57 protein-coding genes and 2 tRNA genes (2 of these 59 only partly in view) are annotated in these 53,982 nt (G+C 65.5%); 38 read left to right on the plus strand and 21 right to left on the minus strand.

The annotated features are described in order from the left end of the window. From folP to IEI94_RS06500, 14 genes are all read left to right on the plus strand, one after another. Positions 1-340: the final stretch of a dihydropteroate synthase gene (gene folP / locus IEI94_RS06435; RefSeq protein WP_155833564.1), read on the plus strand. Its footprint begins 455 nt before the window's first position; the window shows 340 of its 795 coding nt (coding positions 456-795); its start codon lies beyond the left edge, outside the window; its stop codon occupies positions 338-340. Next, positions 333-1,682 carry a phosphoglucosamine mutase gene (gene glmM / locus IEI94_RS06440; protein ID WP_043514612.1) on the plus strand — a complete coding sequence of 450 codons (1,350 nt, stop codon included), beginning with the start codon at positions 333-335 and terminating at the stop codon, positions 1,680-1,682. Before folP ends, glmM begins: the two co-directional genes overlap by 8 nt. Positions 1,683-1,755: 73 nt before the next feature. After that, the gene (gene tpiA / locus IEI94_RS06445; RefSeq protein WP_043514614.1) at positions 1,756-2,505 is read left to right on the plus strand and encodes a triose-phosphate isomerase; all 750 of its coding nucleotides are present in this window, start codon (positions 1,756-1,758) and stop codon (positions 2,503-2,505) included. A 4-nt stretch (positions 2,506-2,509) separates the two neighbouring features. Next, positions 2,510-2,866: a preprotein translocase subunit SecG gene (gene secG / locus IEI94_RS06450; RefSeq protein ID WP_043514616.1), complete on the plus strand. Its 357-nt coding sequence runs from the start codon at positions 2,510-2,512 to the stop codon at positions 2,864-2,866. A gap of 25 nt (positions 2,867-2,891) precedes the next feature. Continuing rightward, positions 2,892-2,978: transfer RNA gene (locus tag IEI94_RS06455), tRNA-Leu, on the plus strand. 147 nt (positions 2,979-3,125) lie between these two features. Next, a tRNA-Met gene (locus tag IEI94_RS06460) sits at positions 3,126-3,202 on the plus strand. A 214-nt stretch (positions 3,203-3,416) separates the two neighbouring features. Then, complete coding sequence (gene rimP, locus IEI94_RS06465; RefSeq protein WP_043514618.1) at positions 3,417-3,878, plus strand: ribosome maturation factor RimP; 462 nt, start codon at positions 3,417-3,419, stop codon at positions 3,876-3,878. A gap of 40 nt (positions 3,879-3,918) precedes the next feature. Then, positions 3,919-5,412, plus strand: a complete 1,494-nt coding sequence (nusA, locus tag IEI94_RS06470) for a transcription termination factor NusA (protein WP_191166487.1) — start codon at positions 3,919-3,921, stop codon at positions 5,410-5,412. Between the two features lie 27 nt (positions 5,413-5,439). Next, positions 5,440-7,974: a translation initiation factor IF-2 gene (infB, locus tag IEI94_RS06475; RefSeq protein WP_191166488.1), complete on the plus strand. Its 2,535-nt coding sequence runs from the start codon at positions 5,440-5,442 to the stop codon at positions 7,972-7,974. 18 nt (positions 7,975-7,992) lie between these two features. Continuing rightward, complete coding sequence (gene rbfA / locus IEI94_RS06480; RefSeq protein ID WP_043518468.1) at positions 7,993-8,448, plus strand: 30S ribosome-binding factor RbfA; 456 nt, start codon at positions 7,993-7,995, stop codon at positions 8,446-8,448. Then, positions 8,448-9,383: a tRNA pseudouridine(55) synthase TruB gene (gene truB / locus IEI94_RS06485; protein ID WP_191166489.1), complete on the plus strand. Its 936-nt coding sequence runs from the start codon at positions 8,448-8,450 to the stop codon at positions 9,381-9,383. Before rbfA ends, truB begins: the two co-directional genes overlap by 1 nt. Positions 9,384-9,491: 108 nt before the next feature. Next, on the plus strand, positions 9,492-9,761 hold the full coding sequence (gene rpsO, locus IEI94_RS06490; RefSeq protein WP_191166490.1) for a 30S ribosomal protein S15: 270 nt from the start codon (positions 9,492-9,494) through the stop codon (positions 9,759-9,761). A gap of 166 nt (positions 9,762-9,927) precedes the next feature. Continuing rightward, positions 9,928-10,122 (plus strand): hypothetical protein, encoded by a 195-nt coding sequence (locus IEI94_RS06495; protein ID WP_191166491.1) that lies wholly within the window; start codon positions 9,928-9,930, stop codon positions 10,120-10,122. Positions 10,123-10,166: 44 nt separating this feature from the next. Beyond that, on the plus strand, positions 10,167-10,742 hold the full coding sequence (locus IEI94_RS06500) for an isochorismatase family protein (protein ID WP_191166492.1): 576 nt from the start codon (positions 10,167-10,169) through the stop codon (positions 10,740-10,742). Here the strand turns inward: IEI94_RS06500 and yaaA are convergent. Both yaaA and IEI94_RS06510 read right to left on the minus strand, forming a co-directional pair. Continuing rightward, on the minus strand, positions 10,735-11,514 hold the full coding sequence (yaaA, locus tag IEI94_RS06505) for a peroxide stress protein YaaA (RefSeq protein WP_191166493.1): 780 nt from the start codon (positions 11,512-11,514) through the stop codon (positions 10,735-10,737). The genes IEI94_RS06500 and yaaA overlap by 8 nt on opposite strands. 94 nt (positions 11,515-11,608) lie before the next feature. Then, positions 11,609-12,640 (minus strand): NADP(H)-dependent aldo-keto reductase, encoded by a 1,032-nt coding sequence (locus IEI94_RS06510; RefSeq protein WP_191166494.1) that lies wholly within the window; start codon positions 12,638-12,640, stop codon positions 11,609-11,611. Positions 12,641-12,870: 230 nt separating this feature from the next. On the opposite strand from IEI94_RS06510, the gene IEI94_RS06515 reads away from it, so the two are divergent. Together IEI94_RS06515 and IEI94_RS06520 are read left to right on the plus strand one after the other, a co-directional pair. Continuing rightward, positions 12,871-13,374, plus strand: a complete 504-nt coding sequence (locus tag IEI94_RS06515) for a tetratricopeptide repeat protein (RefSeq protein WP_191166495.1) — start codon at positions 12,871-12,873, stop codon at positions 13,372-13,374. A gap of 135 nt (positions 13,375-13,509) precedes the next feature. Further along, the gene (locus IEI94_RS06520; protein WP_191166496.1) at positions 13,510-14,034 is read left to right on the plus strand and encodes a hypothetical protein; all 525 of its coding nucleotides are present in this window, start codon (positions 13,510-13,512) and stop codon (positions 14,032-14,034) included. Between the two features lie 11 nt (positions 14,035-14,045). On the opposite strand, the gene IEI94_RS06525 is transcribed toward IEI94_RS06520, so the two are convergent. The 6 genes from IEI94_RS06525 to IEI94_RS06550 are packed head-to-tail and all read right to left on the minus strand — an operon-like array spanning position 14,046 to position 17,255. Further along, a complete protein-coding gene (locus IEI94_RS06525; RefSeq protein WP_191166497.1) occupies positions 14,046-14,594 on the minus strand; it encodes a TIGR00730 family Rossman fold protein in 549 nt (182 codons plus the stop codon). Positions 14,595-14,640: 46 nt separating this feature from the next. Then, positions 14,641-15,162, minus strand: coding sequence for a DUF501 domain-containing protein (locus IEI94_RS06530; RefSeq protein WP_191166599.1), 522 nt, complete (start codon positions 15,160-15,162; stop codon positions 14,641-14,643). Then, entirely contained in the window at positions 15,134-15,460 is a 327-nt protein-coding gene (locus tag IEI94_RS06535) for a hypothetical protein (RefSeq protein WP_191166498.1), read from the minus strand. The genes IEI94_RS06530 and IEI94_RS06535 overlap by 29 nt, the downstream gene beginning before the upstream one ends. Positions 15,461-15,518: 58 nt before the next feature. After that, positions 15,519-15,986: a Cys-tRNA(Pro) deacylase gene (gene ybaK / locus IEI94_RS06540; protein WP_191166499.1), complete on the minus strand. Its 468-nt coding sequence runs from the start codon at positions 15,984-15,986 to the stop codon at positions 15,519-15,521. After that, a complete protein-coding gene (locus IEI94_RS06545) occupies positions 15,983-16,804 on the minus strand; it encodes a hypothetical protein (protein ID WP_191166500.1) in 822 nt (273 codons plus the stop codon). The genes ybaK and IEI94_RS06545 overlap by 4 nt, the downstream gene beginning before the upstream one ends. Before the next feature lie 25 nt (positions 16,805-16,829). Next, positions 16,830-17,255, minus strand: coding sequence for a hypothetical protein (locus IEI94_RS06550; RefSeq protein WP_191166501.1), 426 nt, complete (start codon positions 17,253-17,255; stop codon positions 16,830-16,832). A gap of 44 nt (positions 17,256-17,299) precedes the next feature. On the opposite strand from IEI94_RS06550, the gene IEI94_RS06555 reads away from it, so the two are divergent. Further along, a complete protein-coding gene (locus tag IEI94_RS06555) occupies positions 17,300-18,481 on the plus strand; it encodes a MalY/PatB family protein (RefSeq protein WP_191166502.1) in 1,182 nt (393 codons plus the stop codon). A 12-nt stretch (positions 18,482-18,493) separates the two neighbouring features. Here the strand turns inward: IEI94_RS06555 and IEI94_RS06560 are convergent, their stop codons facing one another. Beyond that, on the minus strand, positions 18,494-19,417 hold the full coding sequence (locus IEI94_RS06560) for a tetratricopeptide repeat protein (protein WP_191166503.1): 924 nt from the start codon (positions 19,415-19,417) through the stop codon (positions 18,494-18,496). Positions 19,418-19,521: 104 nt separating this feature from the next. Between IEI94_RS06560 and IEI94_RS06565 the strand changes: the two genes are divergently transcribed. From IEI94_RS06565 to IEI94_RS06605, 9 genes are all read left to right on the plus strand, one after another. Then, entirely contained in the window at positions 19,522-20,271 is a 750-nt protein-coding gene (locus IEI94_RS06565) for a DUF3750 domain-containing protein (RefSeq protein ID WP_318153368.1), read from the plus strand. Positions 20,272-20,446: 175 nt separating this feature from the next. Further along, on the plus strand, positions 20,447-21,388 hold the full coding sequence (gene thpD / locus IEI94_RS06570; RefSeq protein WP_191166504.1) for an ectoine hydroxylase: 942 nt from the start codon (positions 20,447-20,449) through the stop codon (positions 21,386-21,388). A 761-nt stretch (positions 21,389-22,149) separates the two neighbouring features. Further along, on the plus strand, positions 22,150-22,581 hold the full coding sequence (locus tag IEI94_RS06575; RefSeq protein WP_191166505.1) for an OmpA family protein: 432 nt from the start codon (positions 22,150-22,152) through the stop codon (positions 22,579-22,581). Positions 22,582-22,637: 56 nt separating this feature from the next. Further along, entirely contained in the window at positions 22,638-24,311 is a 1,674-nt protein-coding gene (locus tag IEI94_RS06580; protein ID WP_191166506.1) for a nitrate ABC transporter substrate-binding protein, read from the plus strand. Between the two features lie 52 nt (positions 24,312-24,363). After that, positions 24,364-25,245: a glycine betaine ABC transporter substrate-binding protein gene (locus IEI94_RS06585; RefSeq protein ID WP_191166507.1), complete on the plus strand. Its 882-nt coding sequence runs from the start codon at positions 24,364-24,366 to the stop codon at positions 25,243-25,245. A gap of 60 nt (positions 25,246-25,305) precedes the next feature. After that, positions 25,306-26,496, plus strand: coding sequence for a toxic anion resistance protein (locus IEI94_RS06590; protein ID WP_191166508.1), 1,191 nt, complete (start codon positions 25,306-25,308; stop codon positions 26,494-26,496). A gap of 50 nt (positions 26,497-26,546) precedes the next feature. After that, complete coding sequence (locus IEI94_RS06595) at positions 26,547-28,178, plus strand: hypothetical protein (protein ID WP_191166509.1); 1,632 nt, start codon at positions 26,547-26,549, stop codon at positions 28,176-28,178. 13 nt (positions 28,179-28,191) lie between these two features. Continuing rightward, the gene (locus tag IEI94_RS06600) at positions 28,192-28,872 is read left to right on the plus strand and encodes a hypothetical protein (protein ID WP_191166510.1); all 681 of its coding nucleotides are present in this window, start codon (positions 28,192-28,194) and stop codon (positions 28,870-28,872) included. A 145-nt stretch (positions 28,873-29,017) separates the two neighbouring features. After that, positions 29,018-29,683 (plus strand): fumarylacetoacetate hydrolase family protein, encoded by a 666-nt coding sequence (locus IEI94_RS06605; RefSeq protein WP_191166511.1) that lies wholly within the window; start codon positions 29,018-29,020, stop codon positions 29,681-29,683. A 75-nt stretch (positions 29,684-29,758) separates the two neighbouring features. Here the strand turns inward: IEI94_RS06605 and speA are convergent, their stop codons facing one another. From speA to IEI94_RS06620, 3 genes are all read right to left on the minus strand, one after another. Next, positions 29,759-31,681, minus strand: a complete 1,923-nt coding sequence (gene speA / locus IEI94_RS06610) for a biosynthetic arginine decarboxylase (RefSeq protein ID WP_191166512.1) — start codon at positions 31,679-31,681, stop codon at positions 29,759-29,761. After that, on the minus strand, positions 31,678-32,640 hold the full coding sequence (locus tag IEI94_RS06615; protein ID WP_191166513.1) for a homoserine kinase: 963 nt from the start codon (positions 32,638-32,640) through the stop codon (positions 31,678-31,680). The genes speA and IEI94_RS06615 overlap by 4 nt, the downstream gene beginning before the upstream one ends. 85 nt (positions 32,641-32,725) lie before the next feature. Beyond that, the gene (locus tag IEI94_RS06620) at positions 32,726-33,022 is read right to left on the minus strand and encodes a DUF2782 domain-containing protein (protein WP_191166514.1); all 297 of its coding nucleotides are present in this window, start codon (positions 33,020-33,022) and stop codon (positions 32,726-32,728) included. Positions 33,023-33,240: 218 nt separating this feature from the next. Between IEI94_RS06620 and polA the strand changes: the two genes are divergently transcribed. Then, positions 33,241-36,021 (plus strand): DNA polymerase I, encoded by a 2,781-nt coding sequence (gene polA, locus IEI94_RS06625; protein WP_191166515.1) that lies wholly within the window; start codon positions 33,241-33,243, stop codon positions 36,019-36,021. A gap of 33 nt (positions 36,022-36,054) precedes the next feature. Here polA and IEI94_RS06630 read toward each other — a convergent pair whose 3' ends face one another. The 3 genes from IEI94_RS06630 to IEI94_RS06640 all read right to left on the minus strand — a co-directional run bounded on the left by IEI94_RS06630 (position 36,055) and on the right by IEI94_RS06640 (position 39,838). Beyond that, positions 36,055-37,125, minus strand: a complete 1,071-nt coding sequence (locus IEI94_RS06630; protein ID WP_191166516.1) for an ABC transporter ATP-binding protein — start codon at positions 37,123-37,125, stop codon at positions 36,055-36,057. Further along, positions 37,122-38,732 carry an ABC transporter permease gene (locus IEI94_RS06635; protein ID WP_224749966.1) on the minus strand — a complete coding sequence of 537 codons (1,611 nt, stop codon included), beginning with the start codon at positions 38,730-38,732 and terminating at the stop codon, positions 37,122-37,124. The genes IEI94_RS06630 and IEI94_RS06635 overlap by 4 nt, the downstream gene beginning before the upstream one ends. A 110-nt stretch (positions 38,733-38,842) precedes the next feature. Beyond that, complete coding sequence (locus tag IEI94_RS06640; protein WP_191166517.1) at positions 38,843-39,838, minus strand: iron ABC transporter substrate-binding protein; 996 nt, start codon at positions 39,836-39,838, stop codon at positions 38,843-38,845. Positions 39,839-40,020: 182 nt separating this feature from the next. Between IEI94_RS06640 and IEI94_RS06645 the strand changes: the two genes are divergently transcribed. Both IEI94_RS06645 and IEI94_RS06650 read left to right on the plus strand, forming a co-directional pair. After that, positions 40,021-42,174: a tRNA(Met) cytidine acetyltransferase TmcA gene (locus tag IEI94_RS06645; protein WP_191166518.1), complete on the plus strand. Its 2,154-nt coding sequence runs from the start codon at positions 40,021-40,023 to the stop codon at positions 42,172-42,174. A 95-nt stretch (positions 42,175-42,269) separates the two neighbouring features. Continuing rightward, entirely contained in the window at positions 42,270-43,739 is a 1,470-nt protein-coding gene (locus tag IEI94_RS06650; RefSeq protein WP_191166519.1) for an aminoacyl-histidine dipeptidase, read from the plus strand. Between the two features lie 57 nt (positions 43,740-43,796). Here the strand turns inward: IEI94_RS06650 and IEI94_RS06655 are convergent, their stop codons facing one another. Continuing rightward, positions 43,797-44,270, minus strand: a complete 474-nt coding sequence (locus IEI94_RS06655) for a Dps family protein (RefSeq protein ID WP_191166520.1) — start codon at positions 44,268-44,270, stop codon at positions 43,797-43,799. Positions 44,271-44,416: 146 nt separating this feature from the next. Then, positions 44,417-45,553, minus strand: coding sequence for a glycerate kinase (locus tag IEI94_RS06660; protein ID WP_191166521.1), 1,137 nt, complete (start codon positions 45,551-45,553; stop codon positions 44,417-44,419). Between the two features lie 135 nt (positions 45,554-45,688). Between IEI94_RS06660 and IEI94_RS06665 the strand changes: the two genes are divergently transcribed. Genes IEI94_RS06665 through IEI94_RS06680 form a run of 4 tightly spaced genes read left to right on the plus strand, consistent with a single transcriptional unit; the run spans position 45,689 to position 48,423 of the window. Then, complete coding sequence (locus IEI94_RS06665; RefSeq protein ID WP_191166522.1) at positions 45,689-46,279, plus strand: hypothetical protein; 591 nt, start codon at positions 45,689-45,691, stop codon at positions 46,277-46,279. Beyond that, complete coding sequence (locus IEI94_RS06670; protein ID WP_191166523.1) at positions 46,276-46,647, plus strand: hypothetical protein; 372 nt, start codon at positions 46,276-46,278, stop codon at positions 46,645-46,647. Before IEI94_RS06665 ends, IEI94_RS06670 begins: the two co-directional genes overlap by 4 nt. Positions 46,648-46,699: 52 nt before the next feature. Continuing rightward, positions 46,700-47,377 (plus strand): DUF1007 family protein, encoded by a 678-nt coding sequence (locus IEI94_RS06675; RefSeq protein WP_191166524.1) that lies wholly within the window; start codon positions 46,700-46,702, stop codon positions 47,375-47,377. Continuing rightward, positions 47,365-48,423, plus strand: coding sequence for a nickel/cobalt transporter (locus IEI94_RS06680; RefSeq protein WP_412030901.1), 1,059 nt, complete (start codon positions 47,365-47,367; stop codon positions 48,421-48,423). The genes IEI94_RS06675 and IEI94_RS06680 overlap by 13 nt, the downstream gene beginning before the upstream one ends. 46 nt (positions 48,424-48,469) lie before the next feature. On the opposite strand, the gene IEI94_RS06685 is transcribed toward IEI94_RS06680, so the two are convergent. Further along, positions 48,470-48,898, minus strand: coding sequence for an HIT domain-containing protein (locus IEI94_RS06685; RefSeq protein WP_191166525.1), 429 nt, complete (start codon positions 48,896-48,898; stop codon positions 48,470-48,472). A gap of 106 nt (positions 48,899-49,004) precedes the next feature. On the opposite strand from IEI94_RS06685, the gene IEI94_RS06690 reads away from it, so the two are divergent. The 4 genes from IEI94_RS06690 (at position 49,005) to IEI94_RS06705 (ending at position 50,663) form a co-directional block, all read left to right on the plus strand. Next, complete coding sequence (locus IEI94_RS06690; protein ID WP_191166526.1) at positions 49,005-49,751, plus strand: sulfite exporter TauE/SafE family protein; 747 nt, start codon at positions 49,005-49,007, stop codon at positions 49,749-49,751. An 87-nt stretch (positions 49,752-49,838) separates the two neighbouring features. Beyond that, positions 49,839-49,970, plus strand: a complete 132-nt coding sequence (locus tag IEI94_RS06695; protein WP_191166527.1) for an entericidin A/B family lipoprotein — start codon at positions 49,839-49,841, stop codon at positions 49,968-49,970. 127 nt (positions 49,971-50,097) lie between these two features. Further along, complete coding sequence (locus tag IEI94_RS06700) at positions 50,098-50,229, plus strand: entericidin A/B family lipoprotein (protein ID WP_191166528.1); 132 nt, start codon at positions 50,098-50,100, stop codon at positions 50,227-50,229. Between the two features lie 101 nt (positions 50,230-50,330). Beyond that, positions 50,331-50,663, plus strand: coding sequence for an I78 family peptidase inhibitor (locus tag IEI94_RS06705; protein ID WP_191166529.1), 333 nt, complete (start codon positions 50,331-50,333; stop codon positions 50,661-50,663). Between the two features lies 1 nt (position 50,664). Here IEI94_RS06705 and IEI94_RS06710 read toward each other — a convergent pair whose 3' ends face one another. Further along, on the minus strand, positions 50,665-51,270 hold the full coding sequence (locus IEI94_RS06710; protein ID WP_191166530.1) for a LysE family translocator: 606 nt from the start codon (positions 51,268-51,270) through the stop codon (positions 50,665-50,667). 95 nt (positions 51,271-51,365) lie between these two features. Between IEI94_RS06710 and IEI94_RS06715 the strand changes: the two genes are divergently transcribed. Beyond that, positions 51,366-52,754 (plus strand): PLP-dependent aminotransferase family protein, encoded by a 1,389-nt coding sequence (locus IEI94_RS06715; RefSeq protein WP_191166531.1) that lies wholly within the window; start codon positions 51,366-51,368, stop codon positions 52,752-52,754. 7 nt (positions 52,755-52,761) lie between these two features. Here IEI94_RS06715 and IEI94_RS06720 read toward each other — a convergent pair whose 3' ends face one another. Further along, positions 52,762-53,757 (minus strand): ion transporter, encoded by a 996-nt coding sequence (locus IEI94_RS06720; RefSeq protein WP_191166532.1) that lies wholly within the window; start codon positions 53,755-53,757, stop codon positions 52,762-52,764. A gap of 29 nt (positions 53,758-53,786) precedes the next feature. Continuing rightward, positions 53,787-53,982 carry the 3' portion of an acyl-CoA thioesterase gene (locus IEI94_RS06725; RefSeq protein ID WP_191166533.1) on the minus strand. 335 nt of this gene lie beyond the right edge of the window, so 196 of the gene's 531 nt are visible here — the last part of the coding sequence; its start codon lies off the right edge, out of view; the stop codon is at positions 53,787-53,789.

Below are 53,982 nucleotides of genomic sequence, written 5' to 3' on the forward strand. Positions count from 1 at the left end.
AATTGTCGCTTGCGAAGCCGCCGGGCTGCGCCGTGAGCGCCTGCTGATCGACCCGGGATTCGGCTTCGGCAAGAGCGTCGAGCACAACCTGCGGCTGCTCAATCGCATGGAGGGCCTGGCGGCGCTGGGGCTTCCGCTGCTTGTGGGGATGTCGCGCAAGAGCATGATCGGCAAGGTGCTTGGCCGGCCGGTCGAGGAGCGACTGCCTGGTGGCCTGGCGCTGGCGTCACTGGCCGTCGAGCGCGGCGCAAGCATTCTGCGTGTCCATGATGTAGGCCCGGTCCTGGATGCGGTTAACATGACATGGGCCGTGCTTAGGGAAGGCTGCGAGCATGACTAGACGCTATTTCGGTACCGACGGAATTCGGGGCACGGTGGGCGAGTATCCGATAACGGCCGACTTCATGCTGAAGCTGGGCTGGGCCATGGGACGGGTCTTGGCCCGGGACAAGGAGCGCGTTCGTGTACTGATCGGCAAGGACACCCGCATCTCTGGCTACATGTTCGAGTCGGCACTGGAGGCGGGTCTTTCGGCAGCCGGTGTCGACGTGGCCCTGCTGGGCCCGATGCCGACGCCGGGGATCGCCTATTTGACGCGGACCTTTCGCGCGGATGCCGGTATCGTGATCTCGGCGTCGCATAATCCCTTTGCCGACAACGGCATCAAGTTCTTCTCCACCGATGGCACCAAGCTGGCCGACGAGATCGAGGAGCGCATCGAGGCGATGCTCGACGAGCCGCTTACCACCGTGGTTGCCGATCGTCTGGGCAAGGCCGTGCGAATCGACGATGCCGCCGGCCGCTACATCGAGTTCTGCAAGTCGACCATACCCAACCGGGTCAGCCTGCATGGGCTGAAGATCGTGCTGGACTGTGCCCATGGGGCGACCTACCACATCGCTCCCAGCGTCTTCCGTGAGCTGGGTGCCGAGATCAGCCTGATCGGTGCAAGCCCCGACGGACTCAATATCAACCGCGACGTGGGTTCCACCTTCCCCGCCGCGTTGCGCGCCGCGGTGATCCAGCAGGGTGCCGACCTGGGTGTCGCCTTCGATGGCGATGGCGACAGGGTGCTGATGGTCGATGCCGATGGACGCGAGATCGATGGCGACGACATCCTCTACCTGATCGCCAGGGACCGGCATGAGCGGGGGCAGCTCGGCGGTGGCGTGGTGGGCACCCTGATGACAAACTTCGGTCTTGCCATGGCGCTGGAAGCGATGGGGGTCCCCTTCGAGCGCGCCAAGGTGGGCGACCGCTACGTGGTGGAGCGCCTGGTGGCCAACGGCTGGCAGCTGGGCGGCGAGTCGTCCGGCCATATCGTCTGTGCCGACGTGCAGAGTACCGGGGATGGTATCGTGTCGGCATTGCAGGTGCTGGCGATCATGGTTTCCGAGGACAGGTCCCTGAAGAGCCTGCTGTCGGGACTGGAGAAGGTGCCCCAGGTGCTGGTGAATGTGCGCCTGACGCCGGGCAGCGACGCCAAGGCCCTGATGGCGAGTTCGGCGGTCAAGGATGCGGTGGCCGCCATGGAGTCGGAGCTGGGCGAGGAAGGCCGCGTACTGCTGCGTCCTTCGGGCACAGAGCCGTTGATTCGCGTGATGGTCGAAGGACGTGCGCATCTCGATGTGGAGGGCATGGCCCGACGCCTGGCCGCCGAAGTGGAGCAGCAGTTGGGCTGACGACCGCGTCGGATGGTTGTCTTGACACGACGCCTCCTATACCATTTCGCACCACTTTGAAAGAGGACGCAGCATGCGAACGCCGCTGATCGCCGGGAACTGGAAGATGAACGGTTCGGCCTCTCTGGTCGAGGATTTCGGCCGTGCCTTTCCCCGTACCGTGCTTCCGGCGTCTCTGGATGTGGTCATACTGCCGCCCTTCCCCTATCTGGACATGGCGCAGCGGGCCTTTGCCGATACCTCGCTCGAACTGGGTGCCCAGACGCTCAACCCGTTGCATTCCGGTGCTCGCACGGGTGAGGTGAGCGGCCAGATGCTCCGGGAGTTCGGCGTGAAGTATGCGCTGGTGGGGCACTCCGAGCGTCGTCAGCTCTATCGCGAGAACGACGAAGCCGTGCACGATCGGCTGCTGGCGGCGCTCAGCGTCGACATTACGCCTATCCTGTGCGTGGGTGAGAGCCTGGAGGAGAGGGATGCGGGTCGCACCATGGACGTGGTGCTGGGCCAGGTGGGCTATGTGATGGCGCGCCTCGAGCCCGAGCAGCGCCCTCGGGTGGTCATCGCCTACGAGCCAGTCTGGGCGATCGGTACCGGACGCACGGCGACACCCGGACAGGCCCAGGAGGTCATGGCCGGGATTCGTCAGTATCAGGCCAGCTTCGATCGCGAGCTGGCGGCGGGGATGCGATTGCTTTACGGCGGCAGCATGAACGCGAACAACGCGGCTGAGCTGCTGGCCCAGCCGGACATCGACGGCGGCCTCGTGGGCGGTGCTTCGCTCAAGGTCGACGATTTTCTAGCCATTTGTCAGTCAGCAGGTTGAATCCATGCAAGTTGCCATTCTCTTGATCCATGTGGTGATCGCCATCACCCTGGTCGTCCTTATCCTGCTGCAGCAGGGCAAGGGCGCCGAAGCCGGTGCCGCCTTCGGTGGCGGTGCCTCCCAGACCGTATTCGGCTCGCGGGGTAGTGGCGGTTTCCTGTCCCGTGCCACGGCCGTGCTGGCGTTTACCTTTTTCGCCACGTCGCTGACTCTGGCCTGGTACGCCACCCAGGCCCAGGCGCCGGAAGTCGGTATTCCCGATGCTCGTCTGATCGAACAGCGGAACGGTGTCCCAACCCTTGACGACGGCGCCCGTGACGTGGATAATACCGCGCCAGTGCTGGAAGAAAGCAACGACTAAGGTTGGGGCTCCAGTCATCAAGAAAGCCGAAGTGGTGGAATTGGTAGACACGCTATCTTGAGGGGGTAGTGACCGTAAGGTCGTGCGGGTTCAAGTCCCGCCTTCGGCACCATCTGAAACGCCGTGATCCGAGTAAGCAGGGGATCATGAGACGACAGAAGCAGGATTGGCACCAGGAAGGTTGTAGCAAAATGGTTGTAAGCGCCAATGCGGCTTGACTCAAGTGCATCAGGCACCTACAATCGCCGACCTGGAATGTTGCGGGGTGGAGCAGTCTGGTAGCTCGTCGGGCTCATAACCCGAAGGTCATCGGTTCAAATCCGGTCCCCGCTACCATTTTCCGGTCAGCTGTCTTGCGAGGCAGTCATGAGCGCCGAAGTGGTACTACAGGTTTCTTGTGAAAGGCCCCTTCCTGCGAAGGGGCTTTTTGTTAGCAGCTTACTGTCGGCAAGGGCCGGCAGCGCTTATCCGGGCAACGCCAATCAGCCACCTAGCTTTCCTGTTTACTCCCGGCCAGGTGCCTGATGCAACGGCTGTAGGAGCTTTCTCTGTGGCACTCAAGGACGCTGCGCTTTATGCGCTGATCGAGCCGGTGGTCACCGCCATGGGTTTCGAGCTCTGGGGCATCGACTATCGTCCCCAGGGCAAGCATTCCCGTGTTGTGATCTACATTGATCATGCCGAGGGTGTGAGCGTGGACCATTGCGCTGATATCAGTCGCCAGGTCAGCGCCGTGCTCGACGTGGAAGACCCCATACCGGGTGAGTATCGCCTGGAGGTGTCGTCGCCGGGCATGGATCGTCCGCTCTTCACTCTCGACCACTTCGCCCGTTTTGCGGGGCACCAGGTGGCACTGAAGCTGCGGGTACCCTTCGATGGGCGACGCAAGTTCCAGGGTCTGCTGGCCGGCATCGAGGAGGACGAGGTGCTGTTGCAGCAGGACGGCGAAGAGTATTGCTTTCCCATCGAAAGCATCGACCAGGCACGAGTGGTGCCCCGGTTCGAAGACTGAGGTCGGTGCATATGGACAGGTTTTCTGGCGAGGCAAAGGCATGAGTAAAGAAATTCTGACGGTCGTCGATGCGATCTCCAATGAAAAAGGCGTGCCCCGCGACGTGATCTTCGAGGCCGTCGAGGCGGCCCTGGCCAGCGCATCACGCAAGCGCTTCGAGGGTCGGGAAGTCAGTGTGCGCGTTCACATCGACCGCTACACCGGCGAATACGAGACGTTCCGTCGCTGGGAGGTGGTGGAGGACGACGAATTCGAGAATCCCGACGCCGAGATCAAGGAGTCCTTCGCCGAGCGCCGCGATCCGCCGCTCAAGCGGGGCGATGTGGTCGAGGAGCAGATCGAGAATGCCGCCTTCGGCCGTATCGCTGCCCAGACCGCCAAGCAGGTCATCGTGCAGAAGGTGCGCGAGGCCGAGCGCGCCGAAGTGGTGCGCCAGTACGCCGAGCGTGAGGGTGAGCTGGTCGCCGGCATCGTCAAGAAGACCACCCGCGATGGCCTGATCATCGACCTTGGCGACAACGCGGAAGCCTTCTTGCCCCGCGGCGAGATGATTCCCGGCGAGCGCTACCGCATGAACGATCGGGTACGGGCACTGCTGACCAAGGTCGATGCCGATGCGCGTGGTGCCCAGTTGATTCTGTCGCGCACCTGTCCGGAGCTGATCATCGAACTATTCAAGATCGAGGTGCCGGAGATCGCCGAGCAGCTCATCGAGATCAAGGGTGCCGCGCGCGATCCCGGCTCCCGGGCCAAGATCGCGGTCAAGACCAACGACCGGCGCATCGACCCGGTGGGCGCCTGCGTCGGCATGCGCGGCTCGCGGGTGCAGGCGGTATCCAGTGAGCTGCAGAACGAGCGGGTCGATATCATCCTGTGGGATGACAATCCGGCCCAGCTGGTCATCAATGCCATGGCGCCGGCGGATGTCGGCTCGATCCTCGTCGACGAGGACGCGCATGCCATGGACGTAGCCGTCGCCGAGGACAACCTGGCCCAGGCCATCGGCCGTAGTGGCCAGAACGTGCGCCTGGCCTCGGAGCTCACCGGATGGCGGATCAACGTCATGACCGAGAACGAGGCCGAAGACAAGCGAGAGCAGGAGATCGATAGCCTGGTCGAGCATTTCATTCAGCATCTGGATATCGAGGATGACCTCGCCCGGCTGCTGGTGGAGGAAGGTTTCACCACGCTGGAAGAGATCGCCTACGTGCCCCTCGAGGAAATTCTCGAGATCGAGGAGCTCGATGAGGAACTGGTGGAAGATTTGCGCGCGCGTGCCAAGGATGAACTGCTGAACCTGGCCATCGCCTCCGAAGAGGCGCTGGACGGTGCTCAGCCGGCCGACGACCTGCTGGAAATGGAGGGCATGGAGCGTCATCTGGCCTTCATTCTGGCGAGCCGCGGCATTGTCACCATGGAGGACCTCGCCGAGCAGTCCGTCGACGATCTGATGGACATCGAGGGCATGGACGAGGAGCGCGCTGCATCACTGATCATGACTGCCCGTGCGCCCTGGTTCGAGAACGAACAGTAAACGGGTCACGGGCTGAGGAGGGTCAACATGTCAGAAATGACCGTTAAAGATTTTGCAGCGAAGGTAGGGCGCGACGTCCCCCGCCTGCTGGAACAGATGAAAGAAGCCGGGCTCGAGCACAAGGCCGAGACTGATGCGGTGTCCGAGGAGGACAAGCGTCAGCTGCTCGACTATCTCACCAAGAGCCATGGTGGCGACGGTGCTGCGGGAGCCAAGAATCGCATTACCTTGACCCGCAAGACCAGGAGCCGCATCAAGACCGGTGAGCGGGGCAAGACCATCGAGGTGCAGGTGCGCAAGAAGCGGACCTACGTCAAGCGTGCCGAGGATGAGGCACCGCCTCCGGAGCCGGCGGAGGATGCCGGTCCGCGCCAGCTGGTAGGCGACATGGCGGATTCACGGGCCAAGCGCGAAGCGCAGGATGCCGAGGACGCCAAGGAGCGTGCCGCCGAGCGTCAGGCCCGTGAAGAGGCCGCCAAGGCCGAGGCCGCAGCACCCGCACCCATCGAGCAGCCTGCCAAGGCCGCCGAGGTGCCGCAGATCCCGGTCCCCGAGCTCGAGCAGTCTGAACCTTCGGCAGAGCCCCCGGCTCCGCCCAAGGAGGGTCGCAGCGATCGCCGCACGGCGCCGCCGAAGAAGGCGGCTGCCAAGAAGGGGCGGGGTCGTGACGATGAGGATCGTGGCGATCGGGAGGAGCGCCGTCGCGGTGGCGCCGCCAAGAAGGCCAAGCGCTCCGAGCGCCGTGGCAGTCGTCGCGGTGGCTCCCAGGGCGGTGGCCAGCACGGTTTCCAGAAGCCGACGCAGCCGATCGTGCGCGAAGTCTCCATCCCGGAGTCGATCAGCGTCGCCGAGCTCGCCGACAAGATGTCGATCAAGGCCAACGAGGTCATCAAGGCGATGTTCACCATGGGTGCGGCGGTGACCATCAACCAGACCATCGATCAGGACACTGCGGCCATCGTGGTCGAGGAGATGGGCCACAAGCCCAAGCTGGTCAAGGACGATGCACTGGAAACCGAAGTGCTTTCCGGCATCTCCTATGAAGGCGAAGAAATTTCCCGTTCGCCGGTGGTCACGGTCATGGGGCACGTCGACCATGGCAAGACCTCGCTGCTCGACTATATCCGCAAGGCCAAGGTGGCGACCGGTGAGGCTGGCGGCATCACCCAGCATATCGGCGCCTATCACGTGGAAGACCAGCACGGCGGCGTGACCTTCCTCGACACCCCGGGCCACGCGGCGTTCACCGCCATGCGTGCACGCGGTGCCAAGGCCACCGACGTGGTCATCCTGGTGGTGGCGGCCGACGATGGCGTCATGCCCCAGACCATCGAGGCGATCGAGCACTCCAAGGCAGCCGAAGTGCCGATGGTGGTGGCGGTCAACAAGATCGACAAGGAAGGCGCGGACTTCGACCGTATCCGCAACGAGCTTTCCCAGCATGGGGTCATTTCCGAGGAGTGGGGTGGCGATACGCAGTTCGTCCACGTCTCGGCCAAGACGGGCGACGGCATCGAGGAGCTGCTGGAGGCGATCCAGCTGGTTTCCGAAGTCCTCGAGCTCAAGGCGGTTCCCGAAGCGCCCGGCAAGGGTGTGGTGGTCGAGTCGCGTCTCGACAGGGGGCGCGGCCCGGTGGCCACCGTGCTGGTCCAGAACGGTACCCTGCGCAAGGGCGACATCGTCCTGGCCGGCCTGCACTACGGCCGTGTGCGTGCGCTGACCAACGAGCTCGGCCAGCAGGTCGACGCCGTGGGTCCGGCGATGCCGGTGGAGATCCAGGGTCTCGACGGTACCCCGGATGCCGGTGACGACTTCATGGTCGTGGCCGACGAGAAGAAGGCCCGCGAGGTCGCCAACTTCCGTCAGGGCAAGTATCGCGAAGTGCGCCTGGCGCGTCAGCAGAAGGCCAAGCTGGAGAACATGTTCAGCCAGATGGGCCAGGACGAGGTGGCCAAGGTCAACATCGTGCTGAAGGCCGATGTGCAGGGCTCGCTGGAAGCCATCAAGGGCGCCCTGGAAGAGCTCTCCACCGGCGAAGTCGAAGTGGCTGTGGTCTCCTCCGGCGTGGGCGGCATCACAGGTACCGATGCCAACCTGGCGCTGGCCTCCGAGGCCATCGTGGTGGGCTTCAACGTCCGTGCCGATGCGGCCGCCCGTGAGATCATCGAGCGTGAAGGCCTGGATCTGCGCTACTACAGCGTGATCTATCAGCTGATCGACGAGGTCAAGCAGGCCATGAGCGGCATGCTGGCACCGGAGTGGAAGGAAGAGATCGTCGGCGTGGCCGAGGTTCGTGATGTCTTCCGCGCACCGAAGATCGGCGCCGTGGCGGGCTGCATGGTTGTCGAGGGCAGCGTGCATCGCAACAAGAAGATCCGCGTGCTGCGCGACAACGTGGTCATCTACGAAGGCGAGCTCGAGTCCCTGCGTCGCTTCAAGGACGACGTCAGCGAAGTGCGTAACGGCATGGAGTGTGGCATCGGCGTGAAGAACTACAATGACGTTCAGGTTGGCGACAAGATCGAAGTTTTCGATCAGGTCAAGGTCGAGCGGACGCTCTAACCGGCCAAGGAGTCGAGCATGCGCGAATTCAAGCGTACCGACCGTGTCGGCGATCAGCTGCAGAAGGAGCTGGCGGTGCTGATCCAGCGCGAGGTCAAGGACCCGCGCCTGGGGATGGTCACGGTGAGCGGCGTCGAGGTCAGCCGTGACCTCGGCTATGCCGACGTGCACGTGACCCTGCTGGGCGAGGAGGATCCCGAGCGCATCCGGGAGAATCTCAAGGTGCTCAAGCAGGCCGCGGGGTTCCTGCGTAGCCAGGTGGCCCGGCGGATCAAGCTGCGCCACGTGCCGGAGCTGCGCTTTCATTATGATGAGAGCGTGGTGCGTGGCCAACGGCTGTCGTCGCTGATCGACGAGGCGGTCTCCCGTGATCGTGCCCGTAACGAGGCCGAGGACGGCGAAGCTGCCGGCAATCACGACGGCGACGTCGGTGACGGCCAGGCGCGCGGTGGCAACGAGGACGAGAAGGACTGATGGCGCGTCGTCGCCGTGGTCTGCCGGTCAACGGGGTGCTACTGCTCGACAAGCCCCAGGGTGCGTCGAGCAACCATGCCCTGCAGCGTGCCCGACGCCTGTTCCAGGCACAGAAGGCGGGCCACACCGGCACTCTCGACCCCATGGCGACGGGGCTGTTGCCGGTCTGCTTCGGCGAGGCGACCAAGTTCTCCTCGTTCCTGCTGGAGGCCGACAAGGTCTATCGCACCCGCGTCCAGCTGGGTGTGGTGACCGACACTGGCGATGCCGAGGGAGAAGTGGTCGAACGCCAGGCGGTGCCGGCACTGAGCGAGGCGGACATTGAGGCGGTGCTGGCGCGGTTTCGCGGCGAGATCGAACAGGTTCCGCCCATGTACTCGGCGCTCAAGCATCAGGGGCGCAAGCTCTACGAGCTGGCCCGGGAGGGCAAGACGGTGGAGCGTGCAGCCCGCCGCGTGACGGTGTATGATGCGCGCCTCCTGGCTCACGATGCCGAGGGCTTCGAGCTCGAAGTCAGGGTCAGCAAGGGCACCTATATACGCACCCTGGCCGAAGATATCGGCCGGGCGCTGGGCTGCGGGGCGCATATCACTGCGCTGCGGCGGCTCAAGACCGGCCCGTTCAGTGGCGAGGCGATGCTCGACCTGGCGACCCTGGAAGCCCTCGAGGACCAGGCCGCCCGGGAGGCGCAGCTGATGCCGGTGGACGTGCTGGTAGCGCACCTGCCGGCGCTCGGCGTCGACGCCGAACAGGCCGGGCGTCTGCTGCACGGCCAGCCGATCCTCGCAGAGCGGATCGAGCTGTCCGTCGGTAGCCTGGCAAGACTCTACCGTGACGAGACCTTTCTGGGGCTCGGCACGGTCAAGACGACGGGGGAAATCGCCCCTCGTCGTCTGCTGAATACCGCGGCTGACGAACACGCCAGCCGCGCGTAAGCAACCCGCGGGGCGTTGCCACAGGCAGCGTCCGGCAGGCGTGGAGACTGCAAATATGCGTGGTCTCCGACATTCATCATTTAGGCATATTGCTTACTGGAGAGACAGATGGCACTGACCGCTGATAAAAAGGCCGAGATCGTCAAGGACTTCGGCCGTGGCGACAACGACACCGGTTCCCCCGAGGTTCAGGTGGCCCTGCTGAGCGCCAACATCGATGGCCTGCAGGATCACTTCAAGACCAACAAGCAGGATCACCACTCGCGTCGTGGCCTGATCCGCATGGTTAACCAGCGCCGCAAGCTGCTGGACTACCTGAAGCGCAAGGATTTCGAGCGCTATCAGGCGCTGATTCAGCGTCTGGGCCTGCGCCGCTAAGCGTCGGTCTCAAAGCGGTAACGAAACGGGCAGCCTCAGGGCTGCCCGTTTCGCGTTGTGCGGCCCGATAAAGGCGTAAGCGAAATACCCGGCACGATGCTGGAGGCACTGCGTGGGACCGGTTAGTCTGTGGTCGTCACTACTCAATACTCAGGAGGAGATCATTATGAGCGCTAGCATGATGCGCAAGCTCGGTGTGGCAATGCTGCTGGCCTTGATGTTAGGCGGCGTCGCTGCCTGCCAGGACGATGCTGGACCGGCGGAAGAAGCCGGCCAGGATATCGACGAGGCCATGGAAAGTGCTGGAGAAGGCATGGAGGAGATGGGCGAGGACATTCAGGACGCAGCGGACGGCAATTGATCTCAGCCCGTCATGATGCCGGCAGGTCGAGATGAGGACGCATAATGCGCATGGTGCTGGAAGAGAGTCTGGTGATGCTGGTCGATCTGCAGGCGCGGCTGCTGCCGGTGATCGATGACGGGGAGCAGGCGGTCGCCGAGGCGGTGTGGCTAGGTCGACTGGCCACGGCGCTTGAGGTGCCGGTATGGCTGACCGAGCAGTACCCGGCAGGCCTGGGGCATAGCGACCCGCGCTTGCTCGAGGCGCTGCCCCAGGCGCGCCGCTGGCAGAAGTCACACTTCGGCGCGCTGGACGAGGCGCCGCTGGCCGAGGCCCTGGCGGCCAGCGGGCGGCGCCAGATCGTGCTGTGTGGCGCCGAAGCGCATATCTGCGTGCTGCAGACGGCGCTGGGGCTGCGTGAGGCGGGCTATGCGGTCTTCTGGCTGGACGAGGCTACCGTCAGTCGGCGCCGCGGCGAGGCGCGGCTGGCCAGGCAGCGTGCCGTACAGGCCGGGGCCGTGGCGGTGAGTGCCGACATGGTCGCCTACGAGTGGCTGAAGCGCTGCGACGATGCGCGATTCAAGGACATTCACCGCCGCTTCCTGCGCGAGCGCGCGGCTCGCCCGCTGAACTTCAGCTAGCGTCCTCCTCGCGAGTAAACACCAGCGTCCTGCCTTCCGACATGGCGGGATGATAGCGGTAGCCGGCGACGTCGAAGTCCTTGAGCCCCTCGGCGTCGTTGAGGCGCTGGCGAATGATCCAGGCGCTCATCAGGCCGCGCGCTTTCTTGGCGTAGAAGCTGATGATCTTGTATTGCCCATTCTTGGCATCCTTGAACACCGGGGTGATGACCTCGGCATCTAGCGCCTTGGTATCGATGGCCTTGAAGTATTCGTTGGACGCCAGGTTGACCAGCACCGGGCTGCCGCTGCGAGCGATGACCTGGTTGAGGTCGGCGGTCAGGGTCTGTTTCCAGAAGGCGTAGAGATCCTTGCCGGCAGGATTCGGCAGGCGGGTTCCCATCTCCAGGCGGTAGGGCTGAATCAGGTCGAGCGGCTTGAGTAGCCCATAGAGCCCGGAGAGGATGCGCAGATGCTCCTGGGCGAAGGCGTTGTCCTCTTCGCTGAAGGTATCGGCTTCCAAACCGACGTAGACATCGCCCTGGAAGGCCTGGGCGGCCTGTTTGGCATTGTCGAGGTCGAACGGTGGCTGCCACTCGGCGAAGCGGGCGGCGTTGAGCCCGGCCAGCTTGTCGCTGATGCCCATCAGCTCGGAGAGCTGCTGCGGTGAGTAGTCGCGCAGGATATCGATCAGCTGCTGGCTGTGCTCGAGGTGATCCGGCAGGCTGTGGGCGACGGTCGAGGGGGAGGTCTCGAAGTCGAGTGTCTTGGCAGGGGATATCACGCTCAGCATGGGGCGCTCCTTGTAACCCGAAAATGTCTGCCGCGAGTATACCAAGCCCATCCAGTGGGCGCGGCTATCGAGATGATAGGCCGCGCCGCGGAGGTCAGGGGCAGGGGTTGGGCAGGCGGCGGTGAACCGCCTCGATGGCCTCGATCACCTCCTGATCGAGCCTGAGTGACTCGCTGGCCAGGTTGGACTCGAGCTGCTCCATGCTTGTGGCACCGATGATGTTGCTGGTCAGGAACGGCCGTGAATTGACGTAGGCCAGCGCCATTTGCGCCGGGTCGAGGCCATGCTCCTTGGCGATCTGCACATAGGCTCGGGTGGCCTCTTCGGCAGGCGCCGAGGTGTAGCGCTTGAAGCGCTCGTAGAGCGTCAGGCGGCCCTTGGGAGGGCGCGCGCCGTCGAGGTACTTGCCGGACAGTACCCCGAAGGCTAGCGGCGAATAGGCCAGCAGGCCGACGTCTTCGCGGTGAGCGATCTCGGCCAGGCCGACCTCGAAACTGCGGTTAAGCAGATTATAGGGGTTCTGCACGCTGGCCACGCGCGGTACGCCGATGGTCTCCGCCAGCCGCAGGCAGCGCATCACCCCCCAGGGGGTCTCGTTGGAGAGGCCGATGGCGCGCACCTTGCCGGCGTCTACCAGCTCCTTGAGCGCGCCCAGGGTCTCCTCCAGCGGAATGGCGTCCTCTTCCTCGTCGTGCTCGTAGCCGAGACGGCCGAAGTAGTTGGTGCTGCGATCCGGCCAGTGCAGCTGGTAAAGATCGACATAGTCGGTCTGTAGCCGGGCCAGGCTGGCGTCGATGGCCTTGTGGATATGCGCGCGGCTCATGCGCGGGCCGCCGCGGATATGCTCGAGGCCGGGGCCGGACGCCTTGGTGGCGATGATTACGTCGTCGCGGGCGCCGCGGCGCTTGAGCCAACTGCCGATATACGCCTCGGTGCGACCCTGGGTGTCGGCCTGGGGCGGTACCGGGTACATCTCGGCGGTATCGATGAAGTTGATGCCGAACGCCACGGCGCGGTCGAGCTGCTCGTGGGCTTCGGCCTCGCTGTTCTGCTCGCCGAAGGTCATGGTGCCAAGGCACAGCCGGCTGACGTCGATACCGGTATCGCCAAGGGGTCGAATCTGCATTCGTCACTCCAGATCGGGGAAAGAACGGAACAGGTGCCAAAGGGCATGGTAGCCGGGGCCCACCAAAGCGGCAAATGTCGGGGGTTGAGTCACCCTTGCAGGGGGCGTATGCTTGCGACCCCGTTGGCCCGGCGGAGCCCGGAGAGCCAGTCGTCAAGGGTGTGATGATCAGGCACAGGAAGAGTGCCGAAGAGAGCATCGCACCGGTTACCGGATCAAGGTTGTTTGCCATGCCGCAGGCATCTTCACTGTTTACCCGTCTCGAGTATCGTCTGGCGGAGCAGCTGTTTCACACCCGCTGGCTGCCCCGCTCGCCGCGCACTCAGCGCTTGACCATGCACCTCTACCAGCGCTGTGCCGAAGCCGGCCACACCGCGGCGCTATCAGTGTACGGGCATATGCTGTTTCATCGCGGTGCCAGCCCCCAGGACAAGGCCAAGGGCGCGCGCTATGTGCTGCAGGCCGCGCATAGCGGCGATGAGCGCGCCCAGTACCAGGCCGGGGCGATCTATGAGCACGGCTGCGCCCAGTACCCGCGGCGCGATGATCACGCGGTGACCTGGTATGCGCGGGCCGGAGAGGCAGGCCATGCCCTGGCGGCCTCGCGTCTGGCTGATGCCTACCGCCATGGTCAGCTGGGCCTGGCCGTGGACTGCCAGCGCGCCGAATATTGGCAGCGTCTGGCCGACCAGCATGCCGGCCTTGAGATGCAAGAAGCGGCTACCCGACACTAGGCGCTTGTCGTGCCTCTCGTGATGATCGGTCAAGCTCGACGGACTGCTGGTCGACCGCGGTGCACTTAGCCCTTACCCTATAGGCCTGATCGAGCGCTCGATCAGGCCTATGCGCTTTCAGAGGATGCCTACCACGTGGCCTTGCCTACCCTGCTGGATATTGAAGCGTCCGGGTTCGGACGCGGCAGCTACCCGATCGAGGTAGGCCTGGCGCGGCCGGACGGCTCGAGCTGCGCCTTTCTGATCCAGCCGCTGGATGAGTGGACCCACTGGGACCCCAAGGCCGAGCTGTTGCACGGTATCTCGCGCAATCGCCTGAACCGCGAAGGGCATCCTGTGATCGAGGTGGCGCGCTGGCTCAACGACGAGTTGGCCGAGGAGGGCGTGGCCTATAGCGACAGCTGGGGCTACGACAACACCTGGCTGTCGCTGCTGTTCCATCATGCCGGGATGCTGCCGCGCTTCCGCCTGGAGGCGCTGCGCCGGCTGCTGTGTGACGAGCAGCTGGCGCTGTGGCAGACCACCAAGGAAACCTTGATTCGCGAGCGCGGTATTCAGCGCCACCGGGCCGGGGAAGATGCCCGGCTGCTGCAGCTCACCTATGCTCGTACCCGGGCGCTGGTGGATGCCCGCGCGGCGCATCGCCGACGCGGACGCTAGGTCTGCCGCGCTCAGCCGGCCAGATGATGTTCGAGGTGATCCAGCAGCGCCGCGGGTGTCTCGGCGGAGAGCAGGTTGGCGCGAGTTTCGGGATCGAGGAAGCCGTGGGCCACGGTATTGTCGAGAAAGCCCAGTAGTGGCGAGTAAAACCCATGGGTGTCGAGCACGCCGATGGGCTTGTCGTGCAGACCGAGATACTGCCAGGTCCAGGCTTCGAACAGCTCTTCCAAAGTGCCGATGCCGCCGGGCAGGGCGATAAAGGCCTCGGCGCGCGCCGCCATGCTGGCCTTGCGCTCATGCATATTGGCCACGCGGATCAGTTCGCTGAGGCCGTGATGGGCCTGCTCACGCTCGACCAGATGGTGCGGCATTACGCCGATCACCTCGCCGCCCTCGGCCATGGCGGCATCCGCTAGCGCTCCCATCAGGCCGATGCGCGCCCCGCCGTAGACCAGGCGGTGGCCGCGCCGCGCCATCTCGGCGCCCAGCGCCTCGGTGGCAGTGCGAAACTGCGGCTCGCGACCCTCGCGCGAGCCCAGATAGACACAAATATTGGCCATGGCGTCCTCCTTGAATGGTTCCTTATCCTAGCATCGCTGCGCCGGCTCAGGGCAGGCAGTCGGCGACGCCGTACTCGGCATCCAGCCACTGGCCAATGACGTTGTGACCGCAAAGGTGATGGGCGTACTGGGTGTGCAGGCAGCGCACCTGGTCCCAGTTACCGATGCCGCCGATACCGCGCTCGCGGAGCAGCGTCGTATAGCCAAGGCGCTCGGCCTCGACCTGCTGTTCGGCGGGCATGTGCTGCCAGCGCTGGGCGACATAGTCGCGGTGGCTGTCGTGGTAGGCGGCGAGGAAGACCGGGTCGTCCTGCAGGCGCGCTTCCAGCGACTTGATGACCCCGGCCGCCTCGATATGCGAAATCTCCACCTTGAGTCGCTCGGAGCTGAGCCAGTAGAGGGTCGGGAAGGGTTTGCCATCGACGATCGAGGCCATGCGCAGCACCAGCGGCGTGCCTTCGACGTCGGTGGCGGCCAGGGCCTGGATGCCGCGCGGCGTGCGGCCCAGCTGTTCGCAGATGATCGCCAACTGGCGGGCGTCAGGCATCGTGTCGGGGTGGAGCACCATCATCGGGATCTCGCAGGAATTTGTTCGAGCGGCCTACGGCGCGAAAGAACGCCTGGTTGAGCTGCACCGGCGTGGCCACGTAGCGCCACTGACGCTCGCAGTACTCGGCGGCGCGGGCCATCAGCACGTCGTAGAGGCGATTGAACGGGGCATCATAATCGTAGGGGTCGGCCCCGAACAACCGGATATGCGGGTAGTCGGCGAAGCGCTCCATGAAGTAGCGCTCCAGGTCGGCTTCCACCGCGCGGTGCTGGGCAGTGTTGTCCGGGTCCAGCCAGAGATTGTAGCGGATCGCCATGTTGGCTCCCGAAGCTAGGGGTAACTGGTCTGACAGCATAACCGATCAGTCGGCTCCATCAGCGAGCCAGGGGGGCTAGGCTAGCCGCAGTCAGGGCGATCAGGTCGGCACTGGCCAGGGCAATCTCCAGACCGCGACGCCCACCGCTGACATGTATGGGGTCGCGGCCTTCGGCGCTGGCGTCGATAAAGGTCGCCAGGCGCTTTTTCTGCCCCAGCGGACTGATACCACCTACCACATAGCCGGTGGCGCGCTCGGCGTCACCGGTGTCGGCCATGCTGGCCTTGCGCGCACCGGCGGCCCGCGCCAGCGCCTTGAGGTCGAGTTGGGCATTGACCGGCACCATGGCCACGACCAGCCGGCCGTTATCGAGCTGCGCCAGCAGCGTCTTGAACACCGTCTCCGGCGTCAGGCCAAGTGCTTCGGCCGCCTCGAGTCCGTAGGCCGGCGCGCGGGGGGCGTGGGGATACTCCAGCAGCTCATAGTTCACCTTGGCGCGTGTCAACGTCTTGATGGCCGGGGTCATGCGCGAGCCTCCTGTGCCGCCCGCTGTCCACGGCGCCAGCTTAGCCACTGCGACCAGCCCAGCAGCCACAGCGTGGCAACGCCAAAGCCGATCAGCGTCCCCCACCCCAACCCCAGGGTGGAGTAGGTCAGCGATACGCACAGCGTGTAGCTGAGCAGCGAGCCGAGGCCGGCGGGGAAGTGCTTGATCACCGTGGCCACCGGGGCGGCGCCATGCGACAGATGCAGCATGATCAGAAACGGGAACAGGGTCACCGGGAAGGCGGCCATGACGCCCGCCCAGGCGGCCGGCACCCAGTGCGCCAGGCTGGTAATCACCACGATGATCAGCGCGGCCAGCGCGGCGCGCAGTGCCAGCACCGCCCACGAGAAGCGCCCCGGGGGCGGCGTGCGGCTCTCCGGCACCCGCCGGTAGAGCCAGGTCACTACCACGATCGCCGCCAGGGTGGTCAGGGTGCCCGTGACGCGAGTGAAGTCGAGCTGGGTCAGCAGCAGGCTGACCGCCAGCCAGGCGCTGAAACCGCCGGCGCAGCCACGCAGGATGCCGCCTAGGCCGTCGCGGCGGCCGCAGGCCAGGTAGCCGGCACCGAGTGCCAGGGTGGCGGTGAACCCGGCCAGGGTGTGCACGGCGCTTTGTGTGGCGAACGCGGGCGAGATCTCCAGGCCGATAAACAGCAGGGCGATGGAGGTGCCCAGCGGATAGCCGGCCAGTAGGCCGGCGACCCGGGCGCTGACGCGCACCGCAATCGAGGAGAGCCCCAGCACCAGGCCGATCGACAGCGTGAGTTTGGCCAGCTGCCAGCTCAGTGGCACATCCATGTCGACTCCTCGGGCAAAGACGCGGTCATATCAGGCGCAGCTGCTGATGATCGTGCCAGGCCGCGGGCAGGGCCTCTGCCAGCGGCTCTGCAAGGTGCGCCGGCAGCGCCGCTTGGGCGTCGGCGAGGGTGTCGAAATGGCGCAGCCGCAGCCAGCAGTAGGCCCAGGCGCAGGCTTCCAGCTCGTCGCGGGGCACCGGCCTGGCGGGCATCTGCAGCAGCAGGAAGGTCGCGGACCGGGCCGCCCACAGCGGCGGCGTAGCGTCGCCGCTCCAGGCACCCAGGGTGGCGCCGTCGGGCGTCTCTTCGGGCTCGCCGAGCTTGGCCACCCGGGCGGTGTCGGCGAGAATCATCGCCAGGCGGTCGGGATCGGCCTGGCCCAGCAGCAGCCAGTGGCCGACCAGCCGCGAGGCGCCACGCATGGCCTTGGCATAGAAGGGGCTTTCAGGCATGTTCAAAGGCGATTCCTTGGCTGACCAGTGAGTGGAGAGACGTCATGCAGTTCGATTTTGCCACGCCGGTGGCTCGGCGGCATCCGCCCGACACCCGCGGCGATCACCCCGAGTGGCCGTCGCAGAAATGGCATCGCTATGCCGGCGACGTACTGCCGCTGTGGGTCGCCGATATGGACTTCGTGTCGCCGCCGGCGGTGATCGAGGCGCTGCAGGCGCGGGTCGACCACGGCGTATTCGGCTACGGCATGGTGCCCGACAGCCTGCGACGCACGCTGTGCGACTGGAGTGCCAGCCACTACGGGTGGCCGATCGACGCCGACTGGCAGCTGTGGCTGCCCGGCGTGGTGCCGGCGCTGCACCTGGCCAGCATGGCGCTCACCGAGCCCGGTGAGGGCGTACTCACCGTCACGCCGATCTATCCGCCGTTTCTCAAGGTCGCCGAGCGCACCGGCCGGCTGGCGCAGCAGGCGCCGCTGGCCGAGCCGACGGCGCCGGGTGAACCCTGGCGGCTCGACCTCGACGCCCTGGAAGCGGCGATCACTGACGATACGCGGCTGCTGCTGTGGTGTCATCCGCACAACCCGACCGGGCGTGTCTGGCAGGCCGAGGAGCTGGCCGGGCTGGCCGCGCTGGTGGAAAAGCACGACCTGCTGGTGGTCTCCGACGAGCTGCACTGCGATCTGCTGCTCGACGAGGGCGCCAGACATCAACCGCTGGCGGCCGCCTTCCCGGCGCTGGCGGCGCGAACCATTACCCTCTGGGCGCCGTCAAAGACCTTCAACCTGGCCGGCCTGACCTGCGCCTGCGCGGTGATTCCCGACCCTGATCTGCGCCAGCGCTTCGCCGCCCAGATGAAGGGGCTGCAGTCCGACCCCAACGTGCTCGGGCTGGTCGCCGCCGAAGCGGCCTACGCCGAGGGCGATCCCTGGCGTCAGGCGCTGCTCGAGGTGCTGCGCGGGCATCGCCAGCGCCTGGCAGAGCGCGTGGCGACATGGCCGGGGGTGAGCATGCACCTACCGCAGTCGACCTATCTGGCCTGGCTCGATATGCGCCAGGCCGGCCTCGGTGATTGCCCCCAGCAGGCCCTGCTGCACGACACCGGGGTAGCGCTGTCGGACGGCGCCGACTTCGGCTGGCCGGGCTTCGTGCGGCTCAACTTCGGCACCACCGAGGCGCAGCTGGAGGCGGCGCTGGCAAGACTGGACGCGCGCCTATGCCGCTAGTGCGCTAGCGGCTCAGTACATCATGGCGAACAGTCGACGCCGATAGGTGACCGTCAGCGGGTGGTCGGCGCCCAGCGCATCGAATACCCGCAGCAGGGTCTGGCGGGCCAGATCGTCACCATAGGCGCGATCGCGCTGCATCAGCGCCAGCAGCGCGTCGAGACCGGCTTCGTAATCGCCGTCGGCGACCTGGCGTAGGGCGCGCAGATACTGCGCTTCGCTGTCGTCGCGGCCCTCGAGCGCGGCCAGCTCCTCTGCGCTGGGGGCCTCTTCGCCGAACTCCAGGCGCGCCCGCACGCCGCGAGCCTTGGGCGCATCGCGATCCTCTGGGGCGAGGCCGTCAAGCACCGCGCGGGCGCGGGCGGCATTGCCCTCGGCGAGCAGTGCGCCGGCCAGGTCGATACGGTAATCGACGTGCTCGGGGTGCGCCTGGGAGAGCTGTTCGAAGATGCCGCGTGCGGTGGTGGCATCGCCGGCGGCCAGGGCCGCCTGGGCCTGCTCTTCGGGGCTCTGCGGCGCGTCTTCCGGGGGCTGGATATATTTCGCCAGCCACTCGCGGATCTGTTTTTCGGGCAGCACGCCCTGGAACTCATCGAACAGCTGGCCCTGCATGATCAGCTTGACGTCGGGCACCGAGCGAATTCCCAGCTGCGCGGCGATCTGCTGGTGCTCCTCGATATTGAGCTTGGCGAGAATGAAGGCGCCGTTGTATTCCTGCGCCAGCTTCTCGAGGACTGGCATCAGGTTCTTGCACGGCTCGCACCAGGGTGCCCAGCAGTCGAGCAGCACGGGGGTCTGCATCGAGCCCTCCAGCACGACCTGCTGGAAGTTGCTCATGTCGATGTCGACGATGACATCGGCCGGCGCGGCACCGTTAGCCCCGGCGGGTTCGGGTGTGGTTAGCGGCTGACCGCTGTGGGGATCGACGATAGGCATACTATGACCTTGAAGCGGACGGATTTACACGCAACATGCGGGCCGCGGCGGCTGGATTCAAGCCCTGTGCCAGGATTAGCCGTTCACCTCAGGAGGTGCGAACAGTGAAAATGCTGCTGCGTGGCGTGGGTGTCGGCCTGCTGGTGGTTGCCCTGCTGCTGGCCGGCCCCCTATGGATGCTGGCCAGCGGCGCGGTGCCGCTGGATCGCCACTGGTCCTCGGCGGATCGTACGCCCGCGGGGTTGGCGCCGGAGACGCCCGGTACGCCGGTGGTGCAGGTCTACGCCGCACGCGCCTTCGGCTGGCGTGGCGCCTTCGGTGTGCACACCTGGATCGTGACCCGCGCCGAGGGCGAGGAGGACTTTCGCCTGCACCATGTGCTGAGCTGGCGGCGGCCCACGGTGGTATCGGGCGTCGATACACCGGATCGCGCCTGGTTCGGCAATCCGCCGACGCTGCTGGCCGACTATCGCGGCGAGGCGGCCGCCGCACTGGTACCGCTGATCGACGCCGCCATTGCCGACTACCCGGAGCCCGAACGCTACCGCGCCTGGCCCGGGCCCAACAGCAACTCCTTCGTCGCCTGGGTCATACGCGAGGTGCCGGGGTTCGACGCCGCCCTGCCCGTCACCGCGGTGGGGCGCGACTACCTGTTCGGCGAGGGCTGGGCGCCGACCACCAGCGGTAGCGGCTACCAGCTGGCGCTGGGTGGGCTGTTCGGCGTCAGCGTAGCGCGGGTCGAAGGCCTCGAGATTACCCTGCTGGGCCTGACCTTCGGCATCGACGTCCGGCGACCGGCGCTCAAGCTCCCCGGCGTCGGGCGGCTGGGGATGGCGCCACTCGCACCACGCTAGCGGCATGGCGCCAGCGGTAGGAAAGGGCTTGAATTGGTAACGTCAGCCCCCATGCATGATCAGGCACGTCACTACCCTCGCGCCGCCGCACGCTGCTGCGGCGGCGCGGTGGTTGCACCAAGACTGAACGCTTCTGCATCTACAACCCGATCACAGATATCAGGAGGTGATTTGGATGTCGGTACAGACCGCTACCCGCCATGCCCACTACCATTCACCGGCTGCGGATCAACGTGATCCCTATCCAACGCGCCTGTCGCGGCCGCTCGACATGCCGTGGCTGAAGCGCCGTGAGGCGGTGGTCAAGGGCGCCGCTGAGGATGGCCCCTTGAGTCAAGACCAGCTCGATACCTTCGAGCGGCAGGGCTTTCTGTTCGAACCTGATTTTCTCACTGGCGCAGAGCTCGATGCTATGCGCAATGAGCTCAAGGTGTTGATGGCGCGTCAGGAATACGCCGGTCGCGATTTCAGTATCACTGAGCCGGACGGTAGCGAGATACGCTCGCTGTTTGCCGTGCACTTTCTCTCCGAGCGTTTCCGGCAGCTGGCGCAGGATTCACGCTTGATGGGGCGCGCCGAACAGATTCTCGGAGGCGAGGCCTATGTGCATCAGTCGCGGATCAACTACAAGCCTGGTTTTCAGGGCAAGGGCTTCAATTGGCACTCCGATTTCGAAACCTGGCACGCCGAGGATGGCATGCCGGCGATGCATGCGCTGAGTGCGTCGATTGTGCTCACCGACAATCACCACTTCAACGGCCCGTTGATGCTGATACCAGGCTCGCACAAGGTGTTCGTGCCGTGTCTCGGCGAGACGCCGGATGATCATCACAAGCAGTCACTGAAAGTGCAGGAGCTCGGCGTGCCCAGCCGCGAGGCGCTCAGTAAGCTGATCGCACAGCACGGTATCGAGGCGCCTACGGGGGCGGCAGGGGGGCTGCTGCTGTTCGACTGCAATACGCTGCATGGCTCGAACGCCAATATGTCGCCAGATCCGCGCAGCAACGTCTTCTTTGTTTACAATCGGCGTGACAACCGCTGCACTTCGCCCTATGCGGCAAAGCGCCCACGGCCGTCCTTCCTGGCCCATCAGCCGGATGAGACCTGGTCGCCGTGACGTCCACGGTCGCTATCAGCGACGCATGATGCCGAGGCGCCGGCCTCGCCTATGCAGGCCCTCGGTCCCTGGCGCATCCGTCCCAGGGAAACCTTTCTAGAGTGTAATGATATGGTCGAGAACACCCAGTTCTCGACCGCTACTGCGGGACGGTTTCAGCATCAGACAGATCAATTTACTCTGCGGAGTTATGAGCCCGGCAAGTGGGCCTGAAACTGCTGGGCTTCGATATTTTCAGAGCGCTGGGGGGCTGGTTATTTGAGCATAGGGCCGCTGAAGTCATGGTGAATCGAGAATTTGGCGTTTGCTGATGATGGTCCACTGAACTTGTCTTGCTGCGCTCTTAGTTTTATCCTCGGGCTAAGGTTGCTGAGGTGGCGGGTGGAGCGCCCATCGAGGCAGAGCGCTGGTAAGGACGACAGAGCGCCTATTTCTCAACCAGGGAGGGACCCTTGGCCATGCATCGCCCCGCACGACTGTTCACCTTTGCCATCCTTCCCGTACTTCGCGTACTAGCGGTTTATCATGACTCCATTGCGGGAATTATCGATGAACAGTTCCGCTGTTTTTCGGGACATTTCCCATAAGGTACTTGGAACAGTGTAAGGCTGAGCGCTGTCTCGAAGCGTTTGCTGTCCAGGTGGAAGAATATTTATAGGCGCCCGCCGTTGTGATGACGATACCGCTGTCGGTCTAGGTGACATCGCCTTGGACTAGCGGTGCTTTAACAAGAAACTATAAGAACGGATTGTTGATAGCGAATGGATGCAAAGCGAATCTCTGGTCTTGTCCTGGTCCTGTTGGCCATCCTTCTGGCCGCGGCTCTCAGTTTCGTGGGCCGCGATCAGCAGTCACGTTCATTCACCGTGGATTTCCAGCAAGGGCGCACCCTCGCAGAGGACAGTGATACAGACATTGCCCGCATTGCGACTCTTATGAGCCGCCAGCCGCGCTACGAGGCGCTGATCGTCGGGCACTCGGGAACGCGTGGTGACGCCAGCGCTAATCTGGAACTCAGCCGTGCCCGCGCCGAGATTGTTAGCCGCAGGCTAATCGATGAAGGCATCGACAGTGATCGCCTGTTGATTCATGCGGTGGGGCGCGGCGAGCCGCTGGAACAGAGGGATGGGGAAAGTGAGCGCCGCTACCAGCAGCGTCTCGCCCGTGTCGAGGTTGAACTGGAATACCGATGAGAGAGCTAATGTCACCACGCTTAGCAACAGGACTCCTCTGGCTGACAACCGCATTGATGAGCACGACCGTTTTCGCCGAAACGCCGTCGCTGGACGATGCCGTGGAAGCGCCAGTACGGGCATGCCGAGCCAGCGATACGCTGCGGGTGCCGCTGGGGCGCTCGGGCGTGGACTTGGTCCCCCTGTTTGCCAATGGCTATGCCTTGACGACACAGGACAATAGCCACTTTGACCGGGAGGGCCTCGAGGTGGAGTTCGTTGCCGGTCAGGACCTGCCTGCCCAGGTCGAGTCCTTCCTGCGTTGTGAGACGCCAATTCTGAGAGCGACCCAGGGGCAGTTGCAGCTAGTGGCTGAACTCACCGCGCAGGTTCCGGGCAGTGACATGGTGGCCATCTACCATCACGGGTGGTCGTCCGGCGCGGATCATCTCGTTGCACGGGATGGACTGGTGACACCCGAGGACTTATCCGGGAAGCGCATCGCGATCGGCGCGTTCAGCCCGCAACTGGATTTGCTCGCCCACCTGGAGGACTCGGCACAGAGGCAGGGGCTACGCGACGATGCCGCTGACTGGGTATCCCCGGAGCTGGTGTTTTCAGAGCATGCCCATGGCCTGTATGACGACTCCCCGGGAGCGCGCTTCTTCGATGATGAGCGTATCGATGCGGCCTTGATGGGGTGGGATGATGCCCTGGTGCTCACAAGTGGCGGAGAGCGTGGGACCGGCGCAGAGGGCTCCGTTGCCGGAGCCCATATCCCGCTGTCCACGCGATCCGCTAGCCGGGTCGTGTCCCATGCCTATGTGGTGCGCCGCGACTACCTCGAGGCCAATCGGGATCAGGTCGAGCGCTTCATCGCGGCGCTGTTTGGTGCCGAAGAGGTCGTGCGCGAGAGGGTGGCAACCGGGGTCGTCGATTGGGACGCGGTGGCGGAACACGTGCTTGGTGACGCCGCGGAGACGGCCAGTGCCGAGACCCTGTGGTCACATGTCGAAACCGTAGGTCTGCAAGGTAACGTCAATTGGGCTAACCCGGACCATCCTCGTAGTTTTGCCAGCATCAATCGTGAGTTGGGGCGGGGGCTGCAGTCCCTGGGACTCATCAGTCAGCCCTGGTCGCTGGAGGTGGCCGCCCTGGATTATGGCAGCATCGCCGAGGGCATCTTCGATCAGCGCCGGGTGGCGCTTCCCGATTTCGACCAGGAAGAGGCGGCGCGCGTCATCGACCAGAGCCGTGCCGACGGTAATCTCGATGAGCGTACCGTGACACGCTTTACCATTACCTTCGACCCGAACCAGACCGGCTTCCCCGCCGCGCAGTACGCCGATGACTTCGACGAGGTCATCGGCGCAGCCACCCGCTATGGCGGTGCGGTATTCACCGTCGAGGGCCATGCCGATCCCCTCAAGTATCTGCAGCGCCGACACGAGGGTGCCGGTGAAGAGGAGCTACGCGCTATTCGGCAGTCGACCGAGAACCTCAGCCTTTCGCGGGCTCGTGAAGTGCGCGAGAGCCTGGTGGCCTACGCCGACCGGGAGGGTGTCATGCTGGATGAGAGCCAGTTCGTCACTGAAGGGCGGGGGCTCCACGAGCCTGCTACCGGACTGTGCGATGGCGACCCTTGTCCGCCGCAGACCGAGGCCGAATGGCGATCCAACATGCGCGTAGTGGTTCGCGCCGTTCGTATGGAAGCCGAGAGCAGTGCCTTCAGCCCGCCCCATGAGTGGTAGCGCGGCGCTAATCACGTTGGAACAACCGCATGGAAGATCAGAGGAATACACCATGATCCGCAAGCAGCACTCTCCTTTTTGCCGCGTTCTGGCGCTGGTGCTCACTCTAGCCATATGGTCGCCGCTGGCGTCGGCGGACCTCGGACGCCCGGAAGTGCGTATTGGCTGGACCGCCTGGAGCGATGCCGAGGCGGTGTCCAAGCTTACCGCCCTTACCCTGGGCAGTGTCGGGCTCGATGTGGAACTGACGCTCGCGAACATCCAGGCCCAGTACCGGGGGCTGGCCGAACAGAACCTGGACCTTATGCTGATGTCCTGGCAGCCCCATACCCATGCGTCCTACTTGGAGCGTTACGGAGATGAGTTGGAGGATCTCGGGGTGCTATATGAAGGCACCTCCATGGGCCTTGCCGTCCCCGAGTACGTGGACGACTCCATTCGCACCATTGCCGACCTGGCCGAGCATGCGGAGCTGTTCAAGGGGGAGATCACCGGCATTGACCCAGAGGCCGGACTCATGGTGGGTACTCGTGAGGCCATAGAGCACTATGGCCTTGATGCGTTCGATCTAACCGAGTCCTCGGGGCCGGCCATGACCCTGGCGTTAGGCAGGGCGTATGAGGAAGAGCAGCCTATTGTCGTGACAGCTTGGCGGCCTCACCGCAAGTGGGCCGCTTATGAACTGCGATTCCTGGAGGACCCGGATGGCATCTTCCCTGAAACGGAAGCCGTTCACGCCATGGGGCGCAAGGGGCTGCGTGAGGAACTGCCAGAGGTGGCGGAATTTATCGAGCGCATGGTGTTCGAGCTGGATCAACTGGAAGCACTGATGGCGGCGGCCGAGGTAGATGGGCATCGCACGGCCATTCGCGATTGGCTCAACGCCAACAATGACCAGGTACAGTCCTGGTTCCCCAGCAATGACAACCAGTAACGGTGACGGGCCACAGGACATAGTGCGTTTCATACAGAGGACAACACACGGGATTGTGACATGAGCGATACGATTGATACTGCTGATAACAACACGAGCACGGCACTGGTGCCGCCGCCGCCGGCACCTGCAGTGGAGCCGGAAGAAGCTGAACGCAAGGTGCCGCTGCCCGCTGAGCGTCAGTCGGAACTGGGTGCCCAGGCCGAAGCCTTCGTAAACGGCGTGATTGAGGCTGAGCCGGAGAGTGAGCCGTTTCGTGCTCACGTCCAGCAGGCGCACCAGTTGGGCAATCAGCAGATGCAGGAGGCCGCACAGGTCTCCAATCGCTTGCTGGACAAACCGGTCCGAGCCATGGATCAGGGGGCTCTATCCGGTGACAGCCACGTCTCACGCTCGCTGCTCGACCTGCGACGCATCGTGGAACAGTTAGATCCGTCGCGTCGAGATAATCTGTTTCAGCCGCGCAAGCTGCTCGGTTTTATTCCCTGGGGCAACCGGCTCCACGACTACTTCAGCGAGTATCAGTCTGCGCAGACGCACCTCGACGCCATCATCAACAGCCTCTATGCCGGCCAGGACGAACTGCGCCGTGACAACGCCGCCATCGACGAGGAGAAGCGCCACCTCTGGGGGATAATGCAGAGCATCGAGGAGCACGTCTACCTGGCCAGGGCCATCGATACACGGCTCGAGCAACGCGTCGACGAGATTGCCGCTCAGAATGAGCACAAGGCGCGGATGGTGCGCGAGGAGATGCTCTTCTATATGCGTCAGAAGGTGCTGGACCTTCAGCAGCAGTTGGGAGTCGCGGTGCAGGGCTACATGGCCCTGGACATGATTCGCAAGAACAATCTGGAGCTGATCAAGGGGGTTGATCGGGCGACCAGCGTGACGGTCTCCGCGCTGCGCACCGCCACCGTGGTGGCGCAGGCACTGACTAACCAGCGCCTGGTGCTGGAGCAGATTCAGGCCCTCAACGAGACGACCGGCAACGTCATTGAAGGCACCAGTGAGATCATGCGAACACAGTCTGCCCAGATCCACGAGCAGGCGGCCAGCAGCACCATCGACATGGATCAACTCACCAATGCGTTCAATAACATCTACGCGACCATGGACGATATGACGGACTTCAAGACCAAGGCGCTAGACAATATGAAGCAGACGGTGGAGTCCCTGGACGGCCAGATCAACAAGGCCCGGGAACGTATGCAGCGCTCCGGAGATGCCCACGCCGCCGCAGCGGAGTGAGAGGCGAGTACAGGTTACGCAGGAAGCGGAATAATCGAGGGGTTTCTACTATGCGCCAACTCATTGTGCTCACCGGACTGACGCTCGGTGCCTCTGCCATTGCCCAGGCAGCGACGGATCAACAGTTGGCCGACGAGGTTGCCGGCCAGTACCAGGCATGCGATAGCAGCGCTGAGTTGATTTTGCCCCTGGCTCGCTCGGGGCTCGATCTCGTGCCGATCTATGCCAATGGCTACGAAGCCGAGACCGCCGACGGCAGCCCTTTCAATGAGCAAGGGCTCGACGTGCTGCTGCGCCAACCGCAGGATCTGCAGGCCCAACTGGCAGCCTATATGGCCTGCGAGACGCCCATCATGCGCCTGACCCAGGGGCAGGCGCTGCTTGCGGCAGCGGCCACGGAGGCGCAGGCGGACAGCGCAATGGTTGCCTTTTATCAGCACGGCTGGTCGGTAGGTGCCGACGAGCTGCGGGTGCATGGCGGCATTGACAGTATGGCGGACCTCAGCGGTAGCACTATCGGCGTCGTCCCTTATGCAGCGGGGCTAGACCTGCTCGCTGAGGCGACCCGCAGCGGCAGGGAACAGGCCGCTGACAGCTGGGAGGTCCCGACGCTGGTCACGGCTGACGCTCCAGCCAAGTGGCTCACCGATGAAGAGGGCGTAGATGCCTTCCTGGTGGACTCGGGCGCGCCTGGCGATGCCTCTGTGCTGCTCTCTTCCCAGTCTGCCAACCGTGCCGTCTCCGGGATCTATGTCGTGCGCCAGGATTATCTCGAGGCCAATCGCGAGACGATCGAGGGCCTTGTGACAGCCTTGTTCAACGCAGAGGAGCAGGTGCGCGAAGATGTCACCACCCAGGTCGTTGACTGGTCCTCCGTGGCGGATCATCTGCTCGGCGATCCCGAGGAGGAGGAAGCCGCGCGGACGTTGTGGCGCCAGGTGCAGACGGTTGGGGTACAGGGGAACGTTGACTGGGCTCGGCAGGATGGAGGTCTGCGCTCTTTTCCTAGACTGAATGCAGAAATCGCCGCCGAGCTTCAGGCGCTGGGATTGCTATCCGAGATCCCGGCATTGACGTTGGCGGAGCTGGACTATGGCACCCTGGCGGAGGGGATCTTCGACCAGCGCCGTGCCGAACTCTCCTCCTTCGACCCGGAGGCCGCGAGGACACTGCTGTCCGAGCAGAGGGAAGGCGGCGATATTGATGGGCAGACTCTGGTCAGGTTCGAAATATATTTCCAGCCCGACCAGGATCATTTCTCGGCCCAGCAGTATGCCGAAGACTTCGCCGAGGTCCTCGACGCTGCGCAGCGCTACGGCGGTGCTCTGCTGACCATCGAAGGGCATGCTGATCCTAGCCTCTTCCTGCAGCGGCGCTCCGCCGGACTGCCGGAGCAGTTGCTCGAGCAGCAACGTGACAACCTGCTGACCTTGAGCGAGGCCCGGGCCGCATCGGTTCGGCGCTCCGTGCTTGCCTTCGCGGATGAGCACGATGTGCGGCTGGACCGCAGTCAGCTGATTAGCGAAGGGCTTGGCATCAGAGATCCTGCCACCGGGCTCTGCGATGGTGAACCCTGTCCGATCTCCACCGACGACGAGCGTGCCGATAACCGTCGCGTGGTGTTCCGTGTGGTAGAGATCGAAGCGGAGAGTGCAGCCTTTACACCACCCACCACCTGGTGATGGTCATGGCAACATGGGAAACCGTCCACTGATGCAGCCGTTCGAGATTGTCCGTGAAGCGGTTGCCGGGATGCTCGGTGCGTTGGGCGTACTGGTCCTGCATTTCGGCATGACCCTGCCGCATTGGCGCCTGCCCGGGCTCGACCTGGCGCTGGCCGGTATTCTGGGGTGTCTAGTGTACGCTGGCATCCGTCTTAGCTGGGCCACGAAGCCGGGCTGGGTCGAACGCCTGCTTGGCATCGAGGTTGATCTGCGCCTGCAGGGCGCCAGCGACACCCCGGATAGCCTGCGGGCAGCGTTGCGTCATACCCTGGACACCGCCGAAAGGCAGGTGACAGAGCCCATGCGCGAGCCGCTGGAACGCATCGACCGGGCCATACATGCCGTACTGGACAGCGATCTTGGCAGCAACGTCGGTCGCCAGGCGCAGTACACCATTGCGGCTACTGTTCGGCGCTATCTCCCGGACACCCTGGAGCGCTATCTCCAGTTGCCCGAGGATGTCGCGCAGGCCCCTATTGGCGACGCGGGCAGAACTGCCCATGACATGGTGCTGGAGCAACTGGACGTGCTGGCCTCCGAAACCGAGGCCATTCTCGAAGACATGCACGCCGGGAAGCTACGTGAGCTGTCTGCCCACGGCCGCTTCCTGGAAGACCGCTTCAATACCGCGGGCAATCTGCTGCGGCAATAGCGCACTATGCGCTGCCTGCGGGCGCTATCAACGGTGCATCGAGTGGCACGCTGGACTGGCGCGCCCGCTGCGGTAAACTGTCAAGCTGATCATGCAAGCGACGCCCAAGACGTCGCCTCCCTTTCATTCAGGAGAATATCCCGCCATGCGCTTTGTTCCCCGTTTTACCGATGGCCAGGAATTTCCTCACGCGCTGGGCAAAATCGTCTGCGTCGGTCGCAATTTCGCCGACCACGCCAAAGAGCTGGACAATCCGATTCCCACCGAGCCGCTGCTGTTCATCAAGCCGTCGACCTGCGCGGTGCCGCTGGACGAGCCGATCGATGCCCCGTTCTCCCGTGGCGATGTGCACTTCGAGACCGAGTTGGCACTGCTGATTGGCGAGCCGTTGACCCATGCCACCGCCTCGGAAGCCGAGCGTGCCGTGGCAGGCATTGGCCTGGCGCTGGACCTGACCCTGCGCGACGTCCAGTCGCAGCTCAAGGAGAAGGGCTACCCGTGGGAGATCGCCAAGAGCTTCGATGGTGCCTGCCCGCTATCGCCATTCCTGGCGCTCAGCCGCGTGCCCAACTGGAGCGCGCTGACCTTCAGCCTGGATATCGACGGTGAGCGAGTGCAGAGCGGTGAAGGCTCCGACATGCTGTTCCCGGTGGCGACCCTGCTGGCCGAGATGAGCCGCCACTTCACGCTGCTGCCCGGCGACGTGGTGCTGACCGGCACACCCCCCGGCGTCGGCGAGCTGCCGCGCGGCGCCGAGCTGCACTTTACGCTGACCGGTGGATTGGAAGTGGCCACCCGGGTCGTCGACTAAGCACGCTCGCAACCGGCCCATACCAATGCGCCCCTGCAGCCTGACTGCAGGGGCGCATTGCGTTGGGTGAGCCGTTCACTCAAGGTAGGTGTAGCCCTGCAGGCCGGCCGAGAGATCGGCGAGGAAGGCTTCGCGCTCTGCGGCGCTGAGCTCGCTGGCATCCAGCTGGCTGGCCAGATGGCGGCGCAGCACCTCGGCGTCGAAATTGACGTGATCGAGCACCTGGGCCACGGTGTCGCCCTGGATGGCATGGGAGAGCACCCAGTCGCCGTTAGCGTCGAGGGCGGCGTCCACCGAGTCGGTATCGCCGAACAGGTTGTGCAGGTCGCCGAGGATCTCCTGGTAGGCGCCGACCAGGAAGAAGCCGAGCAGCTTCTCGTCGCCGTCGCGCCACTCCGGCAGCGGCAGGGTGCTCTCCACCCCCTGGCCGTCGACGTAGCTGTCGATGCGGCCGTCGCTGTCGCAGGTGATGTCCTGGATCACCCCGCGCCGGGTTGGGGCGCGCTCTAGCCCGTTCAGCGGCATTACCGGAAATATCTGCTTGATGCCCCATACATCGGGCAGCGACTGGAACAGCGAGAAGTTGACGAACAGCTTGTCGGCGAGCTTCTCGGCGAGCTCGTCGAGAATCTCGCGGTGGGCGCGGTTACGGCTGTCGAGGCGCGCCTTGAGCCGTGCGCAGGCGGCGAAGTAGACCGCCTCGCCCTCGGCACGGGCGAGCAGTCCGGCCAGACCCAGAACGAAGCGATCCTGCAGCTCGCCCATGGCCTGCACCAGGTCATGGTAGGCCTCGACCAGGCCGCGTGGCTCATGCATATCGGCCAGCCGGCCATGCACGCGCCACAGCTCGTCGATCTGCGGGTCATCGTCGACCTGGCGCACTGGCGCCTGATCGTCGATGCGCTCCTCGCCGATCACATTGGTGATCAGCACCGCGTGGTGGGCGGTCAGCGCGCGGCCCGATTCGCTGATCAGGTGGGGATGCGGCAGTCCCTCGGTCTCGCAGGCCTGGCGGAAGGCCCACACCACGTTGCTGGCGTATTCGCGCATCGAGTAGTTGATCGAGAACTCGCTGCGCGAGCGGGTGCCTTCATAGTCGATGCCCAGGCCGCCGCCGACGTCGACGGTGTCCACCGGTGCGCCGAGTTCGCGCAGGCTCTGATAGAAGCGCGCGCACTCGCGCAGGCCGCGCTGGATATCGCGGATATTGGCGATCTGCGAGCCGAGGTGAAAGTGCACCAGCTGCAGGCTGTTCAGGGCATCGCTGCGCTTGAGCCGCTCGATGACGCCGAGGGTCTGGCTGGCGGTGAGGCCGAACTTGGACTTTTCGCCGCCGGTGTCCTGCCACTTGCCGCGGCCCACCGAGGCGAGCCGGGCACGCAGGCCGATGCGTGGCGTAACACCCAGTGCAGCCGCCTCCTCGAGGATGATGTCGAGCTCTGAATACTTCTCCACCACCAGATAGACCCGGTGGCCGAGCTTTTCGCCCATCAGCGCCAGGCGGATATATTCGCGGTCCTTGTAGCCGTTGCAGACGATCAGCGATGAGCCGTCGCCGGACAGTGCCAGCACCGCCAGCAGCTCGGGCTTGCTGCCGGCCTCGAGGCCGACCCGGCCACGGCCGCGCTCCTGGGTGGCGAGGATCTCCTCGACCACACGCCGCTGCTGGTTGACCTTGATCGGGTAGACCGCGGTATAGCCGCCGGTATAGGCCTCTTCGCGAATCGCCGAATCGAAGGCCGCACACAGCTGCTCGACCCGGTCGTGGAGGATATCGGTGAAGCGGACCAGCACCGGCAGACGCAGCCCCGCCTCGCGCAGCTGGTCGACCAGCGCATCCAGCGGCAGCGCCGGGCCTTCGGCTTCGCTGCCGAGCGGGCGGACCACGGTGTGGCCGCCATCATCGACGTCAAAGTAGCCGCTGCCCCACTGGTCGATGTTGTAGGTGTGGCGCGCCAGGCGTGAAGGCGACGGCGCGCCGGCATCGAGCAGACTCATGCGGGGTGGGTCTCCGGCAGGGCCAGCGCGCCGTGCTGCAGGCGGCTGAGAAGAATGGTACGGAACTGCTCCGGGTCATGGGGCGTCAGGTCGTGGGCCGGTGGATCGACGTAGACCACCAGTAGCCGCGACAGCCAGTAGCGCAGGGCGGTCATGCGCAGCATCATCGGCCACGCGGCACGCTCGCTGTCGGTCAGCGGGCGACGCGCCTGGTAGGCGCGCAGGATGGCGTCGTGACGTTCCGCGTCGAGGCTGCCGTCGGCGTTTACCGCCCAGTCGTTGATGACGATCGCCAGGTCGAACAGCAGGTCGCCGGTGCAGCCGTTGTAGAAGTCGATGATACCGCCTAGCCGCTCGCCGTCGAACAGGGTGTTGTCGCGGAACAGGTCGCCGTGCAGCGCGCCCCGAGGCAGGTCCGGGGCGTCGCCGAAGAAGGCCTGGTAGGCGTCGACCTCATCGCTCATCAGCGCCTGGTCGTCGGCGGAGAGATAGACCAGCACGCGATGGTGCATGGCCACTAGCCAGTGCAGATCGCGGGGGTTGGGGCGATGGCCGTCGAAGTAGCGCGACACGGCGTGCATATGGCCCAGGGCATCGCCCAGCGCTTGGCACTGAACGGTGTTGGGTGACCGGGGATACTTGCCGGGCAGGCGCGGGAACAGCAGCGCCGGCTTGCCGGCCAGGCTCTGCAGGGCGACCCCTTGGCGATCATGCACCGGGCCGGCCACCGGGATGCGGTGGTCGGCGAGATAATCGAGCAGGTCGACGAAGAACGGCAGCTCCGCGTGCTCGCCCTGCTCGAACAGCGTCAATACCAGCGCCTGGCGGTCGGTGGTGACGAAATAGGTGGTGTTCTCGGTGCCGCTGGGCACGCCCTCGAGCTGTGTCAGCGTGCCAACGTCGAAGCGTTGCAGAAACTCTGTGACCTGAGCCTGGCTCAGCGGGGTAAATACGGCCATGTCTCTCTCGCCCGGGGATGCCAAGCGGCATATTGTACCGTCTTGTCAGTGCGATGCACGAAAAGTGTCATCGGCCGGAGCGGGCTCAACGCCCTGTATTGACCCAGTCGGGAACCTCCACGACATCGCCGCTGACGCGGCTGAAATTGCCGTCACCACGCCGATCGAGCAGGTGGTAGCGATCGCCGTCGCGGGTGCGGATCTCGATGGCGTAGAGCTGGCCGTTGACGCGGAATTCGCGCAGGGTGCGGTCCGCCTCCTGGCGTTCGGTGATCTGCGGCTCAGGCGCTGCCTGGGCATGGCCCATGAGGCTGCCGAGCAGCAGGCCCGAGAACAGGACAACCGCCAGCAGAGCGGCGCGGGGCAAGGGAAATAGTGGCATGTGATCTCCTGCCGTGAGCGGCACGATAAGTTGCCTACTTGGACCCCGTGGGGGCGCGGGAATTCACCGCTGCCAGCGAGGCGAAGAGAAATAGCATCTCCACTCCTTGGCAACACGCTAGTATAAGTCTGAGTGGCTGCCTTAGCGAGGGACGCCTGACGCAGCGCGGCGAGCTGCGTATCATGGAGGCATCGCACACGCCCAAGGATTGCTTCGCCATGGCTGCCAGCCCCATCGTCCTCGTCGACGGCTCCTCTTACCTGTATCGCGCCTTCCACGCCCTGCCGCCGCTGACCACCTCCCAGGGCCAGCCCACCGGGGCGGTCAAGGGCGTCCTCAACATGCTCAAGCGGCTGATCAAGGACTACCCGGATAGCCCCATGGCGGTGGTCTTCGACGCCAAGGGCAAGACCTTTCGCGATGAGCTCTATGCCGAGTACAAGGCGCAGCGACCGCCGATGCCCGACGATCTGCGCAGCCAGGTCGAACCGCTGCACGCCTGCGTACGCGCCCTCGGCCTGCCGCTGCTGTGCATCGAGGGGGTAGAGGCCGACGACGTGATCGGTACCCTGGCGCGGCGTGCCACCGAGGCCGGCCGCGACGCGGTGATCTCCACCGGCGACAAGGACATGGCACAGCTGGTCAATGGCCATATCACCCTGGTCAATACCATGAAGGACGAGACCCTCGACCCCGCCGGCGTGGAGCAGAAGTTCGGCCTGCCGCCGTCGCTGATCATCGACTTTCTGGCGCTGATGGGCGACAAGGTCGATAACATCCCCGGCGTGCCGGGGGTCGGCGAGAAGACCGCCCTGGGCCTGCTGCAGGGCGTGGGCGGTGGCCTGGATGCCATCTACGCCGACCTCGACAAGGTCAAGACGCTGGACTTTCGCGGTGCCAAGACGCTGCCCAAGAAGCTCGAGGAGCACCGCGACCAGGCCTTCCTCTCTTACCAACTGGCCACCATCAAGACCGACTGCGAGCTGCCGGTGGGCCTCGACGATCTGGAGATCGCCCACCCCGATCGTGAGGCGCTGCTCGAGCTCTATCGCGAGATGGAGTTCAAGGCCTGGCTATCGGAGTTGCTCGAGGGCAAGGATGAGGGCGTCGACGACGTGGCGGGCGGCACTGCCACCCCCCAGGCGGATACCAGTGAGCCCGCCGCTACCCCTGCCCAGCGCGATGACCAGGTGATCCTCGAGCAGGCCGAGCTGGATGCCTGGCTCGAGCGGCTGCAAAAGGCCGAACGCTTCTGCTTCGACCTCGAGACCACCAGCCTCAACTACATGGAGGCCGAGATCGTCGGTGTAGGGCTGGCCCTGGTGCCCGGCGAAGCCGCCTATATTCCGCTCGCCCACGACTACCTGGATGCTCCGGCCCAGCTCGACCGTGACACGGTGCTGGCGGCGCTCAAGCCGCTCTGGGAGGACCCGGCCAAGGGCAAGATCGGCCAGAACCTCAAGTACGACATCTCGGTGCTGGCCAACTACCAGATCCGCGTGGTCGGGCCGCTGGCCGACACCATGCTCGCCTCCTATGTGCTCAACTCCACCGCCACCCGCCACGACATGGACTCGCTGGCACTCAAGTACCTCGGCGAGAAGACCATCAGCTTCGAGGAGATTGCCGGCAAGGGTGCCAAACAGCTGACCTTCAACCAGATCGCCCTCGAGCAGGCCGCGCCCTACGCCTGCGAGGACGTCGACATTACCCTGCGCCTGCAGCACGAACTGCGCCCGCGCCTCGAGGCCGAAGGCCGCCTCGCCGCGGTGCTCGACGATCTGGAGCTACCGCTGGTGCCGGTGCTGTCGCGCATGGAGCGTACCGGGGTGGCGCTCGACGTGGAGCGGCTGCACGCCCACAGCCAGGTGCTCGCCGAGCGTATCCGCGAGCTCGAGGCCGAGGCCTATGAGCTGGCCGGCCGCGAGTTCAACCTCAGCTCACCCAAGCAGCTCGGCGAGATCCTGTTCGAGGAGCAGAAGATCCCGGTGCTCAAGAAGACCCCCAAGGGCGCGCCCTCCACCGCCGAGGCGGTGCTCGAGGAGCTGGCGCTGGACTACCCGCTGCCCAAGGTGATCATGCAGCACCGCGGCCTGGCCAAGCTCAAGTCGACCTACACCGACAAGCTGCCACGGCTGGTCAATCCGGCCACCAAGCGCTTGCACACCAGCTACCACCAGGCGGTCACCGCCACCGGGCGGCTCTCCTCCTCTGATCCCAATCTGCAGAACATCCCGATTCGCACCGAGGAGGGGCGCAAGATCCGCCAGGCATTCGTGGCGCGCCCCGGCTACCGCATCGTCGCCGCCGACTACTCGCAGATCGAGCTGCGCATCATGGCCCACCTCTCCGAGGACAAGGGCCTGCTCGAGGCCTTCGCCGAGGGCCGCGATATCCACGCTGCTACCGCCGCAGAAGTGTTCGGGGTGGCCCTCGACAAGGTCTCGGGCGACCAGCGGCGCAGCGCCAAGGCGATCAACTTCGGGCTGATCTACGGCATGAGTGCCTGGGGGCTCTCCCGGCAGCTGCATATCGAGCGCAACCAGGCCCAGACCTATATCGACCGCTACTTCGACCGCTACCCCGGGGTGGCGCGCTATATGGATCGTATCCGCGCCCAGGCCGGCGAGGATGGCTACGTCGAGACCGTGCTCGGCCGGCGTCTCTACCTGCCCGAGATCAAGGCCCAGAACCACGCCCGCCGCCAGGCCGCCGAACGCACCGCCATCAACGCCCCGATGCAGGGCACCGCCGCCGATATCATCAAGCGCGCCATGATCGAGGTCGATGCCTGGCTGCAGGGTGACGCCAAGTCCGCCTGCGAATTCGACGCCTGGATGGTCATGCAGGTCCACGATGAGCTGGTGTTCGAGGTCAAGGAGGCCGACGTCGACGGCTTTATCGCCGCGGTCAAGACGCATATGCGCGACGCCGCCGAGCTGCGCGTGCCGCTGATCGTCGAAGCCGAGAGTGGGGCTAACTGGGACGAGGCACATTGATAGCGCCGGGCGAAAAGCGCCCGGCGCTCGGGGCTAGTACTGCAGCACCGTGGCGGTGCGCTGGGGCTCGAGGCTGACCTGTTCGCCGATCTGCCACAGGGTGTGGCTGGGGGTGATGGCGCAGAAGCGCTGGCCGTGCTGCTCGAGCAGGTAGAAACAGTCGTGGCCGCGGAACTCGCGCTCGACCACGGTGGCGCCCTGGCCATCCGGGGCGGTGGCCAGGGCCAGATGCTCGGGGCGCAGCGAGACACGCACCGGGCCGCTGGTGGCCGGGGTGATGGCCACCGGGCCTAGCGCGGTCTGCGCGATCCCACCGTCTGCCTCACCGTCGAGCAGGTTGGTATGGCCGAGAAATTCGGCGACGAAGGCCGTCGCCGGATGCTGATAGACCCGCTCTGGACGGTCGATCTGGATCAGCTTGCCGGCGTGCATCACCCCCACCTGGTCGGCAAAGGAGAGCGCCTCTGCCTGGTCGTGGGTGACCAGGATCACCGAGGTGCCGGCGGCCTTGAACAGCTGGCGAACCTCCTTGCGGGTCGACTCGCGCAGCGCCGCATCGAGGTTGGAGAACGGCTCGTCGAGCAGCACCAGCTGCGGTTCGGCGGCCAGGGTCCTGGCCAGCGCCACGCGCTGCTGTTGCCCACCGGAGAGTTCGTCGGGCATGCGCCCGGCGAGATCGGCCAGGCCGACCATATCGAGCCACTCGCGGGCGCGGGCGGGGCGCTTGGCCTTGGGCAGATGGCGCATGGCAAAGGCCACGTTCTGGCCCAGGCTCATGTGTGGAAACAGAGCGTAATCCTGGAACACGATGCCAATCCGGCGCTGCTGCGGCGGCTGGGAGAGAATGCTCTCGCCGCGCAGCACGATGTCGCCGGCCTCGGGCTGCTCGAAGCCCGCGATCATGCGCAGTGTGGTGCTCTTGCCGCAGCCGCTGGGGCCGAGAAGTGCCAGGATCTCGCCGTTGCCGAGGTCGAATCCAACGTTCTCCACCGCCAGCGGATCCTGCGGCCGGTAGCGCTTGCTCAACCCGCTGACGCTAAGCAACGGCGCGGGCCGCTGAATTGCCGAGGTCTGGGGCGTGGCGCTGAGATTGAGGGTGGTCATCGCTTGCCCTCTTTGGTTAACAGAAAGCCCACCGACAGGCTTGAGAACACCACGATGGCGGCGGCGAAGGGGGCGGCCTCGGCCAGCATGCCCTCGGAGGTGCGGGTAAATACCGTGACCGCCAGGGTGGTGTAGCCGGTCGGTGCCAGCAAGAAGGTGATAGGCAGCTCTTTCATGCAGAGTACGAAGACCAGTGCGATGCCAGCCAGGATGCCGCGGCGTAGCCGCGGAAAGATTACCCGCAGGAAGGTGCTCAGCGGGCCGTGCCCCAGCGAGTGGGCGGCCTCTTCCATATTGGGGCGGGTCTGCATCAGCGCGCTGCGTATCGGCCCCAGGGCAAGGGCCAGCGAGGCCATCGCCCAGGTCACGATCAGCAGGGTCAGGGTCTGGTAGAGGAAAGGGGCGGTGCGCAGCGAGAAAAACACCATCGCCAGCGCCAGAGTCAGCGGCGGAATCGCGTAGCCGATATAGGCCGAACGCTCGATCAGCGTCGCCGCGGTGGAGCGGTAGCGCACCGTGAGATAGGCGATCGGCAGGGCGAACGCCGCCGAGAGCAAGGCGGCAGGCAGCGCCGCGCCCGCCGAGCGCAGGAAGGTCCCCGGCACACGGGCGAAGAAGCTCAGATCCGGCGGCGCCAGCAGCAGCCAGTAGCTGAGGATCAGCGTCGGCAGGCCCACCGAGGCGCCGAACACCACCAGCAGGAAGAGGTAGGCCGGCCAGCGCAGGCGGCCGAGGCGCATGGGCTTGACCGGCCGTGCCACGCCGGTACCCACCCGCGCCAGCTTGCGCTTGACCACCAGGCTGTCGAGCATCACGAAACTCGCCGCTACCGCCAGCAGCATGATCGACAGCCAGGCGGCGTAGATGCGGTCGAAGGCACCGGAATATTGGGTATAGATGGCGTAGCTGAAGGCTTCGTAGCGCATCAGCGCCACGGCACCGAAGTCACCCAGTACGTAGAGCGTGATCACCAGCCAGCCGGCCATTAGCGCAGGTGCCAGGTGGGGCAGGATGATCTTGAAAAAGATCTCGCGATTGCCGTAGCCGAGGCTTCTGGCGCTCTCTTCGAGGTTGCCGTCCAGGCCGGCCAGGGTGGCGCGAAGATTGAGAAACAGATAGGGGAAGGTATATAGCGACAGCGCCAGCATGGCGCCGAAGTAGCCCTCGATGCGCGGCAGCTGCACGCCGGTGAGCTGTGCCAGCACCCCGTAGTTGCCGCCCAGGCCAATCAAGGCATAGGCCATGACGTAGCCGGGTACCGCCAGCGGGATCACCCCGAGAATGGTCAGTAGGCGCTTGAAGCGGATATCGGTGCGTACGACCAGCCAGGCCAGCGGCAGTGCCATCAGGGTGGTCATGGCGACGACGCCGGCGGCCAGCGCCAGGGTGTTGAGCAACAGGTCGAGGTTGCGCTGACGCAGCACCAGCTGGCTGAGCAGGGCCGGGTCGGCCTCGAAGGCGCGCAGGCCGAGGTAGAATAGCGGCACCAGCATCGCCCCGGCCACCACCAGCGATGGCAGCAGAATATACAGCGGCACGCGCCGCCCCCGGCCTCTCGGCAGGGGGCGGCGGGCAGCGGGGCTGGCAAGCTCGGCGCTTTGGCTCATCGTCTCTCGCTGTTCAAGTCACGACCGATATTGGCCGCTATCAAAAACGCACGGGACCAGGGTGGCAGTGCCACCCTGGTCCCGACTCGCCTGATTGGCGACGCTTGGCCTTACAGAAGCTCGGCGTCGCGCAGCAGGTTCAGTGTGCCTTCGAGATCTTCCAGATCATCCAGATCGATCTGCGGGCTGACCTCAAGCAGGCGGTCGAAATCCTCGAGTTCCGGGTTCTGGATCACGTCGCGGGTCACCGGGTACTCATACACATTGCCGGTGAAGTACTGCTGTGCGGCCGGCGACAGCAGGAAGCGTACAAACTCCATGGCTGCCTCCTTGTTGTCGCTGCTCTCCAGCACCGCGATGCCGGCGACGTTGACCAGGTTGCCGATATCGCCTTCGGCGAAGAAGGCTTGCTCTACCGGGAAGTCCTCATCGGTAGCCAGGAACCGCGGCAAATAATAATTGTTTACCAGCCCGAAGTCGATTTCTCCGTCGGCGATGCCCTGCACCTGTGTGGTGTTATTGCGGAACGTCACGGCGCCGTTGTCGCGCATGCCTTCGAGCCACTCCTGGGTACGCTCATCGCCGTGCTCAACGCGCATCGCGGTGATAAACGACTGGAAGGAGCCGTTGGTGGGCGCCCAGCCGACGCGGCCTTCATAGCGCTCGTCGGTAAGATCGAACACGCTTTCCGGGTACTCTTCTTCGCTGACGCGTTCCGGCGAGTAGGCGAATACCCGGGCACGACCGCTGGCGGCGACCCAGTTGCCGGTCTCGCTGGTGTAGATGCCGGGCAGGCCCTCGTAGATGTCATCGGGCAGCTCGGCGAGCAGGCCGGCCTGGCTGATGGCGCCCATGGCACCGGCGTCCTGGCCCCAGTAGAGGTCGGCGGGAGAGCGCTCGCCCTCCTCCTGCAGCAGCACCGCCAGCTGGGCGGTATCGCCGTAGCGAACGTTGACGTTGATGCCGGTATTTTTCTCGAACTGGTTGATGATCGGCTCGACCATCGACTCGCCGCGGCCTGAATAGAGCGTCAGGTCGGCGGCGGCCAGGGGGGCGGCCAGCAGCGTGGTGACTAGCGTGGCGGAGGCGATGAAGGTCTTTTGCATGGCGATGTCCCGTTATATTGCTTGGGGGATGAGAAAAATCTCTGTACACGATAGCAAGAAATAATCTCATTGCAAATGATAATGATACGCACAAGTTTTCAGAAGGTGCTGCGCGCCAAGCGCCTGGTGCCGTGGGGCCGAGGTTCTCTACACTGGGGGCTCCGACGAAAGGGGAGTCGAGCATGACCGATGTCGCCGCCGTGCAGGCGCTGGAGAGATGGCGCGAGCAGCTTGCCGCGCAGCGCTGGCGGGGTTTGCTATGGATCGCCGCCAGCCCTGAGCAGTGCTTGGGTCGAGCGTTGGCGATCTGGCGTCAAGACTCGACGCGGGCGCTGTGGATCGCACCGCAGCGGCCCGCCGAGGTTGCCGAATCGGCCTGGCTGCCGGCCGGCAAGGCGCGCACCCGGCTTGGTGGCGAGCAAACGCTGGTGGTGTTCGATGCCGTCTCGGCGGGTGCCGGCTTTGACCCTGACGCCTTCGGCGCCCTTAGTGGCACTCTGGTGGCCGGCGGCGTGCTGGTGTTGCTCACGCCACCGGACTGGGGAGCCCGGCCGGATGCCGACTATCAGCGCCTCGCCGACCATCCGCATCGGTCGGTCCACCTGGCGTCGCGCTATCTGCAGCGTCTGGCGCGGATGCTCGGAGCCGCGACGGATACCGCCCACTGGCCGGCCAACGGTGACTTGGTACTGCCCTCCCTTGCGTCGCCTGGCGAACATGCCAGCGGCGCTTGCGAGGATCCTGCCTGCGCCACCCAGGATCAGGCCCAGGCGGTGGCACGCCTTATGCGGCTGCGTCGCCGCCGGCCGCTGGTGATCAGCGCCGATCGTGGCCGCGGCAAGAGCGCAGCGCTGGGTATCGCCTGTGCACGCTGGCTGGCCCGGGGGGAGCGCGAGATACTGGTCACTGCGCCGCGGCCGGCGGCGGTGGAGACGCTGTTCGAGCACCTCCAGCGTCACTGCCCCGGCGCTCGGCGCGATGGCCAGGTGGTCAGCCTGCTGCGTGACGGCCAGACCCAGCGGGTATGCTTCATGGCCCCTGACGCACTGGCCGAGCGGGGCGGAGGGGCGGGGAGTCTGCTGCTGGTGGATGAAGCCGCTGCGATTCCCGCGGCGCTGCTGGCCGACTGGCTGGCGCGCTTTCCGCGCATCGTTTTTGCCACCACCGTGCACGGCTATGAAGGCTCGGGACGCGGCTTTGCGCTGCGTTTTCTGCCGCACCTGCAGCGCCACGCCCCGGACTGGCGATCCTGCACGCTGACGACGCCGATCCGCTGGGCCGATGGCGACCCGCTCGAGGCGCTGACCCGGCGGCTGCTGCTGCTCGACGCCGAGCCCCGGCCCGCGTTGCCGACGTCGGGCGATGCGCCACCGGTGCTGAGACGCTGGCGACGGGTGGCGCTAGCGTCGGACGAGTCGCGACTCAGCGTGATATTCGGGCTTCTGGTCCAGGCCCACTACCGTACCCAGCCCAGCGACCTGCGCCGCCTGTTGGATGGCCCCGGGGTGTCGATCACGACCCTCGAGCGCGGCGACAGCAGCCTGGCGGTGGCGCTATGCTGCGAGGAGGGCGGCTTCTCCGCCGAGCTGGCCGAGCGCGTGGCCCGCGGCGAGCGCCGCCCGCGCGGTCACCTGCTGGCCCAGTCGCTGGCCGCCCACGCCGGCAGCCGCCGCGCCTTGACCTCGCGAGTGCGACGCATCATGCGCATTGCGGTGCACGCCGACGCGCGCCGCCAAGGCCATGGTCAGCAGCTGCTGGCCGCCGAGATCGAGCGCGCCCGCCACGACGGCATCGACCTGCTCGGTGCCAGCTTCGGGGCCGATCCCGAACTGATGGCCTTCTGGCATGCGATGGGGTTCCGCGCGGTTCGGCTTGGCTTGAGCCGCGAAACCGCCACGGGCGAGCATGCGCTGATGGTGGTAATGCCGGTCAGCGAGGCGGGTCAGGCGCTGAGTGCCAGCCTTGTGGAGCGTTTTCATCGCCTGCTGCCGACCCTGCTGATCTATGAGCTGAAGCGCCTGTCGCCGACGGTGGTCGTGGCGCTGCTGGCCGAGGGCCAGGCGCCGCCGCTCAGTGCAGAACAGTGCCGTGACCTCGACGATGTGACCCTGGGGCGGCGTGAGCTGGCGCTGGTGCGCCCGGCACTGCAGCAGCTGGTGCGTCGTGGCCTGGCCGGTGGTGCTCCCCATGACGACGACGCCTGGCTGCTGGTGGCCTGGTTGTTCCAGGCCCGCAGCAGCGCCTGGCTGGCCGACCGGCTGGCGCTTGGCGGGCGACGCGAGGTAGAGGCGCGCCTGCGTGAGGCGCTGACCCGCTGGCGAGCTTGGGCCGGGTGATGGCCGTCATTGGAACGAGGGCCGCCTAGGGCCAAGCTTTCCCTGGCGGCGAGCGGCCGGTAAGGTAATGCGGTTATCCCTCATATAGAACTATCATGAACGCACATCTTGATCAGCTGGCACCGCAGGCGGTGTGGCAGCACTTCCGTACGCTGTGCAATACTCCGCGTCCGTCGGGCCACGAGGCCGCGCTGGTGGCGATCCTCGAAGCCTGGGCCGAGGCCCGTGGCCTGGCCCATGATCGCGACGCCTACGGCAACCTGCGGCTCAGGAAAGCCGCCTCGCCGGGCTGTGAGGCGGCTCCCGGGGTGATCCTGCAGGGCCATCTCGATATGGTCGCCCAGGCCAATGCCGACCACCCCCACGACTTTACTCGCGACCCCCTCGACACCTACGTCGAAGATGGCTGGCTGCGTGCTCGCGGCACGACGCTAGGGGCCGATAACGGTCTGGGCGTGGCGGCGGCGCTAGCGATTCTCGGCGACGATTCGCTGGTGCATGGCCCGCTCGAAGCGCTGTTCACCCTCGAGGAGGAGACCTCGATGGGCGGCGCCCTGAACCTCGCCGAGGGTTGGCTGGAGGGGCAGCTGCTGATCAACCTCGACTCCGAGGATCGTGGTGAGGTCTATATCGGCTGCGCCGGCGGCGCCGATGTGGTGGTCGAGGCGCAACTGCCGACCAGCGCACTGAGCGCTGAGGAGCGCCCCTATCGGCTAGCGCTAACCGGTCTCCGCGGCGGCCACTCGGGGATCGATATCGGCACCGGACGCGGCAACGCCAACCGGCTGATGATGCGGGTCCTGCGGGCGTTGGCGCCCAGCGGCGCCAGGCTGGTCGACTACCAGGGCGGCACCCTGCGCAATGCGTTGCCACGGGAAGCCTTTGCCACCCTGGCGCTGGCCGAGGAGGAGCTGGCGACGGCCCAGGCGTGCCTGAGTGCGCTGGAGTCTGAGCTGCGCAACGAGCTGGCCGGGGTCGATGAGGCGCTTACGCTCAGCCTGTCGGCGAGCGATGAGGTGGCCGGCGAGGCACTGACCCTCACCGCCAGTCATCTGCTGGTCGATGCGCTGCATGCCGCGCCCTGCGGCATCGAGCGAATGAGCACCGAGGTGCCTGGCGTGGTCGAGACGTCCAACAATCTTGGCGTGGTGACACTCGGCGAAGGGCGTTTTCGGCTGTGTGCTCTGGTGCGCTCGCTGCGCGACAGTGCGACCCATGACATGGCCGACCGCTTCAGCGCGCTGTTCGGCCTGATTGGCGCCCGCACCCGGGTCGAGAATGCCTATCCGGGCTGGGCGCCGGCGCCGCACAGCCCGCTGCTGGAGTGCTTCAAGCGCCTACACCACGCACAGCTAGGGAAAGAGCCGGAGGTCAAGGTGATTCATGCCGGCCTCGAATGCGGCATCCTCGGCGGCAAGTATCCGCATCTCGAGATGATCTCCTTCGGGCCGCAGATTCGCGGCGCCCATTCGCCCGACGAACGCGTCGAGATCGACTCGGTTGATGAGTTCTGGCAGCTGCTGCGCGGGCTCGTCGAAGCGCTGGCCACGCCCGCCAAGCCCTGATAACGCCAACGGCCGCCCGAAGGCGGCCGCTGGCTGTTGCATTTAGGAAGGCAAGGCTCAGTCGAGGTAGGCGCCGAGCATCCACACGGTCTTTTCCTGTTCGCGGATATAGTCACCGACCTGGGCGGCGGTGCCCTCGTCGTCGGCATCCGAGGCCAGCGACAGGATCTCGCGCTGCAGCTCGATCAGCGTCTGGTAGCCGGTGAGTACGCCGCGTACGCAGGTCGCCCCGTCGTGGACGTTCTTCTCTTCCTGGATGCTGGCGGTGGCCACGTAGTCGCTATAGGCGTGGATCGGCTGATGACCGAGGGTCAGGATGCGCTCGGCAACCTCGTCGATCTTGGTCAGCAGATCGGTATAGAACTCCTCGAACTTGGCGTGCAGTTCGAAGAATTCCCGCCCCTTGATGTTCCAGTGGTAGCCACGCACGTTCATGTAGAAGACCTGATAGTTGGCCAGCAGCGCGTTGAGCTTGTCGGCCAGCTGGCTGGCGCTGGCCTCGTGCAGACCAATGGCGTTGGTATCGGACATGCGGTGTCTCCTCTATCCCTGATGACGAATGCACACGAGTCTAGCGGACAGGGCGTGTGACGATGAGCGAATTGTTGCCATGGCCGTCATAGCGCCAGGCAATCAAGTGTCCGTACTATCTGATATGCCGTCGTAGCGGGTGTTTTTCAACCACGTGCGGCGGCATACAGCCGCACAGCCCCCTCGGCACGGTCGCTGAGCAACTCGGCGCAGCGCCCCAGCGCCTCGTCGAGATCCATCGGGCCATCGGCCAGCGCAAAGGCGGCGCTGATGCCTTCGTCATGGCAAGCTTGCCAGCCCTCGCCGAGGCGCCCGACCAGCGCCACGCAGGGTACGCCGCGGGCCGCGGCGCGCCGTGAAATCCCCACCGGCGTCTTGCCAGACAGACTCTGACCGTCGAGTTGACCCTCGCCGGTGATGACCAGGTCGGCCTGGGCCAGCAGCGTGTCGAAGCCGACCTGCTCCATAACCAGCTCGATACCGGGGCGCAGCTCGGCGCCGAGGAAGGCGCGGGCGGCGAAGCCCATGCCGCCGGCGGCGCCGGCACCGGGCAGGTCGCGATGGTCGTCGCCGAGTACCGCGGCGGCGCAGTCGGCGAAGTGCGCCAGTGCCGCATCCAGGGTCGCCACCTCGGCGTCGCTGGCACCTTTCTGCGGGCCGAAGATGGCGCTGGCACCACGCTCGCCGAGCAGCGGATTATCGACGTCCACGGCGGTCTCTACCCGGAGCTGAGAAAGGCGCAGATCGAGGCCGCTCAGGTCGAGCGAGTGCAAATTGGCCAGCGCCGCGCCGCCGGGCGCCAGCGGTGCGCCCTCGGCATCCAGCAGACGCGCGCCCAGCGCCTCCAGCATGCCGGCGCCGGCGTCGTTGGTGGCGCTGCCGCCGAGGGTCAGCAGCAGCGAGTTGGCGCCGGCATCCAGCGCTGCCAGGATCAGCTCGCCGACGCCGTGGGTGGTGCTGTGCAGCGCGCTGCGCTGGTCGCGGGGGATCTGCTGCAGGCCGCTGGCCTCGGCCAGCTCGATAAAGGCGCTGCGAGTCTCGGCGTGCCAGCCCCAGGCGGCTTGGCGTGGGCGTCCGAGGGCATCCTGAACGCTCAGCTCGCGGCGCTCGGCATGCGTGGCGTCGAGCAGGGCGTCCAGGGTACCTTCGCCGCCGTCGCCCATCGGGCAGCGAACCAGTGTGGCGTCGGGCGCGGCGCGCTGGATGCCACTGGCGATGGCATGTGCCGCGTCGCTGGCGGATAGCGCATCCTTGTAGCTATCGGGGGCGATAAGAATATGCATGGGCGACTCGCTAGCTGATGATGGAGAAGGAATACTGAGCTTATCCCATCTCGTTGGGGTCATAGCAACGTGGGGTTGACACTGCAAGGGCAGTGTTTTGACGTAGACTGCCCGCAGTGACGCGGAGGAGAGTCGATGCAACAGGGAAAATGGCGCTACGGATGGTGGCTGCCGCTGGTGCTGCTGGCGGGCTGCGCCACCGGCCCGGCGATGCTGCCGTCACAGACGGCCGAGGTGCCTGCGGAGTGCCGCTGGGCGCTGGGAACCGACGACCGGACAGCAGTGACGCGTGCGGCGGTGGATGTACTGGAGCGCGAGGGCTATCGCATCACCCATACCGAGGCCTCGCTGGGCGTGGTTAGCGGCGAGCGCAGTCGGGTGCTGCCGGGCTACGGCGCGCGCTACGATGATCGTCGGTCGCGCGGCAGCGGCGTCTTTGGCAGCATCGGTGGCGGCGTCGGCAGCGGTGGCAGCGTCTCGGTGGGCACCGGTATCGGCATCGGCATCGGCATTGGCGGTGGCCGTGCCGGCTACGGCGGCGGTTTCCCGGCCGACGCCACCCGCGTCGAGCGCGTCTCGGTGGTGGCACCCGGTGAGCAGGTGCTGGTGACGCAGGATAGCCGGGTGATCGATGCCGAGGGCGCGGTGCGCGAGTCGCGCAGTGGCGACGCCACCCTGTGCCGTGCCATCCAACAAGCCGTCACGGCTGGGCAGGAGGCACCATGAATCACTACCTGTGGCGGCGTTTGATGATTGTCTCGCTGCTGGTCTGGCTCGGCGGCTGTGCCGCGGCGCCAATGGCGCCGGAACCGCGCGCCTTCGTACTGCCAGTGGAGCGTCAGGCGGCACTGGCGGCGGGGATAGAACTGCTGGCCGAGCGCGGCTACGTGATTCGCCATTCTGATGCCGAACTGGGCCGAGCCGAGGCGGTATCGGCGGCCTGGCCGGGATATCGGCTGCGTCTCGAGGTGGAGGAGAGCCCCCACGGCGCCTTGATCTCGCTCAGCGGCCAGCGCGGCAATCAGCCGCTGGCCCCGGAGAGCCTGGACCCGCTGCTGGCGGAGTTGCAGGCGGCGCTGGGATTGGCACCATGAGCCTCAGCGTGATGGCAGCAAACTTTCAAGGCATGAGTGAGTAGTGAAACGCATGATAGCAACCGTTGGGTATTCCTGGTGGCGGCGACTGGCACTCGGCGTCGCGCTGACGCTGCTGCCGTGTCTGGTGTGGGCGCACCCCCATGGCTGGATCGACATGAGCATGCGCGTGATCCTCGATGATGACGGGCGCGTCGAGGCGCTTCACCAGCGCTGGCGGATGGATCCCTTCTACAGCCTGGTACTGCTCGAGGAGCTGGGCCGGGCCCAGGGTGAGGAGAGCCTCGAGGAGCGCCTCGACCTGCTGGGCATGGAGATTCGCGATACCCTCGCGCCACAGGGCTATTTCACCGAGCTGCGCCACGCCGACAACGCCGTGGCACTGGGCGATGTCCAGGAGTATACGGTGATGGAGCGCGATGGACGCGTCGAGTTCGTCTTCCTGCTGCCGCTGGAGGCGCCGCTGGCGCTGGATGGCGAACCCCTGGCCTACCGCGTCTACGACCCGACCTACTATATCGAGGTGCTCCACGAGGAGAACGGTGATGGGCCCAGTGACGAGGCGCTGGTAATGGCGGGGGCGGATACGCGCTGCAGCACGCGGATCATCCCGGCCGATCCCGATCCGGCGCGGGTCGCCCAGGCGGCGCGGCTGGATATCACCGACGAGGCCCCGGACGGTCTCGGTCGCTACTTCGCGGAAACCGGAGAGATCCAATGCGACGGATGACCGGTACGATGTGGCTTGGCGGCTTGTTCGGCATTGTGGCAATGGCAGGGATGATCTGGCTGTTTCAGGGCGGCGCCCAGACCATCAGCCTGCAGGTGGTGGCCTGGCAGCGCGACCTGCATCGTGCGCTCACGCTGGCGATCACCGAACTGTCCGGCGCGCCGTCGCCGGCGGCCTGGGCAACGCTGCTGGGTATCAGCTTCGGTTACGGGGTCTTCCATGCCGCAGGTCCCGGCCATGGCAAGGCGGTGTTGACCACCTATCTGCTTTCACAGGGGGGCGCGCTGCGCCGCGCCTTGGCGCTGTCGTGTGCCGCCTCAATGCTGCAGGCGCTGGTGGCGATCTCGCTGGTGGCGGTGCTGGTGCATGGACTGGGCTGGTTGACCCGCCAGGCGATGGGCTCGGTGGCCTGGGTCGAGCAGGCCAGCTTTGCCATGGTCACCCTGCTTGGCCTGTGGCTGTGCTGGCGCGCCGTGCGTCAGCTGCGGCGCGCGCCGGCGCCGGCCAGCGCTGGCGCCGCGGCAACCCGTCAACACGCAACGGGGGCCGACCTTCACCACCATCATGAGCACCACCACGATCACTGCGGTTGTGGCAGCGCGCACCACGTCGATCCCCGTCAGGCCGCCGACTGGCGGACAGCCTTGGCCACGGTGGTCGCGATCGGCATTCGCCCCTGCAGCGGCGGCGTGCTGCTGTTGGGGGCCGCATCGCTGCTGGGGCAGTTCTGGGTCGGCGTCAGCGCGGTGGTGGTGATGGCGGTGGGCACGGCGCTGGCGGTATCGGCGCTGGCGCTGGCCAGCGTCATGGCCCGCGGCTGGGCCGAGCGGCGTCTGGCCAGGCAGGCGAGCGGCAGCCGCGTACAACGCATGGTGGGCTGGGCGGCACTGGGCGGCGGGTTGACCATCGTGCTGCTCGGCGTATCGCTGTCGGTGGCCGGGGTCAGCTCGCCGAGCCGCGACCCGCTGCTGACACCCAGCGCCGAGCGCAGCGAACAGCAACAGAGCGATGATGCCCCCGCGCCGCGCCAAAGCCCGTTCGGCTAGGCTATGCACGAAAAGTCGGCGAGCGCAGGCAGTTCTCGTACATAGCCTAGGCGTCTTCGAAAGCCAAGCCCTCGGCCAGCGCCATCACCAGCTCGCGGCGCTCGGCCTGGCCGTCGAGGTCGTAGGGTTGCGCCTCGCCATGGCCCCATACCGGCGCCGGCCAGGCGGCATCGTCGTGGCACCGTACGATGACATGGACGTGCAGCTGCGAGACGACGTTGCCGAGGGTAGCGATATTCAGCTTGTCGCCGCCCAGCGCTGCCTTGAACGCCGCGCCCAGCTGTGTGGCCTCGCGCCACAGCTGAGCCTGGTCCGCGGCACTGAGGTCGCTGACCTCGCTGATACCCGCGCGACGCGGTACCAGGATCAGCCAGGCAAAGCGCGCATCGTTCATCAGCAGCACCCGCGACAGCGGCAGCTCGGTGATCGGGAAGGTATCGGCCTCAAGCCGCGGGTCGAGAGTCAGGTCGTGCATGACGCCTCCATGGACAAGGTTCAAGACGGGGCCTAAGTCGCCTTCGCGCTTGCCGCCGGCTATGCCATGATGTCTGCCCTAAGCGACGGCGACATCGGAATATCGCATGACTCTACAGGAAGGACTGGCGCTGGTCGCGATCGGCGGCGTGGCGGGCTTCATCAACGTACTGTCGGCGGGGGGCTCGATGCTGACCCTGCCGCTACTGATGTTTCTCGGACTCTCGCCGCAGGTGGCCAACGGCACCAACCGCGTGGCGATCGTGCTGCAGAGCGTGGCGGCGGTGGGTAGCTTCCTGCGCGCCGGTGCTTCACATATACGCCTGAGTCTGCTGCTGTCGCTGCCGGCGGTGGCGGGGTCTTTGATCGGCGCCTGGCTGGCGCTGACTGTCAGCGACGCGCTATTCGAGGCAGTACTGATCGCGGTGATGGCCGGCTCGGCGCTATTGATGCTGCTGCCCCAGCCGCGGCTCGAGACACGTCCGCTGACCCGTGAGCGGCTAACCCCGCTGATCTATCTGGCGATGTTCGGCATTGGACTCTACGGCGGCTTTATTCAGGTTGGCGTGGGTATCCTGTTTATCGTCGTGCTCTATCGGATGCTCAAGATCGACCTGGCCCAGGTCAATGTCTTTAAGGTGCTGATCATTCTGGTCTATACACTGCCGGCTCTGCTGCTATTCATGGCTTATGATCAGGTGCGCTGGGGCTACGGTCTGCTGCTGGCGTTGGGTAGCGTGGCCGGCGCCTGGGTCGGAGTGAAGGTCAATATGGGGCCACGCGGGGCAGCCTGGGTCAAGTGGCTGACGCTGGCGGTCATCGTGGCCATCCTGCTGCGACTGCTGCTGCGCTGAATAGACCCCACGCAGAGGCAAACAAGTGCTAGATTGATAGCAGTGCGGGCTTTTCCGCCGAACCATCCAAGGAATAAGGATATGACCATGAAGCGTCTATCAGCTGTTATCTTGCTGTCGCTGTTCACCCTGTCGCTGCTCAGCGGCTGTAACACCATGCGCGGTGCAGGCGAGGATATCGAGGCGGGTGGCGAGGCTATTCAGCGCTCGGCGGACTGAGATCGCCAATTATGCAAAGTCGGCGCATGGCTGTTAGGCTGATTGAGACCATTGCCTCATGGAAGGAATGGAAGACACGGATCTCAATTCCGCTGTTTGCTAAGCACCAGTGTTAAGGAGAACACAGATGAAAAAAGCGATTGCTCTCAGTTTTGCCCTACTCATGACCGCCGGCGCCCTGGCAGGCTGTAACACCATGGACGGCGCTGGACAAGACGTCGAACGCGGTGGTGAAGCAGTGCAGGATGCAGCCAACTAAGCGTTCTGCCCACACAGATATGTACTATCGGGCGGGCCTTCAGGGCTCGCCCGTTTTGCGTCAGGCCCTATCGATGACGATGATCAGGACAAGGAGTCACCATGTTACCCCTTCCACGTTACCTGTCGGCACTGGCCACGAGCCTTGCCCTGGCAGCATGTACCACTGCGGGGCCATCCAGTGTCCCGCGTGATCCGGCACCGGAGCCGCCCAGCGTGACCCAGCGCGGCGATACTTGCGGCGCGCGCTCGGTGCAGGATCGCGTCGGCCGTGATTTCGACGAGATGCTGCGCAGTGCCATCGAGGAGGAGAGCGGTGCGGCCGTCGTGCGCGTGCTGCGCCCGGGCGACGCGGCGACCATGGATCATCGCCCCGACCGCCTCAATATCCGTCTCGACGATGACGATCGTATCGAGCAGATCACCTGCGGCTAGATCAACGCAGGATCAGGATCACGCAGGCGGCGGTCATGGCGCCCATGGCCAGATTGAATAGCCGCCAGGCGCGGGGTGTCTTGAGAATACGTCCGATGGCGGTGCCGAAGCCGGCCCACAGCGCGATGCACGGCAGCGCCACCAGCTCGGCGAAGGCGGCCAGCAGCAGCGCATTGACCAGGTGGTCGCCGCCCGGGGGCAGGAAGCCGGCCATCAGCGCCAGGCCCATCACCCAGGCCTTGGGGTTGGCGAACTGGAAGGCCGCGGCCTGCCAGAAGGTCAGCGGGCGGCCCTCGCCGCGAAGCCGCAGGTCCGGCGGCGGGGCGCTGGCGATCTTCCACGCCAGGTAGAGCAGGTAGGCGCTGCCCACCAGGCGCAGCGACGTCTGCACCAGCGGGTAGCGCTCGAACAGTAGTCCCAGCCCCAGCGCGATGCCGGCAAACAGCGCAAAGCAGCCGCCGAGAATGCCGAGTATATGGGGCATGGTGCGCCAGAAGCCGTAGTTGGCGCCTGAGGCGGTAAGCATCACATTGTTGGGACCCGGCGTCAGGGTCATCGACATCATGTAGAGCGCCGCCGGACCGAGAAAGGCCACTCCTTCCAGCATAATTGTATCCATTCAATTTTAATATATTCACTTGATTGTGCCGCTTTTTCCAGCATAAACTGAGCAATCATCACGTCAATGGATTTATTGTCACCATGACAATTTGGGTGCCGCCACTCTCCCCCCAGGGCCCGCGCTACCGGGCGCTCAGTGAGGCCATTGCTGCTGCCATCGAACGCGGCGAACTCGTTCCCGGTGATCGACTGCCACCGCAGCGTCGCCTGGCCGATGCGCTGGGGGTCACCGTGGGCACCGTGACCCGCGGCTATGCCGAGGCCGAACGCCAGGGCTGGCTGCAGGCGCGGGTTGGCAGCGGGACCTATGTGTGTGGCAGCGCCGCCGCGGCGGCCTTTCCCATCCCGGGTGCCGAGGGGAGTGAGGGGCTGATCGATCTCAGCCTCAGCCTGCCGCCGCCGCATCCGCTGCGCGCCGAAGCGCTGGGGCGCGCGCTCAACGCCATCGCGCGGCAGCCGCGGCTGCTGCAGGCGGCGGTGGAGTATCAGGCCGCCGACGGGCTGCTCGATCAGCGTCATCAACTGGCGGAGTGGTTGGCCAGCCTGGGCATGCGGCTGCCCGCCGAAGAGCTGCTGATCACCCAGGGCGGGCAGCACGGCATCAGTCTGGTACTGCAGACGTTGTTGCGCCCCGGCGAGCGTCTGGCGGCGGATGCGCTGACCTATCCGGGGCTGATCGGCGCCGCTCAGCAGTCGCACCTCAAGGTCGACGGCATCGTCATGGACGACCAGGGCATGGACGTGGAGGCGCTGGCGCGGCTCTGCGCGCGACAGCCGCCGCGGCTGGTCTACGTTACGCCCGATCAGAACAACCCCACCGGCATCGCTCTCGATGAGACGCGCCGGCGGCGGCTGGTGGCGCTGGCCCGCGAATACGATATCTGGCTGCTCGAGGATGGCGTGCAGTATCTGCCGGCGGAAGCCCGGGGCACACCGCTCTACCAGCTGGCACCGGAACGCACGCTGTTCGTGTTCAGCACCGCCAAGGTGCTGGCCGGCGGCTTGCGGATCGGTATCCTGCGCGCGCCGGAACGCCTGCGCGAGCGGCTGGCGGCGGGCCTGCGGGCCCAGAGCTGGATGGTGCCGCCGCTGATGATCGCGGCGGTCTGTCAGTGGCTGGCCAGCGGCGACGCCGAGACGCTGCTGGCGTGGCAGTGCGAGGAGCTGGTGGCACGCCAGGCGCTGGCGCGACAGCGCCTGGCCGGCTTCGAGATCAGCGGGCAGCCACTGGGAGCCAATCTATGGCTGACGCTGCCCTATGGCATGCGCAGCGCCGCCCTGATCGACGCCCTGGAAAGGCGTGGCGTGCGGGTCACCAGCGCCGAGCCATTCTGCGTCGGTAGCGCCTCGGCGCCCCAGGCGATCCGCCTCTGCCTGAGTGCGGCGGCTTCTCGTGAAACCCTCGATCAGGCACTGCAGATTCTGCTCGAGATGCTCGATGCGCCGCCGCTGGCACCGGCCACGTTATAACCAACACCTAGTCGTAGCGGTCCTTCCAGCGCTGCCTCTGCACCTGCTCCTTGAGCACCTCTAGCATATCCACCAGCACTTTCTCGGTCACTGCATCGCTGTGGCTGTCGACCTTGAGCCAGGCATCCAGGCCGCTGTCGGCGACCCGCTCCAGCAGATGCTCGAACTCCGGTGAGCGCAGCCCGTTGGCGGCCTCTTCGACCAGACGGCAGGCGATATCGCTCAGGGTATCGTCCAGCGCTGCGCTTAGCTGGCGGCCCATCGGCAGCCGGCGCAGTCGCTGGATCTCGGGACTGTTCTCCAGCGTGCGCCCGACCAGCGCACTGACGTAACGCATCAGATCACCGCGGTTGCGCTGGTAGGCGCTGCCCGCCATGTCTTCCAGACGCCGGGTAATCTCGTGGATCAGGGCCTGCTTGCGCGGCATCACCACCTCCTCGATCACTCGTCCCGACAGCGAATCGCTGGCCTGCACCTGCTGCTGAATATTGCCCAGCAGGCGTAGGGCGATGCGGTCGGAGAGCTCCTCGAGCAGGATGTCGTAGTACTTGGCGAAGAAGGCGTAGAGCCGCCACTGGCGTACGTCGATCAGCCCCAGCCGGTGCAGGCGCTGCAGCAGCGAGATCACCCGCAGCACGCGCAGCAGCCGGAAGCCCCCCACCGGGATGCAACCGAGCACGTCGTACCAGTGCACGAAGGGGTAGAAGAACCAGCGGTGGTAGCGGCGCTCGATGATGGCCACCGCCCAGCCGAGCAGCACATCGACGACGAACACCGCCACGAACATCAGGTCGATGGCGATAAAATTGGCGTGGATGCGCTGATCGTAGGCCTGGTGGAGTCCCGGCGCAATGCGTTCAAAGCCGGCATTCAGCGGGTCGAGCAGGAACAGCGCATCGACCAGCAGCAGGCTGAGGTTGGCCACCACCAGGACGATGATCAGCAGGTCCCACACCAGGTGCAGCCGCTCCAGGGCGGGACTCAAGGCATGTCGGGTGGTCATGGCGTCTCCTTCGCCGTGGCTGGCGCGGCTCAGTCCGGCGTATCGCCTGCGCGCGGCTGGGTCGCGTAGTGATGAGCGTGGGTACGCCGGGCTTCCTCCTCGGCCTGCTTGCGCAGCTTCTTGCGCAGCGCGGCCTTGTCGAAGCGCAGTTTCTGCAGCGGTGTCTCGAGCCTGAGCGGCGGTACCAGGGCCGGGGTACCGTCCTCGTCCACCGCGACCATGGTC

Origin of the sequence: Halomonas sp. ML-15 (assembly GCF_014779595.1) — a bacterium.
Lineage (GTDB): Bacteria > Pseudomonadota > Gammaproteobacteria > Pseudomonadales > Halomonadaceae > Franzmannia.

What these genes read in the sequence shown, in the direction of transcription:
- glmM (WP_043514612.1), top strand. Translation starts at nt 333, where the DNA reads ATGACTAGACGCTATTTCGGTACCGACGGAATTCGGGGCACGGTGGGC.
- tpiA (WP_043514614.1), top strand. Translation starts at nt 1,756, where the DNA reads ATGCGAACGCCGCTGATCGCCGGGAACTGGAAGATGAACGGTTCGGCC.
- secG (WP_043514616.1), top strand. Translation starts at nt 2,510, where the DNA reads ATGCAAGTTGCCATTCTCTTGATCCATGTGGTGATCGCCATCACCCTG.
- nusA (WP_191166487.1), top strand. Translation starts at nt 3,919, where the DNA reads ATGAGTAAAGAAATTCTGACGGTCGTCGATGCGATCTCCAATGAAAAA.
- infB (WP_191166488.1), top strand. Translation starts at nt 5,440, where the DNA reads ATGTCAGAAATGACCGTTAAAGATTTTGCAGCGAAGGTAGGGCGCGAC.
- rbfA (WP_043518468.1), top strand. Translation starts at nt 7,993, where the DNA reads ATGCGCGAATTCAAGCGTACCGACCGTGTCGGCGATCAGCTGCAGAAG.
- truB (WP_191166489.1), top strand. Translation starts at nt 8,448, where the DNA reads ATGGCGCGTCGTCGCCGTGGTCTGCCGGTCAACGGGGTGCTACTGCTC.
- rpsO (WP_191166490.1), top strand. Translation starts at nt 9,492, where the DNA reads ATGGCACTGACCGCTGATAAAAAGGCCGAGATCGTCAAGGACTTCGGC.
- IEI94_RS06495 (WP_191166491.1), top strand. Translation starts at nt 9,928, where the DNA reads ATGAGCGCTAGCATGATGCGCAAGCTCGGTGTGGCAATGCTGCTGGCC.
- IEI94_RS06500 (WP_191166492.1), top strand. Translation starts at nt 10,167, where the DNA reads ATGCGCATGGTGCTGGAAGAGAGTCTGGTGATGCTGGTCGATCTGCAG.
- yaaA (WP_191166493.1), bottom strand. Translation starts at nt 11,514, where the DNA reads ATGCTGAGCGTGATATCCCCTGCCAAGACACTCGACTTCGAGACCTCC.
- IEI94_RS06510 (WP_191166494.1), bottom strand. Translation starts at nt 12,640, where the DNA reads ATGCAGATTCGACCCCTTGGCGATACCGGTATCGACGTCAGCCGGCTG.
- IEI94_RS06515 (WP_191166495.1), top strand. Translation starts at nt 12,871, where the DNA reads ATGCCGCAGGCATCTTCACTGTTTACCCGTCTCGAGTATCGTCTGGCG.
- IEI94_RS06525 (WP_191166497.1), bottom strand. Translation starts at nt 14,594, where the DNA reads ATGGCCAATATTTGTGTCTATCTGGGCTCGCGCGAGGGTCGCGAGCCG.
- IEI94_RS06530 (WP_191166599.1), bottom strand. Translation starts at nt 15,162, where the DNA reads ATGGTGCTCCACCCCGACACGATGCCTGACGCCCGCCAGTTGGCGATC.
- IEI94_RS06535 (WP_191166498.1), bottom strand. Translation starts at nt 15,460, where the DNA reads ATGGCGATCCGCTACAATCTCTGGCTGGACCCGGACAACACTGCCCAG.
- ybaK (WP_191166499.1), bottom strand. Translation starts at nt 15,986, where the DNA reads ATGACCCCGGCCATCAAGACGTTGACACGCGCCAAGGTGAACTATGAG.
- IEI94_RS06545 (WP_191166500.1), bottom strand. Translation starts at nt 16,804, where the DNA reads ATGGATGTGCCACTGAGCTGGCAGCTGGCCAAACTCACGCTGTCGATC.
- IEI94_RS06550 (WP_191166501.1), bottom strand. Translation starts at nt 17,255, where the DNA reads ATGCCTGAAAGCCCCTTCTATGCCAAGGCCATGCGTGGCGCCTCGCGG.
- IEI94_RS06555 (WP_191166502.1), top strand. Translation starts at nt 17,300, where the DNA reads ATGCAGTTCGATTTTGCCACGCCGGTGGCTCGGCGGCATCCGCCCGAC.
- IEI94_RS06560 (WP_191166503.1), bottom strand. Translation starts at nt 19,417, where the DNA reads ATGCCTATCGTCGATCCCCACAGCGGTCAGCCGCTAACCACACCCGAA.
- thpD (WP_191166504.1), top strand. Translation starts at nt 20,447, where the DNA reads ATGTCGGTACAGACCGCTACCCGCCATGCCCACTACCATTCACCGGCT.
- IEI94_RS06575 (WP_191166505.1), top strand. Translation starts at nt 22,150, where the DNA reads ATGGATGCAAAGCGAATCTCTGGTCTTGTCCTGGTCCTGTTGGCCATC.
- IEI94_RS06580 (WP_191166506.1), top strand. Translation starts at nt 22,638, where the DNA reads ATGAGCACGACCGTTTTCGCCGAAACGCCGTCGCTGGACGATGCCGTG.
- IEI94_RS06585 (WP_191166507.1), top strand. Translation starts at nt 24,364, where the DNA reads ATGATCCGCAAGCAGCACTCTCCTTTTTGCCGCGTTCTGGCGCTGGTG.
- IEI94_RS06590 (WP_191166508.1), top strand. Translation starts at nt 25,306, where the DNA reads ATGAGCGATACGATTGATACTGCTGATAACAACACGAGCACGGCACTG.
- IEI94_RS06595 (WP_191166509.1), top strand. Translation starts at nt 26,547, where the DNA reads ATGCGCCAACTCATTGTGCTCACCGGACTGACGCTCGGTGCCTCTGCC.
- IEI94_RS06600 (WP_191166510.1), top strand. Translation starts at nt 28,192, where the DNA reads ATGGGAAACCGTCCACTGATGCAGCCGTTCGAGATTGTCCGTGAAGCG.
- IEI94_RS06605 (WP_191166511.1), top strand. Translation starts at nt 29,018, where the DNA reads ATGCGCTTTGTTCCCCGTTTTACCGATGGCCAGGAATTTCCTCACGCG.
- speA (WP_191166512.1), bottom strand. Translation starts at nt 31,681, where the DNA reads ATGAGTCTGCTCGATGCCGGCGCGCCGTCGCCTTCACGCCTGGCGCGC.
- IEI94_RS06615 (WP_191166513.1), bottom strand. Translation starts at nt 32,640, where the DNA reads ATGGCCGTATTTACCCCGCTGAGCCAGGCTCAGGTCACAGAGTTTCTG.
- IEI94_RS06620 (WP_191166514.1), bottom strand. Translation starts at nt 33,022, where the DNA reads ATGCCACTATTTCCCTTGCCCCGCGCCGCTCTGCTGGCGGTTGTCCTG.
- polA (WP_191166515.1), top strand. Translation starts at nt 33,241, where the DNA reads ATGGCTGCCAGCCCCATCGTCCTCGTCGACGGCTCCTCTTACCTGTAT.
- IEI94_RS06630 (WP_191166516.1), bottom strand. Translation starts at nt 37,125, where the DNA reads ATGACCACCCTCAATCTCAGCGCCACGCCCCAGACCTCGGCAATTCAG.
- IEI94_RS06635 (WP_224749966.1), bottom strand. Translation starts at nt 38,732, where the DNA reads ATGAGCCAAAGCGCCGAGCTTGCCAGCCCCGCTGCCCGCCGCCCCCTG.
- IEI94_RS06640 (WP_191166517.1), bottom strand. Translation starts at nt 39,838, where the DNA reads ATGCAAAAGACCTTCATCGCCTCCGCCACGCTAGTCACCACGCTGCTG.
- IEI94_RS06645 (WP_191166518.1), top strand. Translation starts at nt 40,021, where the DNA reads ATGACCGATGTCGCCGCCGTGCAGGCGCTGGAGAGATGGCGCGAGCAG.
- IEI94_RS06650 (WP_191166519.1), top strand. Translation starts at nt 42,270, where the DNA reads ATGAACGCACATCTTGATCAGCTGGCACCGCAGGCGGTGTGGCAGCAC.
- IEI94_RS06655 (WP_191166520.1), bottom strand. Translation starts at nt 44,270, where the DNA reads ATGTCCGATACCAACGCCATTGGTCTGCACGAGGCCAGCGCCAGCCAG.
- IEI94_RS06660 (WP_191166521.1), bottom strand. Translation starts at nt 45,553, where the DNA reads ATGCATATTCTTATCGCCCCCGATAGCTACAAGGATGCGCTATCCGCC.
- IEI94_RS06665 (WP_191166522.1), top strand. Translation starts at nt 45,689, where the DNA reads ATGCAACAGGGAAAATGGCGCTACGGATGGTGGCTGCCGCTGGTGCTG.
- IEI94_RS06670 (WP_191166523.1), top strand. Translation starts at nt 46,276, where the DNA reads ATGAATCACTACCTGTGGCGGCGTTTGATGATTGTCTCGCTGCTGGTC.
- IEI94_RS06675 (WP_191166524.1), top strand. Translation starts at nt 46,700, where the DNA reads ATGATAGCAACCGTTGGGTATTCCTGGTGGCGGCGACTGGCACTCGGC.
- IEI94_RS06680 (WP_412030901.1), top strand. Translation starts at nt 47,365, where the DNA reads ATGCGACGGATGACCGGTACGATGTGGCTTGGCGGCTTGTTCGGCATT.
- IEI94_RS06685 (WP_191166525.1), bottom strand. Translation starts at nt 48,898, where the DNA reads ATGCACGACCTGACTCTCGACCCGCGGCTTGAGGCCGATACCTTCCCG.
- IEI94_RS06690 (WP_191166526.1), top strand. Translation starts at nt 49,005, where the DNA reads ATGACTCTACAGGAAGGACTGGCGCTGGTCGCGATCGGCGGCGTGGCG.
- IEI94_RS06695 (WP_191166527.1), top strand. Translation starts at nt 49,839, where the DNA reads ATGAAGCGTCTATCAGCTGTTATCTTGCTGTCGCTGTTCACCCTGTCG.
- IEI94_RS06700 (WP_191166528.1), top strand. Translation starts at nt 50,098, where the DNA reads ATGAAAAAAGCGATTGCTCTCAGTTTTGCCCTACTCATGACCGCCGGC.
- IEI94_RS06705 (WP_191166529.1), top strand. Translation starts at nt 50,331, where the DNA reads ATGTTACCCCTTCCACGTTACCTGTCGGCACTGGCCACGAGCCTTGCC.
- IEI94_RS06710 (WP_191166530.1), bottom strand. Translation starts at nt 51,270, where the DNA reads ATGCTGGAAGGAGTGGCCTTTCTCGGTCCGGCGGCGCTCTACATGATG.
- IEI94_RS06715 (WP_191166531.1), top strand. Translation starts at nt 51,366, where the DNA reads ATGACAATTTGGGTGCCGCCACTCTCCCCCCAGGGCCCGCGCTACCGG.
- IEI94_RS06720 (WP_191166532.1), bottom strand. Translation starts at nt 53,757, where the DNA reads ATGACCACCCGACATGCCTTGAGTCCCGCCCTGGAGCGGCTGCACCTG.